45 protein-coding genes and 1 riboswitch are annotated in these 40,947 nt (G+C 61.9%); of the genes, 36 read left to right on the forward strand and 9 right to left on the reverse strand.

What is annotated here, in order from left to right; all coding sequences use genetic code 11:
* Window positions 1–424 (forward strand): zinc ribbon domain-containing protein (locus G454_RS18360; protein ID WP_035107489.1); only part of this gene is annotated, 424 nt, incomplete at its 5' end.
* Window positions 425–539: 115 nt separating this feature from the next.
* A complete protein-coding gene (locus G454_RS0108370; RefSeq protein ID WP_027718265.1) occupies window positions 540–1,268 on the forward strand; it encodes a tRNA 2-thiocytidine biosynthesis TtcA family protein in 729 nt (242 codons plus the stop codon).
* Here G454_RS0108370 and G454_RS0108375 read toward each other — a convergent pair.
* Complete coding sequence (locus tag G454_RS0108375) at window positions 1,251–1,694, reverse strand: thioesterase family protein (RefSeq protein WP_027718266.1); 444 nt, start codon at window positions 1,692–1,694, stop codon at window positions 1,251–1,253. The two genes, G454_RS0108370 and G454_RS0108375, sit on opposite strands and share 18 nt — an antisense overlap.
* A 115-nt stretch (window positions 1,695–1,809) precedes the next feature.
* Here G454_RS0108375 and G454_RS0108385 point away from each other — a divergent pair, with 115 nt between their 5' ends.
* The 15 genes from G454_RS0108385 to ftsY all read left to right on the forward strand — a co-directional run bounded on the left by G454_RS0108385 (window position 1,810) and on the right by ftsY (window position 15,674).
* Window positions 1,810–2,700, forward strand: coding sequence for a LysR family transcriptional regulator (locus G454_RS0108385; protein ID WP_027718267.1), 891 nt, complete (start codon window positions 1,810–1,812; stop codon window positions 2,698–2,700).
* Window positions 2,701–3,017: 317 nt separating this feature from the next.
* Window positions 3,018–5,120, forward strand: a complete 2,103-nt coding sequence (gene acs, locus G454_RS0108390; protein ID WP_027718268.1) for an acetate--CoA ligase alpha subunit — start codon at window positions 3,018–3,020, stop codon at window positions 5,118–5,120.
* 15 nt (window positions 5,121–5,135) lie between these two features.
* Window positions 5,136–6,185, forward strand: coding sequence for a phosphotransacetylase family protein (locus G454_RS0108395; RefSeq protein WP_027718269.1), 1,050 nt, complete (start codon window positions 5,136–5,138; stop codon window positions 6,183–6,185).
* A 94-nt stretch (window positions 6,186–6,279) separates the two neighbouring features.
* A complete protein-coding gene (locus G454_RS0108400; RefSeq protein ID WP_027718270.1) occupies window positions 6,280–6,804 on the forward strand; it encodes a YceD family protein in 525 nt (174 codons plus the stop codon).
* Between the two features lie 21 nt (window positions 6,805–6,825).
* On the forward strand, window positions 6,826–7,005 hold the full coding sequence (rpmF, locus tag G454_RS0108405; RefSeq protein ID WP_027718271.1) for a 50S ribosomal protein L32: 180 nt from the start codon (window positions 6,826–6,828) through the stop codon (window positions 7,003–7,005).
* Window positions 7,006–7,151: 146 nt separating this feature from the next.
* On the forward strand, window positions 7,152–7,730 hold the full coding sequence (gene fapR, locus G454_RS0108410) for a transcription factor FapR (RefSeq protein WP_027718272.1): 579 nt from the start codon (window positions 7,152–7,154) through the stop codon (window positions 7,728–7,730).
* Complete coding sequence (gene plsX, locus G454_RS0108415) at window positions 7,727–8,740, forward strand: phosphate acyltransferase PlsX (protein ID WP_027718273.1); 1,014 nt, start codon at window positions 7,727–7,729, stop codon at window positions 8,738–8,740. The genes fapR and plsX overlap by 4 nt, the downstream gene beginning before the upstream one ends.
* Window positions 8,737–9,801: a beta-ketoacyl-ACP synthase III gene (locus G454_RS0108420; protein WP_027718274.1), complete on the forward strand. Its 1,065-nt coding sequence runs from the start codon at window positions 8,737–8,739 to the stop codon at window positions 9,799–9,801. The genes plsX and G454_RS0108420 overlap by 4 nt, the downstream gene beginning before the upstream one ends.
* On the forward strand, window positions 9,773–10,732 hold the full coding sequence (gene fabK, locus G454_RS0108425) for an enoyl-[acyl-carrier-protein] reductase FabK (protein WP_281168457.1): 960 nt from the start codon (window positions 9,773–9,775) through the stop codon (window positions 10,730–10,732). The genes G454_RS0108420 and fabK overlap by 29 nt, the downstream gene beginning before the upstream one ends.
* Window positions 10,729–11,670: an ACP S-malonyltransferase gene (fabD, locus tag G454_RS0108430; RefSeq protein ID WP_027718276.1), complete on the forward strand. Its 942-nt coding sequence runs from the start codon at window positions 10,729–10,731 to the stop codon at window positions 11,668–11,670. Before fabK ends, fabD begins: the two co-directional genes overlap by 4 nt.
* 1 nt (window position 11,671) lies before the next feature.
* Window positions 11,672–12,415 carry a 3-oxoacyl-[acyl-carrier-protein] reductase gene (fabG, locus tag G454_RS0108435; RefSeq protein ID WP_027718277.1) on the forward strand — a complete coding sequence of 248 codons (744 nt, stop codon included), beginning with the start codon at window positions 11,672–11,674 and terminating at the stop codon, window positions 12,413–12,415.
* 56 nt (window positions 12,416–12,471) lie between these two features.
* Window positions 12,472–12,702 carry an acyl carrier protein gene (acpP, locus tag G454_RS0108440; RefSeq protein WP_027718278.1) on the forward strand — a complete coding sequence of 77 codons (231 nt, stop codon included), beginning with the start codon at window positions 12,472–12,474 and terminating at the stop codon, window positions 12,700–12,702.
* Between the two features lie 73 nt (window positions 12,703–12,775).
* A complete protein-coding gene (gene fabF, locus G454_RS0108445) occupies window positions 12,776–14,023 on the forward strand; it encodes a beta-ketoacyl-ACP synthase II (RefSeq protein WP_027718279.1) in 1,248 nt (415 codons plus the stop codon).
* Between the two features lie 17 nt (window positions 14,024–14,040).
* The gene (gene rnc / locus G454_RS0108450) at window positions 14,041–14,760 is read left to right on the forward strand and encodes a ribonuclease III (protein WP_027718280.1); all 720 of its coding nucleotides are present in this window, start codon (window positions 14,041–14,043) and stop codon (window positions 14,758–14,760) included.
* On the forward strand, window positions 14,760–15,674 hold the full coding sequence (ftsY, locus tag G454_RS0108455; RefSeq protein WP_027718281.1) for a signal recognition particle-docking protein FtsY: 915 nt from the start codon (window positions 14,760–14,762) through the stop codon (window positions 15,672–15,674). The genes rnc and ftsY overlap by 1 nt, the downstream gene beginning before the upstream one ends.
* A 13-nt stretch (window positions 15,675–15,687) precedes the next feature.
* Here ftsY and G454_RS0108460 read toward each other — a convergent pair whose 3' ends face one another.
* Window positions 15,688–16,803, reverse strand: a complete 1,116-nt coding sequence (locus G454_RS0108460) for an NAD(P)/FAD-dependent oxidoreductase (RefSeq protein WP_027718282.1) — start codon at window positions 16,801–16,803, stop codon at window positions 15,688–15,690.
* An 85-nt stretch (window positions 16,804–16,888) separates the two neighbouring features.
* Between G454_RS0108460 and G454_RS0108465 the strand changes: the two genes are divergently transcribed.
* Window positions 16,889–17,995 carry a GerAB/ArcD/ProY family transporter gene (locus tag G454_RS0108465; protein WP_027718283.1) on the forward strand — a complete coding sequence of 369 codons (1,107 nt, stop codon included), beginning with the start codon at window positions 16,889–16,891 and terminating at the stop codon, window positions 17,993–17,995.
* On the opposite strand, the gene G454_RS18365 is transcribed toward G454_RS0108465, so the two are convergent.
* A complete protein-coding gene (locus G454_RS18365) occupies window positions 17,918–19,039 on the reverse strand; it encodes an NAD(P)/FAD-dependent oxidoreductase (RefSeq protein ID WP_245574358.1) in 1,122 nt (373 codons plus the stop codon). The genes G454_RS0108465 and G454_RS18365 overlap by 78 nt on opposite strands.
* A 92-nt stretch (window positions 19,040–19,131) precedes the next feature.
* Here G454_RS18365 and G454_RS18370 point away from each other — a divergent pair, with 92 nt between their 5' ends.
* Both G454_RS18370 and G454_RS0108485 read left to right on the forward strand, forming a co-directional pair.
* On the forward strand, window positions 19,132–19,605 hold the full coding sequence (locus G454_RS18370) for a hypothetical protein (protein WP_051276106.1): 474 nt from the start codon (window positions 19,132–19,134) through the stop codon (window positions 19,603–19,605).
* Between the two features lie 107 nt (window positions 19,606–19,712).
* The gene (locus G454_RS0108485) at window positions 19,713–20,162 is read left to right on the forward strand and encodes a hypothetical protein (protein ID WP_027718284.1); all 450 of its coding nucleotides are present in this window, start codon (window positions 19,713–19,715) and stop codon (window positions 20,160–20,162) included.
* A gap of 11 nt (window positions 20,163–20,173) precedes the next feature.
* Here the strand turns inward: G454_RS0108485 and G454_RS0108490 are convergent, their stop codons facing one another.
* Both G454_RS0108490 and G454_RS0108495 read right to left on the reverse strand, forming a co-directional pair.
* Window positions 20,174–20,416, reverse strand: a complete 243-nt coding sequence (locus tag G454_RS0108490) for a ferritin family protein (RefSeq protein ID WP_027718285.1) — start codon at window positions 20,414–20,416, stop codon at window positions 20,174–20,176.
* Window positions 20,417–20,430: 14 nt separating this feature from the next.
* The gene (locus G454_RS0108495; protein WP_027718286.1) at window positions 20,431–20,637 is read right to left on the reverse strand and encodes a ferritin family protein; all 207 of its coding nucleotides are present in this window, start codon (window positions 20,635–20,637) and stop codon (window positions 20,431–20,433) included.
* Window positions 20,638–20,785: 148 nt separating this feature from the next.
* On the opposite strand from G454_RS0108495, the gene mtnP reads away from it, so the two are divergent.
* The 13 genes from mtnP to G454_RS18385 all read left to right on the forward strand — a co-directional run bounded on the left by mtnP (window position 20,786) and on the right by G454_RS18385 (window position 33,498).
* On the forward strand, window positions 20,786–21,571 hold the full coding sequence (gene mtnP, locus G454_RS0108500; RefSeq protein ID WP_027718287.1) for an S-methyl-5'-thioadenosine phosphorylase: 786 nt from the start codon (window positions 20,786–20,788) through the stop codon (window positions 21,569–21,571).
* A gap of 26 nt (window positions 21,572–21,597) precedes the next feature.
* Entirely contained in the window at window positions 21,598–22,632 is a 1,035-nt protein-coding gene (gene mtnA, locus G454_RS0108505) for an S-methyl-5-thioribose-1-phosphate isomerase (protein WP_211230018.1), read from the forward strand.
* 12 nt (window positions 22,633–22,644) lie between these two features.
* Window positions 22,645–23,892, forward strand: a complete 1,248-nt coding sequence (locus G454_RS0108510; protein ID WP_027718289.1) for an adenosylhomocysteinase — start codon at window positions 22,645–22,647, stop codon at window positions 23,890–23,892.
* Between the two features lie 5 nt (window positions 23,893–23,897).
* Window positions 23,898–24,596 (forward strand): class II aldolase/adducin family protein, encoded by a 699-nt coding sequence (locus tag G454_RS18375; RefSeq protein WP_051276110.1) that lies wholly within the window; start codon window positions 23,898–23,900, stop codon window positions 24,594–24,596.
* 12 nt (window positions 24,597–24,608) lie between these two features.
* Window positions 24,609–25,907, forward strand: coding sequence for an amidohydrolase (locus G454_RS0108520; RefSeq protein ID WP_027718290.1), 1,299 nt, complete (start codon window positions 24,609–24,611; stop codon window positions 25,905–25,907).
* Window positions 25,908–25,972: 65 nt separating this feature from the next.
* Window positions 25,973–27,148 (forward strand): class I SAM-dependent rRNA methyltransferase, encoded by a 1,176-nt coding sequence (locus G454_RS0108525; protein ID WP_027718291.1) that lies wholly within the window; start codon window positions 25,973–25,975, stop codon window positions 27,146–27,148.
* Window positions 27,142–28,353, forward strand: a complete 1,212-nt coding sequence (locus G454_RS0108530) for a CdaR family transcriptional regulator (RefSeq protein WP_169719333.1) — start codon at window positions 27,142–27,144, stop codon at window positions 28,351–28,353. The genes G454_RS0108525 and G454_RS0108530 overlap by 7 nt, the downstream gene beginning before the upstream one ends.
* Before the next feature lie 175 nt (window positions 28,354–28,528).
* Window positions 28,529–29,701, forward strand: coding sequence for a glycerate kinase (locus G454_RS18380; protein ID WP_035107490.1), 1,173 nt, complete (start codon window positions 28,529–28,531; stop codon window positions 29,699–29,701).
* Between the two features lie 64 nt (window positions 29,702–29,765).
* Window positions 29,766–31,115, forward strand: a complete 1,350-nt coding sequence (locus G454_RS0108540) for a GntP family permease (RefSeq protein WP_245574357.1) — start codon at window positions 29,766–29,768, stop codon at window positions 31,113–31,115.
* Between the two features lie 50 nt (window positions 31,116–31,165).
* Window positions 31,166–31,369 (forward strand): hypothetical protein, encoded by a 204-nt coding sequence (locus G454_RS0108545; protein ID WP_027718294.1) that lies wholly within the window; start codon window positions 31,166–31,168, stop codon window positions 31,367–31,369.
* A 55-nt stretch (window positions 31,370–31,424) separates the two neighbouring features.
* A complete protein-coding gene (locus G454_RS0108550) occupies window positions 31,425–31,928 on the forward strand; it encodes a CBS domain-containing protein (protein ID WP_027718295.1) in 504 nt (167 codons plus the stop codon).
* Between the two features lie 113 nt (window positions 31,929–32,041).
* On the forward strand, window positions 32,042–32,509 hold the full coding sequence (locus G454_RS0108555) for a 2-thiouracil desulfurase family protein (RefSeq protein ID WP_027718296.1): 468 nt from the start codon (window positions 32,042–32,044) through the stop codon (window positions 32,507–32,509).
* Complete coding sequence (locus G454_RS18385) at window positions 32,506–33,498, forward strand: DUF814 domain-containing protein (protein WP_035107491.1); 993 nt, start codon at window positions 32,506–32,508, stop codon at window positions 33,496–33,498. Before G454_RS0108555 ends, G454_RS18385 begins: the two co-directional genes overlap by 4 nt.
* A gap of 3 nt (window positions 33,499–33,501) precedes the next feature.
* Here the strand turns inward: G454_RS18385 and G454_RS18390 are convergent, their stop codons facing one another.
* The 3 genes from G454_RS18390 to G454_RS0108575 are packed head-to-tail and all read right to left on the reverse strand — an operon-like array spanning window position 33,502 to window position 36,484.
* On the reverse strand, window positions 33,502–34,359 hold the full coding sequence (locus G454_RS18390) for an aminotransferase class IV (RefSeq protein WP_051276108.1): 858 nt from the start codon (window positions 34,357–34,359) through the stop codon (window positions 33,502–33,504).
* A 13-nt stretch (window positions 34,360–34,372) separates the two neighbouring features.
* Window positions 34,373–35,902 carry an aminodeoxychorismate synthase component I gene (pabB, locus tag G454_RS18395; RefSeq protein ID WP_084413381.1) on the reverse strand — a complete coding sequence of 510 codons (1,530 nt, stop codon included), beginning with the start codon at window positions 35,900–35,902 and terminating at the stop codon, window positions 34,373–34,375.
* Between the two features lie 15 nt (window positions 35,903–35,917).
* A complete protein-coding gene (locus G454_RS0108575) occupies window positions 35,918–36,484 on the reverse strand; it encodes an anthranilate synthase component II (RefSeq protein ID WP_027718297.1) in 567 nt (188 codons plus the stop codon).
* A gap of 413 nt (window positions 36,485–36,897) precedes the next feature.
* Between G454_RS0108575 and G454_RS0108580 the strand changes: the two genes are divergently transcribed.
* The 3 genes from G454_RS0108580 to G454_RS0108590 all read left to right on the forward strand — a co-directional run bounded on the left by G454_RS0108580 (window position 36,898) and on the right by G454_RS0108590 (window position 40,483).
* Window positions 36,898–37,623, forward strand: coding sequence for a type 1 glutamine amidotransferase (locus tag G454_RS0108580; RefSeq protein WP_027718298.1), 726 nt, complete (start codon window positions 36,898–36,900; stop codon window positions 37,621–37,623).
* 127 nt (window positions 37,624–37,750) lie between these two features.
* The gene (locus tag G454_RS0108585; protein ID WP_027718299.1) at window positions 37,751–38,305 is read left to right on the forward strand and encodes an O-acetyl-ADP-ribose deacetylase; all 555 of its coding nucleotides are present in this window, start codon (window positions 37,751–37,753) and stop codon (window positions 38,303–38,305) included.
* Window positions 38,306–38,464: 159 nt separating this feature from the next.
* A riboswitch (cobalamin riboswitch) is annotated at window positions 38,465–38,635 on the forward strand.
* A 237-nt stretch (window positions 38,636–38,872) separates the two neighbouring features.
* Window positions 38,873–40,483: an S-layer homology domain-containing protein gene (locus tag G454_RS0108590; RefSeq protein WP_027718300.1), complete on the forward strand. Its 1,611-nt coding sequence runs from the start codon at window positions 38,873–38,875 to the stop codon at window positions 40,481–40,483.
* Between the two features lie 137 nt (window positions 40,484–40,620).
* Here G454_RS0108590 and G454_RS18400 read toward each other — a convergent pair.
* The coding region (locus G454_RS18400; RefSeq protein ID WP_084413384.1) for a zinc ribbon domain-containing protein at window positions 40,621–40,947 on the reverse strand (327 nt) is incomplete at its 5' end.

Below are 40,947 nucleotides of genomic sequence, written 5' to 3' on the forward strand. Positions count from 1 at the left end.
GCAGGGCATGGTTTCGAAGGATCCTGCCAAAGGGAAGGGTAACGCAAAAATCAACCGCGCGGTGCAGAACGACTGGCCGCTGGTGAAACTCCTCGGCCGCCTGTCCTACAAGTGCCATCTGCGGGACAGGTACGCGAAGAGTGCCGACGAGCGCTACAGCACCCAGCGGTGCAGCCGTTGCGGGCACCGGCAGAAGCTCGACCCCTCGGTGCGGGTTTACTGCTGCCCTAAGTGCGGGCTCATAGTGGGCCGTGACGAGAACTCTGTCGTGAACCTGCTCAACAAAATCCTTGCCGAGTTGGCCCGGCCGCCGGGTAAGCCGGAAGGCTTCACCGCGCGTGCCGTGTACCGCCGCGCCCCTTGGGGAAGGTGGTATACGGAAACCTCCAGGGTACATAACATGGCCCTGGCCTCCGGAGCCTAGCCGCTCCCGGATGCCCCCCAATTTGTTGGGGGGAGGAGGTCACAGGTAAACGTTCCCCCTTTGACACGCCCCCCTTTGCCGGTGTAAATTTACGCTGGTAAGGGGGGAACACTGCTTGGACAGGAAATTCCAGCGCTACATCATTTCGCAGGTGAAGCGGGCCGTAGTGGACTACGGGATGATTGCCGAAGGCGACCGGGTGGCGGTGGGTCTTTCCGGGGGTAAGGACAGCGGCGTCCTGCTGCACGCCTTAAATATTGTACGGCGCGTCTCGCCCGTGAAGTTTTCCTTGCACGGGGTTTTCGTTGACCCCGGGTGGGAGATGGAGGTAAACGTGCTGCGGGAGTTTTGCGAGAAGGAAGGGGTTCCCTTCTACTACAAGCCCACGAATATTGCCCAGGTGGTTTTTGACATCCGCCAGGAGAAAAACCCCTGTGCCCTCTGCGCCAATTTGCGGCGGGGAGCATTAAATACCACCGCCCGCGAGCTGGGCTGCAATAAGGTGGCCCTAGGCCACCACCTGGACGATGCCATAGAGACTTTTTTCATGAGCCTCTTCTACAACGGCCAGTTTCGCACCTTTTCGCCCATTACTTACTTAAGCCGCAGCGGCCTGACCATGATCCGCCCCTTGATTTACCTCACCCAGGAGCAGGTAAAGGAGATGGCCCGGCAGAAAAAAATACCGGTGCTGGATAACCCCTGCCCGGTAAGCGGCAAGACCGTGCGGCAGGAAATGAAGGAGTTCGTGCAAGAGCTCGTGGCCAGGTATCCCGAACTGCACTTACGCTTTCTAAACGCCTTCAAAACTGCCGACCTGCGCAATCTATGGCCGGTGGTGTAATTGAAGCGCGCGGGCAGCTTTGGCTTCTGCCTTAGCGTTGAATTTTGCAGTGTTAATTATGAACCTCTCGTGGGTACCTTCAGAGATAACGTCAATTCCATCATCGGCAACTATGGAAAAAGTAAGCTTTCTTCCCTCTACTTTCTCTAGCCTTAATTTGACTGTAACCGTTAATCCCGGTGGGGTCGCAGCTTTATGGCTCAGCTTAACATCTATTCCTACTGTCTGTTCGTTAGGCCAATCAATATACGGGTTAATTGCTTTTATGCAAGCCCATTCGATCAGCCCTACCATAAATCCTGTCGCCAGAACTCTGGGCATCACTTGAAACTCCGCTGACTCTGGGTATAAGTAAGGTACGGTCTTATTTTCTGGGATTTTAAACTTGAATTCGTAAGTTAATCCAGGCTGGAGGGAACCGTTCATGAGAAAGTTAAACCTCCTTTGTTTTTTATAATGCCCTACCCTATTTTAATCCTGGAGCACTTATTTGACAAATTTATTGTCATAATATTCAAATTTTTCAGAGGGGTAGTCTGATATGGAATGGAGACATATTCTTGCTTTTTACCATGTGGCCAAATTGGGTAGCTTTACAAAAGCCGCAGAAGTCCTTTTTAAAACCCAATCGGCTCTTACACAGCAGATTAAGGCTTTGGAAGATGAACTCGGCTTTCCATTATTGGAAAGGATAGGTAAGAAGAAACTGAAACTTACTCAGGCTGGCGAAAAGTTTTTTGTTTTCGCCGAAGAAGTGATTAACAAATATAACGCGGTAATGGATGAGATAGCCGAACTTAAAAATTTACCCAAAGGGAGATTGAGAATGGCAGCCCCGTTCACCACCCTTTACCACTTATTCCCAAATGCAATAAAGCAATATACCCAGCTTTTTCCATGGGTTGAGCTAACCGTACTCGACCGCCCGCAGCAAAAGGTCATCGAGCTTGTTAAAAACGGTGAGGTTGATCTCGGTGTAGCCATTGAGTCCCTCGTGCCAAAGGAACTAACAACAATTCGCTGGAGAAAAGTTGAAACGGTTCTTATGGTACCTCCAGGTCATCCCCTGACCGAAACAAAGGAAATCACCGTTAAGGAGATAGCTAAATACCCACTCATACTTCCTCCGAAAACTATTGAGTATTCAAATCGCATAAAATTGGAAAAACTCTTTCAGGAAGTAGGAGCCACTTACCGGATAATCATGGAATCATCTAATGTCGAATTAACTTCCCTTTACGTGGAAATGGGGCTCGGCATATCATTTGCTACAATTGTGAGGAAGCTACCAGAGCTGAGAAACAGAAAGCTGGTCTTTCTGCCGTTAAAAAACATTTTTAAGCCTGACTACATAGCCGTGGTGGTGCGCAAAGACAAGACTCTTGTGTCCTTTGAAAAGGCTTTTCTGAGTATTTTATTAAACCAGGACTAGGTATCCTGTATGCCATCCTTTTGTTTATCGAATTTTTCGATAAGTAATGACTTGATCAATCAGGTTACCATATGGAAAACCTGTAATATAACTCGGTGGCGACCGTGCAGTAAACTTTTTGGCGCATGTATACTTTCCCCTTTTTTAAGGAATAAATTTTAAGACTAGATGCTCAACTTGGAAACTTGAGCAACCGGGTTTATTTTTCATGCTTTTTTAAACATTAATATTTTGGGTTTTCGCTTTTGTTTTTAGTTTGGCCGCACTATAATGTAGCTAGAGGATTTGTTCGCCAGTTGCAAAGAAGAGGTGAGAATGTGGGGTACCTGCACAATTTTTTTAGCCCCGGGACCGTAGCAGTGATCGGTGCCTCGAAAACGCCGGGCAAGGTGGGGCATTCCATCGTTAAAAACCTGCTCGATGCCGGTTACCCGGGTCGTATTTACCCTGTGAACCCCCGCGAGAAAGAAATCGAGGGGCTGAAAGCATACCCTTCGGTCCTGGAGATTCCCGGAGAAGTAGAGATGGCCGTAATTGCCGTGCCTGCAGCCGGGGTGCTGGACGTCGCCGCGGAGTGCGGGCAGAAGGGCGTGCGGAATCTGGTGGTGGTCACGGCGGGTTTCAAAGAGGTGGGCAAGGAAGGCCTCGACTTGGAAAAGCGCCTGGTGGGCATCTGCCGGCAGTACGGGATGCGCATGCTCGGCCCCAACTGCGTGGGCATGATGGATACCCATACCCCCATAAACGCCTCCTTTGCCAGGAGCTTTCCCCTTAAGGGAGATATAGCCTTTTTGTCGCAAAGCGGGGCCACCCTCATTGCCATCCTGGACTGGAGCCTTTCCGTGGGCCTGGGCTTCAGCAAGATGGTCAGCCTGGGCAACAAGGCCGACCTCTCGGAAATCGACTTCATTGCCGAGGCGGCCGAGGACCCCTACACGAAGGTTATTGCCTGCTACCTGGAGGACGTGGCCGACGGCCCGCGCTTCCTGGAGGTGGTCCGGGAGGCCACCAGGAAGAAGCCGGTCATCATTCTCAAATCCGGTACCAGCCAGGCGGGCGCCCAGGCGGCTTCGTCCCATACCGGCGCCCTGGCGGGCAGCGACCTGGCCTATGACATCGCCTTCCGGCAGTGCGGCGTGATCCGGGCCCGCACCATGAACGAGCTGTTCGAGTTAGCCATTGCCTTTGCGCGGTGCCCCCTGCCGGCAGGGGAAAGGGTGGCCATCGTTACCAACTCCGGCGGTCCCGGCATTGTGGCCACGGACAGCGTGGAAAACAGGAAGCTGGCCATGGCCCGCTTTGCCAGAGAAACCATCGAGGAACTGCGTGCCGGGCTTCCTCCCGAGGCGGCCCTCTACAACCCCGTCGACGTGCTGGGTGACGCCAAGGCCGACCGCTACCGCTTTGCCCTGGAAAAGGTACTCCGCGACCCCAACGTGGACAGCGTGATGGTCCTCATGTGCCCTACGGCGGTAGCGGACCCCGTGGAAACCACCAGGGCCATTATCGAACTGCGGGAGAAATACCCCCAAAAGCCCCTCCTGGGAGTCTACCTCGGGGGCCGCTCCATGGCCGAGGGAGTGAGACTGATGGCCGAGGCAGGCATACCCTGCTTTACCTTTCCCGAGCCGGCGGTGGCGGCCATTGAGGGCCTGGTCAGGTACGTAAAGTACCGCCGCCTCCCGGGGGGCAAAGGCGAGCTGGCCTATGAAGACGTGGACAGAAAGGCCGTGAAGGCCGTCTTCTACGACGTGCTGCGGGACAACCGCCTCGTCCTTTTGGGCAGCGAGGCGGCGGCGGTGGCCCACGCCTACGGCATCCCGGCGGCGGAAATTGCCCTCACCACCACCCCCGAAGAGGCCGTGGAAGAGGCGGAAAAGATGGGCTACCCGGTGGTGCTGAAGGTAGCCTCGCCCAAGATCCTGCACAAGACCGACGTGGGCGGGGTAAAGGTGGGCCTGGACTCTCCGGAGGCCGTGCGCCGCGGCTTCATCGAGATCATGGAAAACGTCAACCGCCTGATGCCCCAGGCCGTCGTCTACGGCGTGGAAGTGCAGAAAATGATGCCCAAAGGCATCGAGCTGATCATCGGCATGACCAGGGACGTGCAGTTTGGCCCCATGATTGCCTGCGGGCTGGGCGGCATTTACGTGAACCTGCTCAAGGACGTGGCTTTCCGCCTGGCCCACGGCCTCACGCGGGAGGAAATAGAGGCCATGCTGGCCGAAACCAAAGCTTACATGCTTTTAAAGGGCTACCGCGGCGAGAAGCCGGCGGACATACCGGCCCTCATTGAGGCCATCGGGCGCACGGCACGCTTGGTGCTCGACTTCCCGGAGATTACCGAGATGGATATCAACCCCGTTTTCGCCTACCCCAAAGGGATAACGGCCCTGGACGTCAAAATTACCATTTCGTGAGGTGTTTTAAAGGCCATGAAAAGCTTGTACATTATGGGCACGCCGGCCAGCGGCAAGACGGCCCTGGCCCTGGGCCTGGCCCAGAAGCTGCAAAAGGAAGGTTACCGCGTCTCCTACTTTAAGCCCATCGGCAGCCCCTCGCGGCGCGCGGATGGGGTGGACGATGATGCCGTGCTTATGAAGGAAGTTCTGCAGATGGACCTGCCTCTGGAAGTAATCACGCCGCGCCTCATCGGGCCTTCGTACCTCCTGGGCGACGGGTGCCGTGAGGCCCGCGAGAAGATCCGGGAGGCCTACGCGCGCGTTTCCGCCGGCGCCGACGTGGTCCTCATCGGCGGAGCCGCCTACCCTTACGCCTATGCCGCCTGCGGCCTGGATGACATTACCCTGGCCAGAGAGCTCGGCTCCCCGGCCCTGCTGGTGGTCAACGTGGAGAGCGACACCGGCTTTGACCGCACCCTCTTTTTTAACCGCGCCATGGTGGCCGAGGGCGTAAAACTCCTGGGTAATGTCTTTAACAACATCCCGCGCCCCCTCCTGGCCAAAACGGAGGGCATCTACCGCCCCATCCTGGAGGAAAAGGGCTACCGCGTGTTGGGCATTATTCCGCGCCGCCCGGAGATTGCCTCTCCCACCGTGGAGGAGTTTTACGAGGTGCTGGGCGGCGAGGTCCTGGCCGGGGCGCAGAATATGGGGCGGCTGGTGGAAGACGTGATGGTGGGGGCCATGACGGCGGAAAGCGCCCTTAACTACTTCCGCCGCTCGGCAGATAAGGCGGTAATCCTGGGCGGCGACCGCGCCGACGTGGCCCTGGCGGCCCTGGAAACCAGCACCTCGGTGCTCATCCTCACCGGAGGCCTGTACCCGGACGTAAGGGTTCTGGCCAGGGCCCAGGAAAAGGGTGTGCCGGTTATCCTGGTGCACTACGACACGTACACCACCATTGAAAAGATCAGCCACCTCACCCGCCGTTTGAAGCCCGGCGATACCACGGGCATAAAAGTGGCCCTGGAAAACGTGGAAAAGTTCTGCCAGTGGCAGGAAATAATTGCCGCTCTCGCTTAAGTAGACGGCCGCCAATCCCAGTGGCGGCCTTTTCCTTGACAACTGCCGCACCGCCCCTTTATAATTTGCTTGTTGAGTCAGGGGGGTGTTGGCCGTGCGCGTGGATGTTTCCGAGATCCGGAAGAGTCCCGGCATGAAAGTGCACCTCGAGCTTTCCTCGCGCCTGCCACCTCTGGAGGTCGAGGGCCAGGCCGTGAAGTTTACCGGCCCGGCCCGTGCTTCCCTTGACGTGACCAATAACGGCAAAGCGCTGGTGGTGGAAGGGGAGGTGGAGGCCGGGCTGGAGGTCAGCTGCGCGCGCTGCCTGGAGACCTTTAATTTCCCCGTTAAGGTGGATTTTAGCGAGATCTATTACCCTGCGGGTGCCGAGGGCATTAGCCCCGAGGAGCGCGAAGAGTGGATTCCCTTCGTGGGCGAGGTGCTGGATCTCACGCCGGAAGTGGTGAAGAGCATCGTGCTGGCCCTGCCCATGCGCTTTATCTGCCGGGAAGAATGCCGCGGTCTCTGCCCCCGGTGCGGGAAAAACTTGAACCTCGGTGAGTGCCACTGCTCCAGGGAAGGCGTTGACCCGCGGCTCGCCGTGCTGGGGGATCTCTTAAAGGAAATGAAACCTCGCTGACGGTAAAAGGGGGGAGTCACAGTGGGCGTACCAAAGAGGAGGGTTTCCAAGCGGCGGGCGAGGATGCGCCGGGCCAACTGGTTAAAGATAGACGCGCCGGTTCTGGTTAACTGCCCCCGCTGCCATGCTTTTACCCTGCCCCATCATGTCTGCCCCGAGTGCGGGTACTACAAGGCCAGGAAGGTAATAGAGGTAGAGTAGCGCTTTAAAACTCCTGTTCCGGCCTCGGAAAGCTGTGGCCGGAATGTTTTTTTCTTTGAGCGGGTGGTTGCTTTAATTTGCCAGGGAGGCTATACTTTATTTTAGTACCTGGTCATAAATTTTCCCTCGCATTCCGGTGGTAGGCCGTGCCCAGAGCCCACCTTTCCAAAAAACAGCGCCAGGAGCTGGTGGCCCGTTATTTGAGCGGCAACCCTTTCCTGACCGATGAGGATCTGGCCGCCCTCCTGGGTGTCAGCGTGCAGACCATCAGGCTGGACCGCAGCGAGCTGCACATTCCCGAAAAGAGGGAGCGGCTGGAACAGGTGGCCCGGGGGGTGTATGGCAGGCTGAGGTCCCTGGAGGAGGGGGAGTTGGTCGGTGAGCTGGTGGACCTGGAGGTGGGGAAGCACGGCATTTCCATCCTCACCATTACCGAGCAGATGACCCTCAAGAAGAGCTGCGTGGCCCGCGGGCATTACCTGTTTGCCCAGGCCAACTCCCTGGCGGTGGCCCTCTGCGATGCCGAGGTGGCCCTTACGGGAACCACAAAGGTGAGCTTTCGCCGCCCGGTGTATTGCGGGGAAAAGGTGGTGGCCAGGGCATTAGTGCGCCGCAGAAAGGGCAATAAATATATGGTAAGGGTTACCTCTACGGTTAACGGCGAGACGGTCCTAGAGGGGAAGTTCCTCATTTTTGGCCTTGCTGAGGAGGTTTGGCGCAGGTGAAAATTGCCGTTGATGCCATGGGCGGCGACCATGCCCCTGCAGAAGTTGTGCGGGGGGCACTGGAGGCGGCCCGGGAGTACCGCCAGGAGATCATCCTGGTGGGGGACGAAAGGGCCATTGCCGCCGAGGTGGGCTCCGCCCTCCCGCCCGGCGTGGAGATCGTCCATGCTCCGGAAACAATTACCATGGCCGAGCAGCCGGCGGTGGCGGTGAGGAAGAAAAAGCAATCCTCCATCGTGCAGGCCGTGCGCCTGGTAAAGGAAGGCGTGGCCCGGGCGGTGGTTTCCGCCGGCAGCACCGGGGCAACCATGGCCGCCTCGCTCCTGGGGCTGGGCCGCATACCCGGCATTGACCGCCCGGCCATAGCCAGCGTGCTTCCCCGCCAGGGCGGCCGGACGGTGCTTTTAGACGTAGGGGCCAACGTAGACTGCAAGCCCCACCACCTGCTGCAGTTTGCCCTCATGGGTTCCCTTTACGCGGAGAAAATCCTCGGCGTACCCAGGCCCAGGGTGGGCCTTTTAAACGTGGGGGAAGAGGAGACAAAGGGCAATGAGCTCACCCTGGCGGCCCATTCCCTTTTACGCTCCTCGCCTCTAAATTTTGTTGGCAACGTGGAGGGCCGCGACCTTTTTGCCGGGACGGTGGACGTGGTGGTCTGCGACGGCTTTGTGGGTAACGTGGTCTTGAAATCCGGCGAGGGTCTGGCCCTGGCCCTCCTGGAAATGCTCAAGGATGAGGTGGCCAAGAGCCTGATGGCCCGGGTGGGTGCTTTCCTGCTACTCCCGGCCCTGAAGGGCTTCAAGCAGAAGGTGGATTACGTGGAGTACGGCGGCGCCCCCCTGCTGGGTGTTAACGGCGTGGTCATTATCTGCCACGGCAGGTCCAACGCCCGGGCCATAAAAAACGCCATCAGGCGGGCCGGGGAGGCCATCAGCTCTAATCTGGTGGAGGCCATCCAGGAAAGCATCGGCAAGAGCCTGTGGCAGGAGAAAGCGGGGGTAATGAATTGAGACCGAAAACTGTTACGCCCGCAGGCATATGGGGCACCGGCATATACCTTCCTCCCCGCGTGCTTACCAACCGGGATCTGGAGAAGATGGTGGACACCAGCGACGAGTGGATACTGACGCGCACGGGGATTAGGGAGCGGCGCATTGCCGAAGAAGGCCAGGCGGCTTCGGACCTGGCCGTACCCGCCGCCCGGCAGGCGCTGGCGGAGGCCGGTGTGGCGGCAGGAGAGCTGGACCTCATCATCGTGGCCACCAACAGCCCGGACATGCTTTTCCCGGCCACCGCCTGCCTGGTGCAGCACGCCCTGGGAGCCGTTAGGGCGGGAGCCTTCGACCTCCAGGCGGGCTGCACGGCCTTCATTTACGCCCTGGCCTGCGGGGCGCAGTTCATTGCCACCGGCACGGCCAGGTGGGTGCTGGTAATAGGCACGGAGGTTCTCTCCCGGCTGGTTAACTGGCAGGACCGCAACACCTGCGTCCTCTTTGGTGACGGGGCCGGGGCGGCTGTCCTGGGACCGGTGCCGGAGGGCTACGGCATTCTGGCCACCCGCCTGGGGGCCGAGGGCGCAGGGGCGCACCTGCTTTCCCTGCCGGCGGGGCTGTCCCGACACCCTGCTTCTCCGGAAACGCTGGCCAAGGGAATGCACTACATACACATGAACGGGCGGGAAGTCTTTAAGTTTGCCGTTAAGGTGATGGAGGAGGGCTTTGCCGAGGTGCTGGAGGCGGCAGGCCTCTCGCCGGAGCAGGTGGACTTTTTCATCCCCCACCAGGCCAATACCCGCATTATTGAGGCAGCCGCCAAGAGGATGAACCTGCCCAGGGAGAAGGTGTGGGTGAATCTGGACCGTTACGGTAATACCTCTGCGGCCACCATCCCCGTGGCCCTTCATGAAGCGGTAAAGGCCGGGCGCATTAAGGACGGCGACCGGGTGGCGCTCATGGCCTTTGGTGCCGGGCTCACCTGGGGAGGCATGGTGCTGCGGTGGTACGACCCGCGCAAAGAGAACCATATTGCTAGGGAAGGGGAAGATGGCCATTATCCGCACGAAGCTGTGTGACCTGCTGGAAATTGAGTACCCCATCATCCAGGGGGGCATGGCCTGGGTATCCACCGCCGAGCTGGCGGCGGCGGTAAGCGAGGCCGGCGGGCTGGGGATAATCGGCACGGGGCACGCCACACCCGATTGGGTGCGGGAGCAGGTGCGCCTGGCCCGCAGCCTGACCGGCAAGCCCTTCGGGGTTAACGTGATGCTGCGCTCGCCCTACGCGGAGGAGATCCTGCGGGTGGTGGTGGAAGAGCGCGTGCCGGTGGTGACCACCGGGGCGGGTAACCCGGGCAAGTACCTGGGGGAGCTTAAAGCGACCGGGGTCAAGGTCATCCCTGTGGTGGCCTCCGTGGCCCTGGCCAGGCGCCTGGCCAGGAGCGGCGTGGATGCCCTGGTGGCCGAGGGCATGGAGAGCGGGGGACATGTGGGCGAGATCGGCACCTTCCCCCTGGTCCCCCAGGTGGTGGATGCGGTGGACATTCCCGTTATTGCCGCGGGGGGCATTTTTGACGGGCGCGGCCTGGCGGCGGCCCTCATGCTGGGGGCGCAGGGGGTACAGATGGGCACCCGCTTCATGTGCGCCGCCGAGTGCACCATTCACCCGCGGGTGAAGGAGATGATCATTAAGGCCGGGGACAGGGATACGGTGGTCACGGGCAGGTCCACCGGCCACCCGGTGAGGGTCCTGCGCAACAAGCTGAGCCAGCAGTTTGAAGAGCTCGAGAGGCGCGGCGCCCCGCCGGAGGAGCTGGAAAAGCTGGGGGTGGGCAGGCTGCGGGCGGCCATGGTGGACGGCGATGTGGAGTACGGCTCGGTGATGGCCGGCCAGGTGGCGGCCATGGTGAAGAAAGTCCAGCCCGCCCGGGAGATCGTCCTGGAAGTGGTGCAGGAGGCGGCCCGGCTCCTGGCCTCTGCCTCCCGCTGGGTGGTGTCGCGGGAATGAAGGTGGCCTTTCTTTTCCCCGGGCAGGGCTCCCAGTTCGTGGGCATGGGTCGCGAGATGTACGAGCGTTTTAATACCGCCCGGCGGGTTTTCCATGAAGCAGACGAGGCCCTGGGCTTTCCCCTCACGCGCCTCTGCTTTGAGGGACCGGCCGAAGAGCTCCAGCAGACCGTAAACGCCCAGCCGGCCATCCTTACCGTCAGCGTGGCCTGCCTGGCGGTGCTGCGGGAAACGGGCGTGGAGCCGGCGGTGGCCGCCGGCCACAGCCTGGGCGAGTACAGCGCCCTGGTGGCCGCGGGGGCGCTGGAGTTCGGCCATGCCGTGCGCCTGGTGCGCAAGCGGGGCCAGTTCATGCAGGAAGCGGTTCCTTTGGGGGCGGGGGGCATGGTGGCGGTAATCGGTCTGGACGCCGCCAGGGTGGAGGAGGTCTGCCGGGAGGCCTCAAAGGGCGGCGCGGTGGTGGAACCGGCAAACTACAACTGCCCCGGCCAGGTGGTGGTAGCCGGGGAGATGGCGGCCCTGGAGCGGGCAGTAGAGCTGGCCAAAGCGGCAGGGGCCCGGAGGTGCGTTTACCTGCCGGTGAGCGCGCCCTTCCACTCGCGGTTAATGCGCCCTGCCGGGGCAAGGCTAGCCGCCGAGCTGGCCCGCGTGCCCGTTGCCGACCCCCGCTTTCCCGTAGTCTCCAATGTGACCGCCAGCTACGTGACCTCCCGGGAAGAGGTGGTCCGCCTCCTGGTGGAGCAGGTTTACAGCCCCGTGCGTTGGGAGGAGAGCATGCGGCGGCTCATCAATGACGGCGTGGACGCCTTTGTGGAGGTTGGCCCCGGGACGGTGCTCTGCGGGCTCATGAAGCGCATCAGCCGCGAGGCCGCCTGCCGCGGTGTGCAGGACCCGCCTTCCCTGGAAGAAGTCCTTGCGTGGCTGAGGGAGGTAGGCTAAAATGTTACTTGATGGCAAGAAGGCCGTGGTTACCGGGGCTTCGCGGGGCATCGGCCGCAGCATTGCCCTGGCCCTGGCCGAGGCCGGCGCCGAGGTGGTGGTGAACTTTTGCGGGCGGGCCGATGCCGCCGCAGAGGTGGTGTCGCGCATTCGGGAAATGGGCCGGCGGGCCGTGGCCTGCCAGGCAGACGTTTCCGTGCCCGCCGAGGCGGCGCGGCTGGTGGAGGTGGCCGTAAAGGAGCTGGGGGGCCTGCACATCCTGGTTAACAATGCCGGGGTCGCCCGCGACAACCTGGTCATGCGCCTCTCGGACGAGGACTGGGACCGCGTCCTGCAGGTAAACCTTAAGGGAGCCTTTAACACCATACGCGCCGCCTCCCGCGTGATGGTGAAAGCCCGCTGGGGCCGCATCATCAATATTGCCTCGGTGGTGGGCCTGGTGGGTAACCCCGGCCAGGCAAACTACGCGGCCAGCAAGGCAGGCCTCATCGGCCTCACCAGGGCCGTAGCCCGGGAGCTGGGTTCGCGCAATATTACCGTCAACGCCGTGGCCCCCGGCTTTATCCTTACGGAAATGACGGAGGCCCTCTCCCGGGAGGTGCGGGAGAAAATGCTGGCCCGCACGGCGCTAGGGCGCTTCGGGCAGCCGGAAGAAGTAGCCGCCCTGGTGGTCTTCCTGGCCAGCGAGGCGGCAGGCTACATAACCGGGCAGGTAATTGCCGTGGACGGAGGTCTAACGGTGTAGGACCGGGACATAATTGTTTTAGTGGTTGGGGGAATATGGGAAGGGGGTGATGATGCTTGTCCATCTTTGAGAGGGTAAAGGCAATTATTGTGGAGCAGCTGGGAGTGGATGAGTCAGAGGTAACCATGGACGCCTCCTTCATTGACGACCTGGGGGCGGACTCCCTGGACATAGTGGAGCTGGTGATGGCCCTGGAAGAGGAGTTTGATATAACCATTCCCGATGAGGATGCGGAAAAAATCCGCACCGTCGGCGAGGCCGTGAAATACATCCAGGACCACATTTAGTTTAAAGCTCAAGTCCCGCGCCCTACGCGGGACTTTTTGAGATAAAAGAACTCTTTTTAAGGAGGATACGGTTTTGACGGCCAAGAGAAGGGTTGTGGTTACCGGCCTGGGCGTGGTTTCTCCCTTAGGTACGGGGTTGGAGTCTTTCTGGGCCAACCTGATCGAGGGGAAAAGCGGGGTGGGCCCCATTACCCGCTTTGACGCCAGCGCCTTTGAAACCCGCTTTGCCGCTGAGGTTAAGGACTTTGACCCCACGCGGTACGTTGACCGCAAGGAAGCGCGGCGCATGGATCGCTTTACCCACTACGCCCTGGCGGCCACCAGCATGGCCCTGGAGGATGCGGGGCTGGACCTACAGGAAATAGACCGCGACCGCGCGGGGGTCATCCTGGGCTCCGGCATCGGGGGCATTGAAACCCTGGAGGAACAGCACAAAATCCTCTTGTCCCGCGGGCCAGGCCGGGTTAGCCCCTTTTTTATCCCCATGATGATTGCCAACATGGGGGCGGGGCAGATTGCCATTACCTACCAGCTGAGGGGTTGCAATTTTAACGTCACCAGCGCCTGTGCCTCCAGTGCCCACGCCATTGGCGACGCTTTCCGCCTCCTGCAGGGGGGCTACGCCGAGGTGATGATTACCGGGGGCAGCGAGGCCCCCATAACCCCCCTTGCCCTGGCCGGCTTTTCCTCCATGAAAGCCCTCTCTACCCGCAATGAAGATCCTGCGAAGGCCAGCCGCCCCTTCGATGCCGGGCGGGACGGTTTTGTCATCGGGGAAGGGGCAGCCATCCTCATCCTGGAAACCCTGGAGCACGCAGAAAAGCGCGGTGCGCGCATTTACGCCGAGGTGCTGGGGTACGGCACCAGCTGCGATGCCCATCATATCACCGCTCCCGACCCCCAGGGTGAAGGGGCAGCCCTCTGCATGAAGCGGGCGCTGGAGGACAGCGGTCTGTCGCCGGAAGAAGTGGACTACATCAACGCCCACGGCACCTCCACCCCCCTGGGGGACAAGGTGGAAACGCTGGCTATCAAGCAGGTCTTTGGCGCCCACGCCTACCGGCTGGCCGTCAGTTCCACCAAGTCCATGACCGGCCACCTCCTGGGCGCGGCAGGCGGCCTGGAAGCGCTGATCTGCGTGCTAGCCATAGAGCGGGGCGTTATACCCCCTACCATCAACTACGAGGAGCCGGATCCGGAGTGCGACCTGGACTACGTGCCCAATGAAGCCCGCCGGGCCGACGTGCGCGTGGCCCTGACCAACTCCTTTGGCTTTGGAGGGCACAATGCCACGCTCATTTTCGGCAAGTACACGCCGTGAAGCCGGGTGGTTTTCCTGTGGATAACCGGGTTAAAATAGAGGCCTTAAAGGAGCGCCTCTCCCTTTGCTGGCAAAATGAGGACCTGCTCCATGCGGCCCTCACCCACGGCTCGTACAGCAGCGAGCATCCCGGCGCCGGCGACAACCAGCGCCTGGAATTCTTGGGTGACGCCGTGCTGGAGCTGGTGATCAGCGATTACCTTTACCGCACTTATCCCGGCTTGAGCGAAGGCGAGCTGACCCGCCTGCGGGCGGCGGTGGTCTGCGAGCCCTCCCTGGTCAGGGTGGCCCGGGAGCTGGATTTGGGCTCCTGCCTTTACATGGGCCGCGGCGAGGAGCGCGCGGGGGGAAGGGAGAGGCCCTCCATCCTGGCCGACGCCTTTGAGGCCCTGCTGGGGGCCATTTACCTGGACCAGGGCCTGGAGGCGGCCAGGCGTACGGCCCTGCGCTACCTGGAGCCGATCGTGCGGGACGTGCTGGAAGGGCGCGTGGAGCGGGACTATAAGACCGAACTCCAGGAGATACTGCAGGAGGAAGGCCAGGTGGAAATACGCTACCATATCTTGCGGGAGGAGGGGCCCGACCACAGCAAGACGTTTACCGCCGCCGTTTACTTCTGGGGCCGGGAGATGGGCCGGGGGAGCGGGCGGTCCAAAAAGGAAGCCGAGCAGCGGGCGGCCTGCCAGGCCCTCACCAGGCTGGGCTATTTAAAGAAGGGGCCGCGGGGGGATGGTTAGTGGGTATTTTCAGCCGTTTGAAGGAAGGCCTGGCCAAGACGCGCCAGGGGCTGGTAGAGAAAATCGAAAGCCTGGTGTCCGGGCGCAAGGTTATCGATGAAAGCCTCTACGAGGAGCTGGAGGAAGCCCTCATTGCTGCGGACGTGGGGGTGGAGGTTTCCCTGGAGCTCATGGAGGCCTTGCGCCGGCGCGTGAGGGAGCAGAAGGTGAAGGATCCGGGCCAGCTAAAGCCCCTCCTCCAGGAGCTGATCCTGGAGGTGCTGGAGGAAGGCAGGGCCTCCCTGGAGCGCGGCGGTCCCCCAACGGTGGTCCTGGTGGTGGGGGTAAACGGCACGGGCAAGACGACGACCATCGGCAAGCTGGCCCACTTCTGCAGGTCCCGGGGCGAGCGGGTGATCCTGGCCGCCGCCGATACCTTCCGGGCGGCGGCCATCGACCAGCTAGAAATATGGGGCCGGCGGGCGGGGGCGGAAGTGATCAAGCACCGGGAGGGTGCCGACCCGGCGGCGGTGGCCTTTGATGCCGTGCAGGCGGCCCGCGCCCGCAGGGCGGACATCGTTTTCATCGACACCGCCGGGCGGCTGCACACCAAGAGCAACCTCATGGAGGAGCTAAAGAAGATCCGGCGCGTGGTGGGCAGGGAAGTGCCCGGCGCGCCCCACGAGGTGCTGCTGGTGCTGGACGCCACCACCGGCCAGAACGCCCTTTCCCAGGCCCGCCTCTTTGGCGAGGCGGTGGGCGTGACGGGCATCGTGCTGACCAAGCTGGACGGCACGGCAAAGGGCGGGGTGATCATCGGCATCCGCCGCTCCCTGGGCATACCGGTGAAGTTCATCGGCATCGGCGAGGGCATCGACGACCTGCAGCCCTTCAACCCCCGCGAGTTTGTGGAGGCGCTGTTTGCCACAGGATAGCGCCTCCTTTCCTTTACGGCACCGGCATCCGCCTGTTGCGGGGCCTTATTTTTTGTGTGAGCCGCTCGATGAGGTCCAGCGTGAGGGCGCCGTACTTGAAAATGTCGATGTTGGTGTGGTAGATGAGCTGTTTTAGGGGCGGCGCGGCCAGCAGCTTGACCAGCACGTTGAAATGGGCGTCGCTCAGGCTGTTAAGCAGTCGGCGGTAGGAAAGGGCCTGCAGGATCTGCCGGCGCAGGCCTGCGGTCAGCGCGGTGTAGGGCGTGCCTTGGGCAATGGCCAGTCCGGCCAGGAAACCGCTTTTTAAGGCACCCATCAGGCCGAAGCCCAGGAAGGGCTCCATGAAGCCGCCGGCATTGCCCACCAGCAGGACGTTGCCCACCTGGGGCGGGTAGCAGTAGCCGCTGGTGTGGGGGAGGGAAAAGCTCTCCACCTCCTGGTAGGGGAGCTTTTCCACTTTCCAGAAGAGCCGCCACATTTCTTCCGCCTCGTCGGCGTTGCTGTCGGTGACGATGAGGACCAGCGAGGCCCGCCGGCGGCTAAAGGGGGTGAGGTAGGCGTAGCCGTGGCGGCAGTAGGAGGTGTTCAGCCACATGAGGAGGGTGTGCGGGTCGAAATCCCCCAGCACCGCCGCGCCCCGCACCCAGGTGCTGATGATCTCCTGCCAGAGGCCCAGGGTGCGGGGCGCCTGGTCCGTGCCGTCGGCCACCACCACAAAGTCATACTTCCCGGAAAGCTCCCGCCAGTCGGCGCGGCAGTTGTAGCGCACCGGGCTTTGAAGGAGGGAGGAGAGCTGGCTTTCCACCGAGCCTTCGTCCTGCCCCCGCAGGAAGAGGTAGCCCAGGTTGCCGGTGACGGTGCCGGAGGCGTTTGGGGCGTGCATGACCACTTTTTGCAGCCGGGCCAGGGGCCGGATGGGCAGCCCGAGCTTTTGGTGGAGGTAGGCCACCTGGTCCTTTACGGGCCGGTTTAAAAGCTGCAGGATTCCCCCCACATGGGGAAAGGTTTCCCCGGAGCGGTGGCGCTGCTCGAAGATGTCGGGGAAGATGCCGTGGCGCTCCAGGGTGAGGGCGCAGGCCAGGCCGGAGATGCCGGCGCCGATTACGGCCACGCGGGGCCTCGCGTTCATTTAGGCTTCCCTCCTTAGAGCCGCGGCGGCCCGCATATCCTTTTCCATCCCGGTGCACAATATGTGGCAGCGGAGGTGAGATGCGGTGGCGGAACTTGTGGAGAAAGGGCGCATATCTTCCCGCCAGCTGGCTCTGCTGCTTTTCAGCACGGTGATTTCCACCATCACCGTCTACCCTCCCTCCCTGGTGGCCGGGGTGGCCGGCAGGGACGCCTGGCTGGCCGTAGTGCTGGCCACCGCCTACACCCTGCTGTTCTGGTGGGTGATTGTCGCCCTGGCGGCGCGCTTTCCCGGCGAAACTGCCGTGCAGTACGCGAGGCAAGTCCTCGGGCGGTGGCTGGGGAGCCTGGTGGGGCTGGTTTTTATTTTCTTTTTTTTCGTGCTGGGGTTTAACGTGGCCCGCGTGATGGGCGAGATCATGACCACTGCTTTTATGCCGCGCACGCCGGAGGTGGTCATCGTGGCCATCCTGGTGGTGCTGGGCGCCTATGCCGCGTACGGCGGCCTGGAGGTCATCGCCCGCGTGAACGAGATTCTCCTTCCCGTGGGCGTGGCCGTCCTCCTCTTTGTGGGCGCAAGCTCGCTGTCGACCGTGGACTTCGCCAACTTCCTGCCCGTCCTGGAAGAAGGCCTGCGCCCGGTTAACTGGGGCGGCGTACTCCTCCTTTCCTTTACGGGGGAGGTGGTGCTGGCCCTCATGCTCTTTCCCTTTGTGCAGGACCGAGAGGTGGTGGCCCGGGACGGCGCGCTGACCATCCTCGGCCTGGGTGCGGCCATGCAGATCGGCGTGCTGGCCATCGGCCTCTACACCCCGGAGGTGGCCGCCAAGATGGTCTTCCCGGCCCTGGAGATGGTGCGCGGCGTATCGCTGGGCAAGCTCATCTCCCACCTGGACGTGCTCATCATGGGCGTCTGGATCGGGGGAATATTCATCAAGCTGGCCGTTCTATACTACGCTGCGGTGCTGGGCCTGGCGCAGTGGCTGGGGCTGGAGGACTACCGCCCCATGGTGGCGCCCACGGGCGTGCTCCTGGTGGCCTTTTCCCTGCTGGCCTACCGCACGCAGGGCGAATACTACACCACCGCCCTAATGGAAGTCTTTCCCGGGCAGGCGCTAATCCATGAGTTCTGCCTGCCCCTCTTGCTCCTCCTGGTGGCTCGGCTGCGGGGCCTGCGGGGCGGCGAGGGCTAGTCTTTTCCCCGCCGCCTGCCAGAGCGCAAAGAGGTTCAGCCCGGAACGGTAGATGAGCTGTTTTAAACCGGGCAGGTTTAAAAGGCCCAGGAGGCGCTCCAGCCCCCGGTCGTCCAGCCGCTCCAGGAGGCGCCTTAGGGCCCTGCACTGGTCGAGGCGCCGCACCAGCGGCTGCACTAGACTCTCGTAGTCCAGCCCGCGGGCTATGGCCCGGGCGGCCAGCACCCCGCTAACTATACTGGCAAAGACGCCTTCCCCCAGGAAATTGTCGACAAACCCCCCGGCGGTGCCGGTAAGGAGGAGGTTTTTCACCTGCCGGCGTGATGGCCGGCCGCAGTGAAAGATCATTTCAAAGGCCTCCACCACCGGATAGCGGTCCAAACCTTCTGCCTCCAGAAACATATTCCAGTAATCGTCCAGCTGTTTTAGCCCGATTCCCCCCACGCACAGGTGGAGGGAGGCCCGCTCCCTTCCCAGGGGCACCAGGTGGCCGAAGCCGTGGCCGGCGTAGCGGGTGTCCAGCCACATGGAGGCCGCCCGGGGGTCGAAATCCCCCAGCACAACGGCCCCCTTAACGGCTACCTGTTCCGGCTCCTGCCAGAGCTCCAGGCGGGAGGCCACGTCGCCGTCGCCCGTGGCCACCACCACGCGGTCGAATTCCTGGGAAAGCTCCAGGGGGTCGGCCGGCGTTTCAAAGGAGATGGGTGACCGCAGCCGGGAGGCCAGCTGGCACTCCAGGGATGCCGGGGCGCGCCCGCGGTGGACGATGTAGCCTAGGCGCCCGCTCACGGCCACGCGCCTGCCCGGCGAGTGCATGACGATTTTCTGCAGCCTGGCCAGCGGTAGCAGGCGCAGGCGGCAGCGCTGCTCCAGGTACGCCAGCTGGTCTTTTACCGGTCGCCAGGTAAGCTCTAAGAGCACTTCCGCCCGCTCCACCGGGCTGCCCACCCGGTGGTGGCGCTCGTAAATTGCCGGCCGGATGCCCAGCCGCTCGAGCTCCAGGGCGCAGGCCAGCCCCGCCGGCCCGGCGCCCACGATGGCCACCCGCAATTCCGGCCACCCCCGCTGCCCAAACTCCGTTCATATTGTTTGCCGCCGGTGGGCACATTATGTTCTGGTGTAGGGAGGTGCGGCTTGTGCCCTGGCTGGTTTCCTTCTTAATCAGCTGGGTGTGTTTTAGCCTTTTGGCGGACCTGCGCCGGCCCGCGGTTCTCTTGGTGGGCGGCCTGGGAGCGGTGGCGGTGCAGCTTTTCACCGACTACCTGGGCCAGCAGCTGGGCCACTACCGGGTGCTGGACCCCGTCATACCCCTTTGGGGCTCTTCGGCCTTTTTCACCTTCGGGCCCGTCTTCACCATGGGCGCCCTTTTCGGGCAGTACCTCCCCGCGGCGCGCTGGCTGCAGGGACTGCACATTGCGGCTTTTGGCGGCCTGTTGCTGCTGGAAGAGCATATGTTCATGCTGGTCGGCGTGCTGGAATACACGGGGCACTGGAGCCACCCGGCAAGCTTCCTGATCAACATCCTGGCCATGACCGCCCTGGCCTGGCTGGCGGAAAGCCAGCGCCTCGGCTGGCAGGCGCCGGGGAGGAGGGCCGGGGCCCTTGATTGATCTCTTTACCTTTGCCGTCTTTTCTGCCGGCGTGGCCCTGGCCGTGGCCTTATGGCTTCTCTTGCTGAAGCGGCTGGGGACTTAGACGCCTTAAAAGGGGGACAGCTTTGCGCGTGGCCTGGGTGATCTGGTTCCTTTTTTCTCTGCTGTTATCCCTGCTTGTGGCCGGAAAGGAGGGCTGGCGGAGTTTCTGGCCCCTGGGCCTGGTGGCCCTGGCCGTGGTCTACGCCTTAGACGGCACTTTAATCGCCCTGGGCGCTTTCAGGTACGACGGCGGCCTGGCCGCCCTGGGGGGCCTTCCCCTGTTCTATTTCCTCTCCACGGCGCCTTTAGCCGTGGTCGCGGCCCGCTTTTATCCGGCCGTTCACCGCCTGCGCCTGCCCTACGTGGTGGTCCTGGCGGCGGCTTTTCTTCTGGTGGAGCAGGTGATGCTGGCCATCGGCAGCTTTGCGCACCTGAACTGGTCCCCGGCCAAGAGCCTGGCGCTAAACGTAGCGGGCTTTTCCCTTTTGTTCTGGCTGGGGGAGTGGCTGGGGTGCTGGGAGAGAGGCCGGTGAAACGCGGCGGCCTACAGGCCGGGCTGCGGCCTTGCCCGCAGGGCGGGGATGATCCTGCCGGGCGGAAAAGGAGCGGATTCCAGGTGCAGTATTTCGGTGCGTAAGTAGAGCACGTGCTGTGCCTCCTCGTCCCTTAAAGCGGCAAAAAGCCGCCTGGCGGCGGGGTTGACCGTGAGGAGCAGTTGCTCGTTGTAAAAGCGCTGGCTGAACATCTTGTCGCAGAGCAGGTCGTAGAGGAGGTCCAGTTTCTTCAAGGGTGCCCACACCCCTAGCGGATGTTTAAGTTTTTCATCTCCGCTTTAAGCATGACCGCGTGACGGCGGCTGGCCACGGCCAGGCCGGCCAGCAACTCCTTTAACCGGGGATCCCGCGCGGCCTCTGCCAGGAAGGCGTATTTGGCCTGGCGGCGCTCCTCCATGTCCAGGGCGGCCTTGAAGGCGTTATTGAGGACTTCTTTTTCCGTTAAAAGGGACAACTGCCTCACCCCCAAAAATATTCTTCCTGGGGGGAAGAAAGCGTATACTTATTTGCGCGTGGCGGGAGGAAAGTTAAAGGAAAGGGCGAATAGTAGGAAGGGCCAAGCGCAAAGAGTGCGGGAAAAGCTTTTTCTGGAGGGTTGGAGCGTGAGCGTGCGCATAGCCATCATCGGCGGCACGGGGGTATACGACCCGGCCATTTTGGAAGACGTACGGGAGGAGCGCTTATCCACCCCTTTCGGCAGCGCCAGGGTCAAGATCGGAACCTACAAGGGCAAGGCGGTGGCCTTTATGGCCCGGCATGGGGAGGACCACTCGGTGCCCCCGCACCTGGTGAACTACCGGGCCAACATCTGGGGGCTGCGGCTTTTAGGGGTAAAAAGCATCCTGGCCACCGCCGCCGTGGGCTCTTTAAACGTGCAGATGAAGCCCCGCCAGTTTGTCTTTGTGGACCAGTTCCTGGACTTCACCAAGTCCCGGCCCCAGACCTTTGTGGAAAAGGGCGTGGTGCACCTGGACATGACCGACCCCTACTGCCCGGAACTGCGCCGGGTGCTGGCCAGCGCGGCTGAAGAGTTGGGGCTGGAGCACCACACCAGGGGCACCTACGTCTGCACCGAGGGGCCGCGCTTTGAGACGCCGGCGGAGATCCGCATGTTCCGCCACCTGGGTGGGGACCTGGTGGGCATGACCAGCGTGCCCGAGGTGGTGCTGGCCAGGGAGGCGGGCATCTGCTACGCCACCGTGGCCATGGTGACCAATTATGCGGCGGGGATCGCCCAAGGACGCCTCTCCCACCAGGAGGTGGTGGACGTGATGGCCGAAAATGCGGCCAACCTGCGCCGCCTCCTCATGCGGGCGGTGGAGATGCTGGACGTGGAGCGCACCTGCCTCTGCCATGCGACTCCCCTTGATCCCTCAGCCGTGCCTTGATGGGGTGATGGGCCTTGCTGGAAACCATGCGCTGGGAAGACGGCGTGCTGGTTTTGCTCGATCAGACCAGGCTGCCTGCCGCCGTGGAGTACATCCGCTGTGCGGATGTGGAGTGCGTGGCCGAGGCCATTAGGAATTTGCGGGTGCGGGGGGCGCCGGCCATCGGGGCGGCGGCTGCCTACGGCCTGGTGCTGGCCCTGCGCTCTGCCGCGCCCGGGACGAGAGAGGAGTTTGTGGCCAGGGCCAAAGAGGCGGCCCGCTACCTGGCCTCCACCCGCCCCACGGCGGTAAACCTCACCTGGGCTTTAAACCGCCTCCTGCGGCGGCTGGAGGGGCCCGGCGGCGGGGGACCCGCGGAAATGCTGGAGGTGCTCCTCGAGGAGGCCCACGCCATCTACCGGGAGGATCTGGAGGCCAACCGCCGCATGGGGCGCTTCGGTCAGGAGCTGCTTCCTCCCGGCGCCAGGGTCCTCACCCACTGCAATGCCGGCGCGCTGGCCACCGCCGGCTACGGCACGGCCCTGGGGGTGGTGCGGGCCGCCCATGAGGCGGGCAAAGGGATCCGCGTGTACGCCTGCGAAACCCGCCCCCTCCTGCAGGGTGCCCGGCTGACCTCCTGGGAACTGCTCCAGGAAGGGATACCGGTAACACTGGTTACCGACGGCATGGCCGGTTACCTTATGGCGCAGGGCATGGTGGACGCGGTCATCGTGGGGGCGGACCGCATTGCCGCCAACGGGGACGTGGCCAACAAAATAGGCACCTACGGCCTGGCCGTGCTGGCCTCCTACCACGGCCTGCCCTTTTACGTGGCCGCGCCTCTTTCCACGGTGGACCTGACGCTGGAAAGCGGGGCGGAGATCCCCATTGAGGAAAGAAGCCCGCAGGAAGTGACGCACCTTTGCGGCGTGCGCGTGGCCCCCGAAGGGGTGGGCGTATGGAACCCGGCCTTTGACGTCACTCCTGCCGAGCTGATTACCGCCATCATCACCGACAGGGGGGTGGCCAGACCCCCTTACCGTGAATCCCTGGCCGCCCTGTGCAGGGACAAAAACTTATGAGGAGAGTGGCCGATGCAGGACTTTCTCATTAGAGACCCGGGCCTCGCTCCCGCCGGCAGGTTAAAAGTCGAGTGGGTGCGGGCGCACATGCCGGTGCTCAACGCCGTGCGCCGGGAATTGCGAGAAGGGCAGCCTTTTAAAGGCGTGCGTTTAGCCATGAGCATCCACCTGGAGGCCAAAACGGCCTTCCTGGCGCTGGTGCTCAAAGAGGCCGGGGCTCAGGTGGCCATCACCGGCTCCAACCCTCTTTCCACGCAGGACGACGTGGCGGCGGCCCTGGTGGAGGAAGGCCTCAGTGTCTATGCGTGGCACGGCGCCACGGAGGAGGAGTACACCGACCACCTGATAAGGGTACTCCAGAGCCGCCCCCATCTGGTCATTGACGACGGAGGCGACCTAGTGCACCTCCTGCATACCCGCTGCCGGGACCTGGCGGGAGAGGTCATCGGGGGCTGCGAGGAAACCACCACCGGCGTGCTGCGCCTGCGGGCCCTGGAGAGGGAAGGGAAGCTCCTCTTTCCCATGATTGCCGTCAACGACGCCCGCACCAAGTTTCTCTTTGACAATCGCTACGGCACGGGAGAGTCCGTCTGGGCGGGCATCATGCGCGCCACAAACTTGCTGGTGGCGGGCAAGACGGTGGTGGTGCTGGGTTACGGCTGGTGCGGCAAGGGGGTGGCCAAAAGGGCGCGGGGGCTCGGGGCCAGGGTGGTAGTCTGCGAGGTGGACCCCGTGAAGGCCCTGGAGGCCCATATGGACGGCCACCGGGTAATGAAGAGCACGGAGGCGGCGGCGGTGGGCGACATCTTCATCACCGTTACCGGCTGCCGGGACGTGCTGCGGGCCGAGCATTTTGAGCGCATGAAGGACGGGGCCATTTTGGCCAACGCCGGGCACTTCGACGTGGAGATCAGCAAGCCGGACCTCGCTTCCCTGGCCGTTTCCCGGCGGGTGGTGCGGCAAAACGTGGAGGAATTTGCCATGCCCGACGGGCGGCGGCTCTACCTCCTGGGGGAGGGCCGTCTGGTCAACCTGGCCTGCGGCGACGGCCATCCGGCGGAGATCATGGACCTCTCCTTTGCCCTGCAGGCGCTGTGCTGCAGGTACCTCTTGGAGCATGGGAAGGGATTTGCGCCCCAGGTTTACCAGGTGCCCCCGGAGGTGGACCGCCGGGTGGCGGAGCTGAAGCTCTCCTCTTTGGGAATTGAGATCGACCATCTGACACCCGAGCAAAGGGCCTACCTGGAAGGTTGGGAGTGAAAGCCATGACCGTGGCCACGGAAAAGTACAAGGAGCAGGTTTTCAAGATGGCCCAGCGCATGGCCACCAGCGGGCTGGTTACGGGCACCTGGGGCAACCTTTCGGCCAGGGTGCCCAGGGAAGACCTGGTGGTTATCACGCCCAGCGGCGTGCCTTACTTCCTGCTGCAGCCCCGGGACATGGTGGTGCTGGACCTTGAAGGGAGGGTGGTGGAAGGAGAGAAGCGCCCGTCTACCGAGTCGCGGCTGCACCTGGCCATCTACCGCGCCCGGCCCGATGTTTTTGCCGTGATGCATACCCACAGCGTGTTTGCCAGCGCCCTGGCGGTGGCCCGCCGCCCCATACCGCCCATCCTGGAGGACCTGGCCCAGGTGGTGGGAGACGGCGTGCCGGTGGCCGCCTACGCCAGGGCGGGTACGGAAGAGCTGGCCCGGGCGGCGGTGGAGGCACTGGGCAACCGGGGGGCGGTGCTCCTGGCCAACCACGGCATGGTGGGTGTGGGCCGCAACCTGGAGGAGGCCTTCATGGTCTGCCAGATAGTTGAAAAATCGGCCAAGGTTTACCTCTGGGCGGAGCTGATCGGGCAGGCGGCGGTCCTGCCCGCGGAAGAAGTGGAAGCCCTGCGCTCCTGTTACCTGGACGAGTACAGCCGGGAGTACATAAAGGCCTGCGCGGGAGCCATCCCCCGCCCTGGGGGAAGTTAGGGAGGTGAGAGCGTGCGCTTGCTCATACGCGGGGCCGCCGTGCTGACCATGGAAGAGCCGCATTTCCTTATTCCCGAAGGGGACATCGTCATTGAAGGCCAGCGCATTGCCCATGTAGGCCCGGTAGGAAGCGCGCCGCAGGAGGGCTTCACCAGGGTTATAGAGGCGCGCCACATGGTGGCCATGCCGGGCCTGGTCAACTGCCACACCCACGCGGCCATGACCCTCTTCCGGGGCTACGCCGACGACATGCCCCTTATGCCCTGGCTGGAGGAAAAAATCTGGCCGGCGGAAGCGCGCCTCGAGCCTGAGGACGTCTACTGGGGCACCATGCTGGCCTGCCTGGAAATGATCCGCTCCGGCACCACCTGCTTTGCCGACATGTACTTCCATATGGACGAAGTAGCCCGGGCGGTGGAGGAAGCGGGCCTGCGGGCCAGCCTCTGCCGGGGCTTAATTGGCGTGGCTCCCGGCGCCCGGGAAGCCCTGGCCGACGGCTGCCGCTTTGCGCGGGAGTGGCAGGGGGCGGCCGGCGGGCGCATCACCACCATGCTGGGGCCCCATGCCCCCTATACGTGCCCCCCGGATTACTTAAAGGAGGTAATGGAGGCCGCCGCGGAGTTAGGGGTGGGCATACACATCCACCTGGCCGAAACGCAAGGGGAAGTGGAAGAATGCAGGCGGCGGTACGGCAAGAGCCCGGTAGCCCTCATGGAAGAGCTGGGACTTTTCCGGCTCCCCGTGCTGGCCGCCCACTGCGTGCACCTCACGGAAGAAGACATCCGCATCCTGGCCGCCAGAAAGGCGGGTGTGGCCCATAACCCGCAGAGCAACATGAAGCTGGCCAGCGGCATTGCTCCCGTGGCCAGGCTTTTGGCCGCCGGCGCCGTAGTAGGGCTGGGCACCGACGGGGCGGCCAGCAACAACAACCTGGACATGATGGAGGAGATGCGCAGCGCTGCCTTGCTGCAAAAGGTGGCCACCATGGACCCCACCTCCCTGCCGGCGCCGGTGGCCCTTTCCATGGCCACGGTAAACGGGGCAAGGGCGCTGGGGCTGGAAGAGGTGGGCCTGCTCAAGTCGGGCTACAAGGCAGATATCATCCTCATTAACCTCGAGCGACCACACCTTTACCCCCGCCACGACCTGGCCGCCCACCTGGTCTACGCTGCCGGTTCCGCCGATGTGGAGGCGGTTATTGTAGACGGGCGCGTGCTCATGGAAAAGGGGGAAGTGCTGACCGTTGACCGGGAGAGGGTCTTTTACGAGGTTTCCCGCCGTGCCAGGAGGCTCACCGGCGGCGGGGCCTGAGGGAGGACCAGGTCGCTGCTCTGGAAGGCGGCGCTAAGGATGTGGCAGCGGAAGGTGAAAAATTTATGGCCACGGTCAAGCTGACCCCCGGAGGGCGCCACCGGGTTCTGCACGGCCACCTCTGGGTATACCGTACGGAAATCGGCGATATTTCCGGCTCCTTTGACCCCGGCGACGTGGTGGAGGTGGTCGACCACCGAGGACGCTTCGTAGGCCGCGGGTACATAAACCTCTCTTCCCAGATTGCCGTGCGCCTGCTTACCCGCGACCCGCGGGAGGAGATCGGGCGGGAGTTCTTCCGCCGGCGCCTGGCGGCCGCCCTGGAGTACCGCAGGCGCGTGGTGCGCGCAACAAACGCCTTGCGCCTGGTTTTTGGAGAGGCCGATTTCCTGCCGGGCCTTGTGGTGGACCGCTTCGGGCCCTACCTTTCCCTGCAGACCCTCACCCTGGGCATGGAGAGGTGGAAGGAGGTAATTGCGGATCTCCTGGAGGAGTTGTTGGAGCCCGCGGGCATTTACGAGAGAAACGATGCCTCCGTGCGGGAGCTGGAAGGGCTTCCTCTGGTAAAGGGCTTTTTAAAGGGTTCCTTTGATCCCCTGGTGGAAATTGAGGAAAACGGCCTGCGCTTCCTGGTGGACCTGGCGGGGGGCCAGAAAACCGGTTATTTCCTGGACCAGCGGGAAAACCGCCAGGCCCTGGCGGGCCTGGCCAGGGGAGCGCGGGTGCTGGATTGTTTTTGCCACACCGGCGCCTTTTCCGTTTATGCCGCGCGCTTTGGCGCAAGAGAAGTCCTGGGCATTGACGTGGATGGCGGGGCCCTCGCGCTGGCGCAAAGAAACGCCCTTCAGAACGGCTACGGCTCTCTCTGCCAGTTCCGCGAGGGCAACGCCTTTGACGAGCTGCGGGCCCTGGAAAAAGCCGGGGAACGCTTTGACCTCATCATTTTAGACCCACCGGCCTTCACCAGGTCAAAGGAAGCGCTGGAGGGGGCCTTACGCGGTTACAAGGAAATCAACCTGCGGGCCATGAAGATCCTGCCGCCGGGCGGCTTTTTAATTACCTGTTCCTGTTCCTACCATGTGAGCGAGGAACTTTTCTGCCGCATGCTCCTGGATGCCGCCCGGGATGTGGGGCGCCAGCTGCGCCTGGTGGAGGCTCGCCGCCAGGCGAAGGACCACCCCATGCTCCTAACCGTGCCGGAAACCTATTACCTGAAATGCTTCGTGCTGCAGGTGTGGTGAGGCGCAGAATGCTCAGCCCTGAAATTGCCCAGGCCATTGTCAACCGCACGATGGAGATACTGGGGAAAAACGTCAACTTAATGAACACCGAGGGGATGATCATTGCCAGCGGCGATAAGGAAAGGGTGGGAACCTTTCACGAAGGCGCGCTTAAGGTAATCAGGACGCAACAAAAGCTGGAAATCTGGCCCCGGGACGTGCAATCCATGACCGGGGTGCGCCCGGGCATAAACCTGCCCATAAGGCTTAACGGCGAGATCGTAGGGGTAGTGGGCATAACGGGAGATCCCGACGAGGTCAGAAATTATGGCGAGCTGGTGCGCATTACCGCCGAGCTTATGATCGAGCAGGCGTTGCTCAAAGAGCAGCTGGAAGCGGAGCAGCAGGCTAAAGAGGCGCTCCTGCAGGACTTAATTGCCGGTCACTTTGGGCGTGATTACGAGATGTTTAAACTGCGCGCGTTCAGCCTGGGCCTGAGGCTGGATGTACCGATGGCAGCTCTTGTTATCGAAATCCTGAGCCGGGGCAACGAAATGGATGGCGGCGTGAGCTTTTACCGCCTTCGCAAGCAGGTAGGGGAACTGCTCCAGGAGCTGTTAAAAGAAGGGGACGTGGCAGGTTTTATCAGCGATCACAGGTTTGTGGTTTTTAAAAATATCAATCCCGCACAGGGAGGGGGCGTGGTTGAAAGCGAGCTTAAGCAATACGCACGCTACCTGCAGGCGCAACTCAGAGAGCGTTTGGGGCTTGCGGCAAATATTGGCATCGGCAGCTACCACCCGGGCTTAGAAGGACTGCAGGCCTCGTTTCGCGAATGCCTTACGGCACTCCAGCTGGGGCGCCTGCGCGCCAGCACGCCTTTTGTCTTCCACATCAGAGACCTGGCGCTGGAAGAGATGATCTCCCTCGTCCCGCCGGAAGTGCGGCAGGCCTTTACCGGCCAGGTTTTAAGAGGCCTCCTTACCGCACGGGATGGCGAAGAACTTTTGAAGACAATGGAGAAGCTTTTTGCGGAAAACTTAAACCTTTCCTCCGCCGCAAATGCCCTCTACCTGCACCGCAACACGCTGCAGCTCAGGCTGAGAAAGATTGCCCGACTCACCGGCCGGGACCCGAGGGTTTTTCATGAAGCAGTGCTGCTCTACATCGCTTATTTGTGCCTAAAATTGGACAACAGCCAATTTTCCTCATACCAGGCCCCATAAAAACCTCACCCCTATTACCCTCCCGGGTTGTTTCCCCTTTTCAGCCCCTTTTGTTCACGTTGAACAATGCCTTTCTTTTTTCTCCCCATTTTTATGTGCAGTATGTTGACCTGCGTTAAGTTAAAATTAACTACAAGCATTGTTCAGAATTTTTACGACAAGAAGTGAGCGGGCAATGGGAAAATTTATTGTTGCACCGGACTCATTTAAGGAAAGCCTTGCGGCGCGCGAGGTTGCCCGGAGAATTGCGGCAGGTATAAAAAGGGCGCTGCCGGATGCGGAAGTGAAGCAGGTTCCCCTGTCCGATGGCGGGGAGGGCCTCGTGGATACCCTGGTGGCAGCCGCAGGCGGAAAAGTATTGTCCAGGGAAGTTACCGGGCCCCTTGGCGAGAAGGTGAGCGCATCTTTTGGCCTTCTCGACGACGGCGAAACGGCGGTCATCGAGATGGCCGCGGCCTCCGGGCTGGCCCTGGTGCCTCCTGCGAAGCGCAATCCCATGCATACCACCACATATGGCACGGGAGAACTGATCAAAGCGGCGCTGGATGAAGGGTGCCGGCGCATCATCCTCGGTATCGGCGGCAGCGCGACCAACGATGGCGGGGCCGGAATGGCCCGCGCCCTGGGGATCAGGTTGTTGAATTCCAGGGGAGAGGATATTCCGCCGGGAGCTGCCGGGCTTCTTGAGCTGGCAAGAATTGATGCCAGCGGGCTTGACCGCCGTCTCCAGGAAACCGAAATTCTGGTAGCCTGTGATGTGACCAATCCCCTCTGCGGTCCGGCAGGCGCTGCTTATGTCTATGGCCTGCAAAAGGGTGCCACACGTGATATGCTTCCCCTCCTGGATCGCGCTCTGGATAACCTGGCGGAAGTTGTGGCGCGCGATCTTGGCAAAAGCATCCGCGACCTTCCGGGGGCCGGGGCGGCGGGCGGCATGGGAGGGGGGCTGGTGGCCTTTGCCGGCGGTAAGCTCTGCCCCGGCCTACCCCTGGTCCTGCGCATGGTGAAATTTGAAGAGCTGCTTTCTGCAGGAGGCGTCGAGCTTGTCATTACGGGCGAAGGAGAAATTAACGCCCAGACCACATACGGCAAGGTTCCCGTGGGCGTTGCGCAGGTGGCCAAGAAGTTCGGGCTACCCGTTTTGGCCATTGTGGGCTCGATAGGACCGGGCGCCGAGGGGGTATACGGCCTGGGTATTGATGCCATTATGAGCATCATACCCCGCCCCATGTCCCTGGAGGAGGCTATGCGCAATGCCGGCGAGCTTCTCGAAGACGCGGCTTTTCGCGCCGCCAGGCTTTTCGCCCTGCGCTGCAGGGTGGAGTCTCACGTGGGGGGAGGTGGGTGAGGTTTTGCCTGTGTACTGGCCCGATAAAAATAAAACACCCAACATACAGTTGGAGGTGAGTGGTTTGGCCCAAGGTCCCTTGCTGATTGTCATTCTTCTGGTGGCCATTGCTTTCATTATCTGGTCCACAGCCAAGGTGAGGCTAAATCCTTTTCTGGCTCTTATTATTACTGCCTACGGCATTGGCTTGAGCGCGGGCATGCCGCTTCCGGACATCGCCAAGACCATAAACGAAGGTTTTGGTGGCCTGATGACCAGTATCGGCCTGGTGATCGTGGCCGGAACGATTATCGGGGTTTTTCTAGAAAAGTCAGGTGCTGCCATAACTATGGCCGAAACCATTTTAAATCTGGTCGGTCGGAAGCGCCCGGCGGCGGCCATGAGCATCATCGGCTATATAGTATCTATTCCTGTGTTCTGTGACTCCGGTTTTGTCATCCTCTCTTCCTTGAATCGTGCTTTAGCTAGAAGTTCGGGCGTATCCATAGCTGCTCTGGCCATTGCCCTTTCCACCGGCTTGTATGCCACGCACGTGCTCGTACCGCCGACGCCGGGCCCCCTGGCAGCTGCCGGCAACCTGGGTGTTTCCAACCTGGGACTGGTGATCATGGTGGGCATGCTGGTAGCTGTGCCGCCCGCCGTTGCCGGTTACCTCTGGGCGCGGCGGTTTAGCAACCTGCCCGTCAGCCTTGCCGGAGATGAGGAGCTTAGCTATGAAGCCGTAAAACAGCAGTACGGAAAGCTGCCCGGCGCGTTTAAGTCTTTTGCGCCAATTGTCGTGCCTATTATCCTTATTGCTTTAAATTCCGTGGCCAACTTTCCCAGCAAGCCTTTTGGCGCGGGTAGCCTTAAGGCAGCTTTAAATTTCCTGGGCACACCAGTGACCGCCCTTTTCATCGGCGTGGCCCTGTGCTTTTTGCTTGTTCCCAGGATCAATCAAGAAATAATTAACGAATGGATTGGTAAAGCTTTAAAGGATGCAGCGGTAATCCTGATTATTACCGGTGCAGGTGGTTCCCTAGGCAAGATGCTGGCGGCAACGCCCATTACCAAATACCTCGGCGAATCTCTTGCCCAGTACCACCTCGGCATCTTCCTGCCTTTTGTAATAGCTGCGGCCTTAAAGACTGCCCAAGGATCTTCAACCGTAGCTCTGGTTACGACTTCCGCCATCATTGCTCCCCTTCTGCCGGCCATGGGCTTGACCTCGGAAATTGCCAGGGTGCTGGTGGTTATGGCCATTGGGGCCGGCGCTATGGTGGTTTCTCATGCCAACGACAGCTATTTTTGGGTCGTGTCCCAGTTCTCCGGCCTCGATGTGCCTACGGCCTACCGCACCCAGACCATAGGCACGCTTATTCAGGGCCTCGTGGTGATCGTCACTGTCGCCGTGCTGGCCGCCTTTCTGGTTTAAGTCTGGAAAAGTGCGAGGGGGGAGTACCCCCTCGATTTATTTTGCCCCCAATGGCCGGGGAGGCTTTTTCTTTAACCTCCGATTATGTCATTGATGAAGCCATAACTTTAACCCGGGTCAGGATGAAAAACTACCGGGTAGCCGTCACCTTGGCGGAAGAGCTGTTAAGCGAAAAGGCCGCCAAGATTATTTTTGTGGCACCCCGTTTTTTGCCGCGGGCTCTGGAAATCTTCAAAAAATACCGTTCTCATTGACAAACGTTGCTTCTTGTGATATCGTTCACTTAAACGCTGCCGAGGAGGTAACTTTATGCCGGAAAATAGGAAAGTGGCGGAGCTCATGGTGCCGCTGGCCGAGTACCCGGTGGTCTACGAGACGGACACCCTCAAAGAGGCCATTCTCACGCTGCGCAACTACCGGGCTGCCGGCCACCACCACCGCTCGGTGCTGGTCTTCAGCAGGACCAAAAAGGTACAGGGCGAGGAAATGCTGGTAGGCATCCTCACCACCAGGGACATTCTAAACGCCATCAAGAAGAACAAGATGCTCTACGACAACACCGAGCTGTTTACCATGTCCTGGGCCTTCTTTTACCGCCGGGAGCCCCTGGAAGAGCTGACCATCACCAGGGTGGGGCAGGCCATCCGGCCCCTGGTGGACGCCTACGTGCAGGCGGACGATACGGTGACGCGCGCCATCGAGCTGATGATGACCAAAAACGTCAACATTCTGCCCGTCTTTGAAGGCAAGAAAGCGGTGGGAATCATCCGGGCCATCGATCTCCTGGATTACATTGCCGACATGCTGGCCTAAAGCGGGCGGAGTTGTGGTGCCCGGAGCAAGGCCGGGCTTTTATTCTTAAACTTGACGCGCCCCGTTGAGAATGTTTATGCTGAAAAGTGGGCAAGAAAAGAAGAGGTGTGGTTATGAACCGCCGCTATGTGGTCAGTGCCTGCCTTGCCGGTGAGGCCTGCGCCTACGACGGGCGCCCCCGCCCCTGCCCGGCGGTACAGAGGCTGGTGAGGGAAGGCCGGGCGGTGTCGGTATGCCCGGAGTGCCTGGGAGGCCTGCCCGTGCCCCGCCCGCCGGCGGAAATCCAGGGCGGTGCCGGGGATGAGGTGATTGCGGGGCTGGCGCGGGTGAAGAACTGTTACGGCGAGGACATCACCGCTTTCTTCCTGGAGGGAGCGCGGGCGGTGCTGGAAATTGCCCGCCGCCACGGTATCAAGGCGGCCATCTTGAAGGCTAAAAGCCCCTCCTGCGGGCGGGACCGCGTTTACGACGGGACCTTTACGGGCAAGCTAAGGCCGGGGCACGGCGTGACCGCCGCCCTCTTGCTGGCCCACGGCTTTGAGGTCTACACCGAGCGGGAAGCGGAGAGGATGGAGCTATGAGGGCCCTTGCGCTTCTGTCCGGGGGCCTGGACAGCATGCTGGCCGCCAGGCTCATACAGGAACAGGGTATCGAGGTGGTGGGCCTGGCCTTTACTTCGCCCTTTTTCGGGCCGGAAAACGCCCGGCGGGCGGCGCGGCAGCTGGGCATCCCCCTGATTGAAGTAGACATTACCGAGGAACTCATCCCCATCATTTTGAAGCCCAGGTACGGCTACGGTAAGCAAATGAACCCCTGCATTGACTGCCACACGCTGATGGTGAAGAAGGCGCGGGAGATGATGGGTGAGCTGGGGGCCTCTTTTATTGTCACCGGCGAGGTTCTGGGGGAGAGGCCCAAGTCCCAGAACGCTACGGCGCTGCACATAGTGGCCCGGGACTCGGGTGCCGACGGCTACCTCCTGCGCCCCCTTTCGGCCAAGCTCCTGCCGCCCACCGTGCCGGAAGAAAAAGGCTGGGTGGACCGGGAGAGGCTCATGGACATCCAGGGGCGCTCCCGCAAAGCGCAAATGGCCCTGGCGGAGGAGTTCGGCCTCAAAGAGTACCCGACTCCCGCCGGGGGATGCCTGCTTACCGACCCGGGCCTCTCCGCGCGCTTAAAAGAACTCCTGTCCAAGGTGCCCGTGCCGGAGGCTCGGGACCTCCAGCTTTTAAAATACGGGCGCCACTTCTGGGTGGGCGATGTGCTGGTGGTGGTGGCCAGAAGGAAAGACGAGAACGAGCCCCTGGTCGGGCTGGCCCGCCCGGGTGACTACCTCCTGCAGCTAAAGGGCATTCCCGGCCCCCGCACCCTGGTGCACGGAACGCAGGGGGGTGTGGGTGAGGAGGCCCTGCGGCGGGCGGCGGCCCTTACCGCGCGCTACAGCAAGGCGCGGGAAAAGGAGAGGGTGGCGGTGCTGGCCCGCAGGGTGGGAGGAGAGGAAACGCGCGAGTTCTCCCTCCGGAGGGATGAGGTGGAGGAGCTGGCCGGAGGGATGAAGGATCCCGCGTAAGTTTTACGCCCCTTCCGGCGCGCCGCAGGAAGCCGTAAGCTCTCTGAGCACCGCTTCTCTAATGCGCAGGGTGATGGGACCAGGCTGCCCTTTTCCCACCGGGCGGCCGTTAATTTTTACCAGGGGCATGACGGTCATGAGGGAATTGGTGAGAAAGCACTCCTCGGCGCCCTCCAGCTCCTGCGGCAATAGCGGCCTCTCCTCTGCGTCCAGGCCCGCCCTGCGGCAGGCCTCCAGCACGGTGCGGCGCATGATGCCCGGCAGGAGGCCCTGGTCTGCGGGGGGCGTTATTACTTTCCCCTCCCGCACCGCAAACACGTTGCTGATCGTCCCCTCGGCTACGAACCCTGCCGTGTTTAAGAAGATGGCCTCGTCCCAGCCCTTCTTACCGGCCTCCCTCCTGGCCAGGAGGTTTTCCAGATAGTTCAGCGTCTTTAACTTTACCAGGGGGGAGCGCTCGTTGCGCGGGAAGGGGGCCCAGCCGGCGGCAAAGCCCTTCTGGTAGTCCTCCGGGCGGTAAGGCAGGGGGCGGGTAGAGATGAGGAGGGTGCCCGGAGCTTCGCCGGGGGACCGGCCGGCGGTGAGGGTCAGGCGCAGGGCGCAATCGCGCAGGCCGTTTCGCCTCACGGTCTCCCGTGCCAGGCGGCTGATTTCCTCCGGAGGGCAGGGAAGGAGCAGGTTCAGGGTTGCACAGCCCGCCGCCAGGCGCTCGAGGTGGGCATCCATGAGGAGCGGCTTTCCTTCCCGCACCAGGACGGTTTCAAAAAGCCCGAAGCCGTAGAGTAGCCCCTGGTCGGCAAAGATGGGGGGCGCTTCGCCCGAAGGGAGAAAGAGGCCATTTATGCAGATGACGCCTTGCACGTACCAAACCCCCTCACCGGGAAAGCCTGCCGTACCCCGCGCCCCGGCGGCGCGCGTACCTTTCCCCGTACGGTGTAAGTGTTTTAAGCCTTAGCGTTTCCGGGTCGCCCAGGCCCAGGGCCCGCACCAGGGCCCTGGCCTTGTCCAGGGTTTCGGCATACTCCAGGCGGGGGTCCGAATCATAAGTTATCCCGCCCCCTACCTGGAGGTAGGCGCGGTCGCCTTTGAAGATTAATGTGCGGATAACGATATTCAGGTCTGCCTTGCCGTCAAAGCTCAGGTAGCCTATGGAGCCGGTATAAATTCCTCGCCGCACGGGTTCCAGTTCCTCGATGATTTCCATGGCCCGCACTTTGGGCGCGCCGGTTATGGATCCCCCGGGAAAGGTTGCCGCCAGCAGGTCCACCACGTCTTTGCCCGCGGCCAGCTCCCCTTCCACGGTGGAAACCAGGTGAAAGACGGTGGCGTATTCCTCCAGGCGGTAGAGTTCCGGCACCCGCACCGAACCGGGCCGGCAGACCCTTCCCAGGTCGTTGCGCTCCATGTCCACGATCATGGCCAGCTCGGCCCGCTCTTTTTCGCTGTTCCACAGTTCTTCCCTCAGGCGCGCGTCGCTTGCGGGGTCCTTCCCCCGGGGTCGGGTCCCCTTTATGGGACGGGTCTCTACGCGGCGCCCGATGACGTGCAGGAAGCGCTCCATGGAAGAGCAGGCCACCCGGAACTCGCCGAAGTTGAGGTAGGCCGCCATGGGGGCGGGGCTAATTTCCCGCAGGCGCTTGTATACGGTCCAGGGAGCTGCCGCGCAGGGCAGGGAGAAGCGCTGGGAGAGGTTGACCACGAAAATGTCTCCGGCGGCAATGTATTCCCTGGCCCGCTCGACGGCCCGGCAGTAGCCGTCCTCATCGAAATGGGCTTCCAGGAAGGAAGCGGGGGAGGCGTTTTGGGGGCAGCCTCCCTGCGGCTTCGGGGCAACGGCGCCGGGTGAGAGGGAAGCCCGGCCGCTCAAAAGGCTTTTTAACTCCTCGAGCCTTTTTGCGGCCCGCCTTTTTGCCGCCGGCGGTTCCCTTTCCGGCAGGCCCGTGGAGACCAGCCACACTTCCCCGGTTAGCCGGTCGACCACTGCGGCGGTGTCGTAAAAGCCCAGGCAGAGGTCCGGCGTCAGGAGGTCGTCTGCGGCCAGGGAGGGCAGCCTTTCCAGCAAGCGGCCCAGGTCGTAGCTGAAGTAGCCCACCGCACCTCCGGCAAAGGGAAACGGCAGTTCCGACGGGTCCAGCCTCCAGAGGATGAGAAGCTCCCGCAGCTTTTCCAGGGGGTGGCCGTAACAGGAAAAGGCCTTTCCCTCCTGCTGTATACGGAGGCGCTTTCCCTTGGCGCGCAGCACCAGGAAAGGATCCGCCCCCATGATGGAGTAACGGCCCAGCCCCGGCATGAGGAGGGCGCTGTCCAGGAGAAAGCTGTAAGGGAGATCTGCCAGCCTTTCAAAAAGGGCCACTACGTCCGGCGGAAGCGGCACTTTTTCCACCAGCGGCGGTTTGAAGGGCATTTCCGGCCACCTCCTTTATGTGCCGGAGAGGAAATTCCGCAAAAGCTCTTTGCCCACTTCCGTGAGGATTGACTCCGGGTGAAACTGCACCCCCTCAACGGGGTAATCGCGGTGTCTTAAGCCCATGATCTCGCCCTCAGAGGTCTCGGCGGTGACCAGCAGGCATTCCGGAAGGGTTTCCCTCTCCACCACCAGGGAATGGTAGCGGGCTGCCGGGAAGGGGTTGGGCAGGCCGCGGTAGATGCCCGTGCCGCGGTGGTAAATGAGCGAGGTCTTGCCGTGCACGGGCTTTTTGGCCCGCACCACCCGGCCCCCGAAGGCCTGGCCGATGGCTTGGTGCCCCAGGCACACCCCCAGGATGGGCACCTTGCCGGCAAAGTGCGTAATGGCCGCCAGGGATATGCCGGCCTCGTTGGGGGTACACGGGCCGGGGGAGATGACCAGGTGCGTGGGCCGCAACTCCTCTATTTCCTTCACGCTCACCCGGTCGTTACGGAAGACCCTGACTTCCCGGCCCATTTCCAGCAGGTACTGGACCAGGTTATAGACAAATGAATCGTAATTATCTATCACCACCACCAAGTCTTATCCCCCCAAATAAAAAAGACCAGCCCCAGCTGGTCCTCACCCCGCAATCTCCCGAGTCGTCTCCGCTCGCCTCTCCTCTCCTCAGCTCCCCTCGGCTCGGCTTTTGGTTGTCCAATTTTACATTTAGCGCAAACTTAAGGGACCTGTCAAGGACGTTATGTCACCTGCCGGTGATTTTAACGGTAGGTTTGGCCGGGGATGAGGCGTGCCGGGTGGGCTTCTTGCTTTTCCCCCTTGTGGATGGTGTCGGGTTCCCTGTAAGATAAGGAAGGTACGGGCGGCGTTGCCCGGCTTTATGCCGCCGGCGGCAAAGGCGGGGCAGGGAAGCGCTTTTGGGGCCGGACTTGCCGGAAGGGCAAGACGGGCCGTGTACGGCAGACTTTTAAGGACGATTGGGGGTATCTTCTTTGCGCGCGCTGGTGGTGCAGAACGTAGAGCTGGAGGGTCCCGGCCTCCTCCGGCAGGTCATGGAAGAGGCCGGCTGGGAGCTGGACGTGCGGGTGATGGACCGGCCCGGGTCGGAGCTGCCCCGGGACCTTGGCGGCTACGGTGCCCTCGTCATCCTGGGAGGCCCCATGAACGTCTACGAAGAAGAGGAATACCCGCACTTAAAGCAGGTGGAAATTTTAATTAGGGACGCCTTGGACAGGAACCTTCCCTCCCTAGGCATCTGCCTGGGTGGGCAGCTGATGGCCAAGGCACTGGGAGCCCCGGTAACCAGGAACCCCGTACAGGAAATCGGCTGGTACAACCTGATCCTTACTCCCCAGGGCCAAGAATCGCCCCTTTTCCGCGGGCTTCCGGCGGAGTTCCCCGTTTTCCAGTGGCACGGCGATACTTTCGCCATACCCGCGGGGGCCGCGCACCTGGCCGCCTGCCCTACGTGCGCCAATCAGGCCTTTTCTTATAAGAGTCTTTTTGCCCTGCAGTTTCATCCCGAGATCACGCCGGAAATGGTTGCTTCTTGGGCCCGCGCCTATGCCGACGAACTGGAGGAATTCGGCGGCCCGGGAGCGGCGGAGCGGCTGGTAGAAGAAACCGTCTCGCGGTGGGAGGCGTACGGCAAAGCGGCAGGCCGCCTCTTGGCCAACTGGGTGGGCATTTTAAGGGGGATGGCGGAGGGCGACCGGTGAAGTTTTCGGGTGGGGTAATAGTCGATTAACTCTTCGACGGCATTGTCAAGTCCATGGCGCGCCTGAAGGACATTTGCATTTTTTATCAAAAATAAATTTTGAGATTATTCCTGAGGGGGCTGGGATTGTGGAAGCGCGCATTGGCTCGACCGTGCTGCGCCTGGTGGTGGGGGATATCACCCAGCAGGAAACGGAAGCCATTGTAAATGCCGCCAACTCCAGCCTCATGGGCGGCGGCGGGGTGGACGGGGCCATTCACCGGGCCGGGGGGCCCCGCATCCTGGAGGAGTGCAAGAAGATCGTGGCCGAGATCGGCAGCCTCCCCACCGGCCAGGCGGTGATCACCACCGGCGGGAACCTGAAGGCGCGTTACGTCATCCACACGGTGGGCCCGGTGTGGTCGGGGGGTAACCGGGGAGAAGACGAGCTTTTGCGCAGCGCGTACCGCAGCAGTCTCTCCCTGGCCAAAGAAAAGGGCATCCGCACGCTTTCCTTCCCCTCCATCAGCACGGGGGCGTACCGCTTTCCCATCGAGCGGGCAGCCGTTATTGCCCTGCAGACTGTGCGGGATTTTATCAAAGAGCACGGCTTTTTCGAGGAAGTGCGCTTTGTCCTCTTCCGCCAGGAGGATTACGAGGCGTACAGGCGCGCCTGGGAAAAGATCTGCGCTCAGGAGGGTTAATGTACAAAGGGCAGGCTTGCGCAAGGGCCTGCCCTTTGCCGTGGCGGTGCTTTTTTGCCGCTCTTTAATATAACATATAACAGGTGAAAACGGGCCTAACAAGCCACTGGACAAGCGCCAAAAAGTGTGGTAGCATACTGCCAGGCAAGGTTGAAAATTTCATAACTCCCGCGTCCGGGTGTAGGGAACCAGGTGAGAATCCTGGACGGTGGGGCCACTGTGAATGGGTAGCGGCCTTTCAACATGCCACTGGGCCTTTGGGGTCTGGGAAGGCGAAAGGCAAGGCGATGACCCATGAGTCAGGAGACCTGCCCGGGCGTGCGGCACGCTAAGCCTCCCAAGGAACAGGGGTTTGTGCCGGTGTGGAGCTGTGCATCTTTGCGGGCGCATGGCAAGCCCCGGTCTCTCTGGAAGGCCGGGGCTTTTACTTTTGAAAGATGACCCACCCGTTCTCCTTTTATCCCCGTTTTAGCCCGGTAAACGCCGGGCCCCTTTGAAAACAAGCCCCTCGCCGGAGGGTAGTATAGGGTAACATATCTAAATCCCATGCAGAGGGGGGGGCAGGAGATGAGCGCGAGAAAGACCGGCTTCAAGGAACTTGCCGTAGCGTTGGTGGCGTTATGTTGCCTCGGTCTCTTCTTCCCGGTGCGGGAGGCCGCGGCGGCCACCGTGCGGGAGATAAGGGAAAAGGCCATCGCTTTCCTTTACCGGGAGTTCACCCAAAAAGGGCCGGGAAATGCCGAGGCCGGGGTGGGCTCCTACGCCTTTTATCTCTTAAAAAAAGCGGGAGTGGATGCCGGTTCCTGGAAGCACGGCGAAAGGAGCCTTGAAGAGGCGGTAAGGGAAGCCATAAGGCGGGACCTGGCCGGGGCGGAAAAGGTGCGGGCCAAATACCTGGTGTATGACCTGCTGGCCGCGCGCGCCCTGGGGGAAGAAGATCTGGCCGGCCTCCTGCTGGAGGTGCTAAAGAAAAGACAGGCGCCGCACGGCCTTGAGGACCCGGACCCGCTGAGCGTGTACAGCAACATCCCTTCCTACGAGCTTTTGGGGAGGGCCGGCCTGCTGGACGGGTTTAACAAAAAGTGGGCCAAAGAGTACCTGTTGGAAAGGCAGTGCCGGTATGAGGGGCCTGCCTGCGGCAGCTGGGGCTCCGGCGAGGGCCGGGATTACTACCCCGACTTCATGGCTACGGCGCAGGCCGTGCGGGCGCTCCACTACCTGGACCCCCAGGGGCAGGATGCCGAGATCCGGGAGGCCATCCAAAGGGGCCTGGAGTGGATGAAGAGGCAGCAAAGGCCCGACGGTTGCTTTATGTCCGGCATGGACGACCCGGTAATAGACACCGCCGAGGCGGTGGTTACCCTGAAGTTGCTGGGCATTGACCCGGCTTCCTGGAAGGGCAGCCAGGGGAAGAGCGCCGTTGATTACTTGCTGAACAGCGCCCTCAACCCTGACGGCAGCTTTGGCGCCTGCGGGAACGCCATGGATGCCGCCTGGGTGCTGGCGGCCTGCCTGGCCCTGGAGGGAGAGGGGGAGGCTCTTCCGGCGCAGCCGGTTCCCCAAGAGAGGCCAGTGAGGGAGGGCTTGGTTAGGGAGGTTGCCTTTTGTGATTTAAAAGGCCACTGGGCGGAGAAGGCGGTTTGCCGTTTGGTACAAATGCAGGTAATTTCCGGCTATCCCGACGGCAGCTTTAAGCCCGAGCGCGAAGTGAGCCGCTACGAGCTGGCGGCCATGCTGGTGCGCCTTTTGAAGCCGGAACCGGTCACCAGACACGATTTGTTTATACTCAGTCAGAGGCTTGAAGATGCTCCTGACGTACCTCCCTGGGCCATGGAGGCGGTAGCCGCAGCCCTGCGAGAAGAGTTCATGACCGGCTACCCGCAGCCGGATGGTGCCCTTGCCTTCAAAGGAGAAGAAGCGGTCAGCCGGGTGGAGCTGGCGGCGGTGGCGGCCCGTATCATCAAGGCGAAGTGCGAGGGGGTGGTGCCGGGGGATTTGGACTTCGCCGATACACATGAAATTCCGGCCTGGGCAAGGGAGGCCGTGGGGGTGGCCTACGCCAGGGGGGTTGTTGGCGGCTACCCGGATGGCACCTTCCAGCCGAGCAAAAAGGTGACCAGGGCAGAAGCGGCTGCCGTGCTCTTGCGCCTGGCCGAGGCGATAGGGGTGGCGAAGTGACATCCTCCCCCCAATAAATTGGGGGGCATCCCGTCGCGGGACGGCGGCTGATCAACCGCAGGTTAGCCAGCATTCCCCGGATGACCCGGATCATCACCTTGGCCTTTGGGGGTGTCACGCTCCCCTTTCTCCCAGGGTCATGCCCCGAGAGCATCGAGCCCTCTGGCGGCAATATTTAACGCCCCAACCCTGTCCGCATCGGACTGGTACCCGCACCTGACGCACCTGAACCAGGCATGGGTTTTCCGGTTGTAGCGGGAAACATTCCCGCACCGCGGACAGGTCTTGGAGGTTTCCTTGGGGTCGACGTAGATTACGGGCACCCCGGCAAGGGCGGCCTTGTATGCGATGAACGAAGCCAGCTCCCGGAAGTTCCAGCCCGACATCATGCGGTTGAACTTCTTGGAGCCTTTGGCCCGTTCCCGGATGCCCAGCAGGTTTTCCAGCGCAATGGCCGCGCTTTT

Source organism: Desulfovirgula thermocuniculi DSM 16036, assembly GCF_000429345.1.
Classification (GTDB): domain Bacteria; phylum Bacillota; class Desulfotomaculia; order Desulfotomaculales; family Desulfovirgulaceae; genus Desulfovirgula; species Desulfovirgula thermocuniculi.

What these genes read in the sequence shown, in the direction of transcription:
- G454_RS0108375 (WP_027718266.1), bottom strand. Translation starts at nt 1,694, where the DNA reads ATGAACGGTTCCCTCCAGCCTGGATTAACTTACGAATTCAAGTTTAAA.
- G454_RS0108385 (WP_027718267.1), top strand. Translation starts at nt 1,810, where the DNA reads ATGGAATGGAGACATATTCTTGCTTTTTACCATGTGGCCAAATTGGGT.
- G454_RS0108395 (WP_027718269.1), top strand. Translation starts at nt 5,136, where the DNA reads ATGAAAAGCTTGTACATTATGGGCACGCCGGCCAGCGGCAAGACGGCC.
- fabK (WP_281168457.1), top strand. Translation starts at nt 9,773, where the DNA reads ATGGCCATTATCCGCACGAAGCTGTGTGACCTGCTGGAAATTGAGTAC.
- fabD (WP_027718276.1), top strand. Translation starts at nt 10,729, where the DNA reads ATGAAGGTGGCCTTTCTTTTCCCCGGGCAGGGCTCCCAGTTCGTGGGC.
- fabG (WP_027718277.1), top strand. Translation starts at nt 11,672, where the DNA reads ATGTTACTTGATGGCAAGAAGGCCGTGGTTACCGGGGCTTCGCGGGGC.
- G454_RS0108460 (WP_027718282.1), bottom strand. Translation starts at nt 16,803, where the DNA reads ATGAACGCGAGGCCCCGCGTGGCCGTAATCGGCGCCGGCATCTCCGGC.
- mtnA (WP_211230018.1), top strand. Translation starts at nt 21,598, where the DNA reads ATGCGCTGGGAAGACGGCGTGCTGGTTTTGCTCGATCAGACCAGGCTG.
- G454_RS0108510 (WP_027718289.1), top strand. Translation starts at nt 22,645, where the DNA reads ATGCAGGACTTTCTCATTAGAGACCCGGGCCTCGCTCCCGCCGGCAGG.
- G454_RS18375 (WP_051276110.1), top strand. Translation starts at nt 23,898, where the DNA reads ATGACCGTGGCCACGGAAAAGTACAAGGAGCAGGTTTTCAAGATGGCC.
- G454_RS0108525 (WP_027718291.1), top strand. Translation starts at nt 25,973, where the DNA reads ATGGCCACGGTCAAGCTGACCCCCGGAGGGCGCCACCGGGTTCTGCAC.
- G454_RS18380 (WP_035107490.1), top strand. Translation starts at nt 28,529, where the DNA reads ATGGGAAAATTTATTGTTGCACCGGACTCATTTAAGGAAAGCCTTGCG.
- G454_RS0108545 (WP_027718294.1), top strand. Translation starts at nt 31,166, where the DNA reads ATGGCCGGGGAGGCTTTTTCTTTAACCTCCGATTATGTCATTGATGAA.
- G454_RS0108550 (WP_027718295.1), top strand. Translation starts at nt 31,425, where the DNA reads ATGCCGGAAAATAGGAAAGTGGCGGAGCTCATGGTGCCGCTGGCCGAG.
- G454_RS0108555 (WP_027718296.1), top strand. Translation starts at nt 32,042, where the DNA reads ATGAACCGCCGCTATGTGGTCAGTGCCTGCCTTGCCGGTGAGGCCTGC.
- G454_RS18385 (WP_035107491.1), top strand. Translation starts at nt 32,506, where the DNA reads ATGAGGGCCCTTGCGCTTCTGTCCGGGGGCCTGGACAGCATGCTGGCC.
- pabB (WP_084413381.1), bottom strand. Translation starts at nt 35,902, where the DNA reads ATGCCCTTCAAACCGCCGCTGGTGGAAAAAGTGCCGCTTCCGCCGGAC.
- G454_RS0108590 (WP_027718300.1), top strand. Translation starts at nt 38,873, where the DNA reads ATGAGCGCGAGAAAGACCGGCTTCAAGGAACTTGCCGTAGCGTTGGTG.